Source organism: Melioribacter sulfuriphilus, assembly GCF_052656625.1.
On the sequence record NZ_JBQXXK010000005.1, the window covers coordinates 230687 to 288357 of the forward strand.

Sequence of the window (57671 nt, forward strand, 5' to 3'; positions counted from 1 at the left end):
GTTCATTAAAAGTATTCTAACTGTCTACGACGACCTGCAGCGCTCGCTGTCGCATATTAACGATATTAATAATTATGATGCGATGAAGAAGGGACTCGAGCTGGTATTCGAGAAATTTACAAAAACACTGGAAGCTCAAGGAGTAAAAAAAATAGATGCCAAAGGTCAACCTTTTGACTTCGAAATGCACGAAGCTTTGATGCAACAGCCTGTCGAAGGTTTGCCTCCTCACACAGTTGTCGACGTTGTTGAGCCAGGGTACATTTACAAAGATAAAGTAATTCGACATGCCAAAGTGATAGTAAGTGCTGATTCTCCTGAAAATCAAAATAACGAGGAAGGAAAATAATATGGCCAAAAGAGATTATTATGAAATATTGGGTGTGAGCAGGGACGCTTCAGAGGAAGAAATTAGAAAAGCATATCGCAAGCTGGCAATGCAATATCATCCCGACCGCAATCCTGGAGATAAAGATGCCGAAGAAAAATTCAAAGAAGCTGCCGAAGCTTATGAAGTTTTGAGTAATGCCGAAAAGAGAGCTAAGTATGACCGCTTCGGTCACAGCGGATTGAAAGGTGGTCAGGACTTTCACGGATTTGACAACGTCAGCGATATCTTCAGTCATTTCTCGGATATATTCGGAGGGGCATTTGGTGGTTCTTCAATATTTGATGACTTCTTTGGCGGCACGTCTACTAGAAGGACTCAAAGACGTTCTACAGGTACTCCAGGTTCCGATATTAAAATAAATCTAAAACTAACACTCGAAGAGATAGCGAGAGGCACAACCAAGAAAATTAAACTCAAAAAGTATATGAAGTGTGACGCCTGCGGAGGCACAGGTGCTAAAGCTGGAACGGGATATAGAACTTGTAGCGTATGTAACGGCAGCGGAGAAATACGTCAAGTATCCAAATCGATCTTTGGACAGTTCGTAAATATAACCACGTGTAATAATTGCGGAGGCTCAGGAAAAGTTGTTGCAGAACCGTGCTCAAAATGCTCTGGCGAGGGAAGAATCTATGGAGAGACTACAATTAAAGTTAATGTGCCAGCCGGAGTGCATGATGGCAGTTATATGACTCTACGCGGTGAAGGAAATGTTGGAAAAAATGGTGGTCCTGCAGGCGATATTATAGTCGTTTTTCAGGAACAACCACATGAATTCTTTTCTCGAGAGGGCGACGACGTTATATACGAACTTACAATTAGTTTTCCCGAAGCTGTACTTGGAACGGAAGTGGAAGTGCCGACTTTAACGGGAAGAGCCAAACTTAAAATTGAACCCGGAATTCAACCCGGCAAATTTCTACGCATGAGAGAAAAAGGAATTCAGCACCTCAATAGCCATGGAGCAGGCGACCAGTTAGTACGCATCAATATACATGTCCCAAATAAAGTCAATGCAAGGGAAAAAGAACTCTTGAAAGAGTTGATGAATATGCCAAATATAAAAGTGGATAATTGACATTTGTATATTATTAAATTATAACTTAAATTAGTACTAAACTTTGGTTGAGGTGCGTAATAGGGCTAATTTACAATTTCACGCGTAAACTCGGGTTTACTCAGTCAGAAATCCGGGTTATCTTTTATCTAATTTTCTTTCTGATTATCGGGGGCGTATTCAATTATTACCTCAGAACACACGGCAATAAAGCCTTGCTCTATAATTATAAGCAAGACGACAGCTTATTTTTAAACAACATAGAGTTAGATGACCTGGTCAATGAATCAAAAATAATCGAAAATAGTGTTGATATTAAACAGGAACTTTTAGATTTTAGAAAGGCTAAAATTCGGGTTAATAAGAATAATACGGCAGAATCTGAGTTTGTCGCCGTAAATATTAACAATGCAGGTATTGACGAACTCATTAAGCTGCCAGGCATCGGACTTAAAACAGCCGAAGCCATAGTCCAATACAGAAACAAATACGGCAAATTTAATTCAATTGAAGATTTGCTGAAAGTAAAAGGTATTGGAATCTCAAAACTCGAGACGATAAAAGACAAAATTATTGTAAAAAAAGAAGATTTATCGGAGGAATAATGTCTTACAAGTCTGAACCATGGTACATCCATGCAATACTCTATGCAATTATAGCTGTTCTGGTCTTTGTATTAATAAAAGTAGCTTATCTCGATCCGAAGACAGTTCTTGAAAAGGAGCAATTCTTTAAACAAGAATCGCGCCTTAGAATGTCGAATCTGAGAGCCGCTGAAAGACTATGGCACAAAAAGTACAATCGTTACACCGATTCGATCGACAGTCTGATAGCTTTCCTGAAAAATGACCCTTCGGTTAAGAAAGCAATTGAAGGTGTCGATTCGATTACGGGAAAATCCACAAATCCATTTGTCAATTTAGCAGATGGAAATCTCGTCTGGGATTCAATAACGCATTCTCCAAAATCTGGTAAACCGTACCTGTTGCAGGTCGATACTTCCATCTCTGCCGATACTATAATTGATCGCAGAGGAAGAATTATTAATATCGATACTATTAGAGTCATTGGTCAAAGGTATTATATCGAATGCCCCGACGGATACGGTACAATTGGAGACCTCAGAAGCGACGCTCTGCAAAATACTGCTTCGTGGGAATAACTTGAGTATCGAGTCGTTGTGTTTCAAAATCATGTAGGCATAAATTTAACTGAATCAAAACTGCAGTTAGTTGAAATAAGCTATAAAAAAAATTCGTTCTTTCTGGAGAATATCGATCAAGCCATACTTGGAAAACCCTTTAAAGTTTATTCCGAAGACGAAAAAGACTGGCAAAAAAAAACACTCGATATTCTCCAGGATGCTTTTAATAAACTCTCCGTTAAAAAACGCATCAATTCCAAATATTCCTCTTTTACACTATCAAATTCTTACTTTACCATTTTCGAACTTCCCTACGAACCTTCGCTTACAAGAAAGGATCTATTGGAACAGCTCAAGTGGGAAATTTCCATTCTTTTCCCTGCCATTGATCCCGAAGAGTTTCTCATTCAATATATTGAAGTTGATAAATCAGAAATTCGCAAAGAAAATAAGTTGATTGTTTTTTTATTAAAGCGTAGTCTGACAAATTTAATTAAACAATTCTGCCTGCAAAACGGACTAACTCTAAAATATATTGATAATGCTCATCTATCGTCCCTTGCATTTTTTTATCTTTCAAAAAAAAAATTCATGGAAAAAATAACGTTCAGTTTTTATATCGAACAGGATTATTCCTCGTTTATGGCACTTGAAGGAGTTACCCCGTTTTATTTCGAAAAATATTATAACCAGAGTGATTTAATAGCCGCTATAGATAACACGGTAGATATGATGTCAAAATTCGGCGTTGACTACGACAAGGTCGATAATTTTGTCATTAGTGGTCAGAGTCTGACCGACGAATTCATCAATAAATTTGGCGAAAAATTTCCGAAGAAAATAATCAAAATCAATCCATTCGAATACTTCGAAACAACAGAACATGTGAAAAAAAATCCTCTCTATCTTTCACAGAGTAATTCATTTACAGCTGCAACTGGTATTGCAATAAGGATTGTTTGAAGATGAGAATAATATCCGGAAAATTCAAAGGCCGAACCATTAAATTTCCTAAATCGAAATTGGTAAGACCAACAACGGACAGAGTTAAAGAATCGATTTTTAATTACCTGAATAATCTTATTGATTTCGAAAATATTAAAGTGTGCGATATTTATGCAGGTTCTGGTTCGCTGGGACTCGAAGCCTTGAGCAGGGGTGCTGCAATTGCTCATTTTGTGGAAAAAGATTTTTTCGTCTCAAAAGTTCTCAAGGAAAACATTGAATCGCTCGGGATGGTGGATTGCACACAAGTATTCAGAATGGACGCTCTTCGGTTTTCGAGCCAGAGCTGGCACGAAGTTTACGATTTGATTTTAGCCGATCCCCCTTTCTTCAAGGACGATATTCACAAAGTTGTCAAAAAAATAATGACGAACCAATTTTTGTCCGATACTGGGATCATGATTGTTGAACGGTCAGTTCAAACATACGATAAAGATAAAGTGGAGTTTGCGTGCGAACCGATAAAAAAAGTAGGCGACAGCTTAATTTATCAGTTTACTTTTCGATGACTTACAATTTTTTGTTATAATTGAGTAATTGATTTTAGATTTGACGGATTAAATATGGCAAAAGTAATTTATCCTGGCACTTTCGACCCCGTTACAAATGGGCATATCGATATAGTTAAACGTGCTAGTGAATTATTTGACGAAGTAGTTGTAACGGTTGCAAACAATCCGATGAAAACAGCGCTCTTCTCAGTTGAAGAACGACTGGAGATGCTTCGGGAAAGTCTTAAAGATTTTAAAAACGTTGAGGTAGATTCTTTCAATGGGTTGGTTGTAGAGCACGCAAAAAATGTAGGCGCTATTGGAATCATAAGGGGGTTGCGAGCGGTGAGCGATTTTGAGTACGAATTTCAAATGGCGTTAATGAATCGCAAGCTTGCCGGCGAAATAACTACAATTTTGCTAATGCCGCATGATAAGTATACTTATCTGAATTCAACTATTGTACGTAATCTTGCTCAATTTCACGGGAATGTATCAGATTTCGTTCCTCCTATAGTCGAGAAAAAGTTAAAAGAAAAATTTGGTTATTAACTATCACATCTCTTTCTCGCCGTAAAGAAGTCTTCCTTCGACAAACAGTCCCGATTCGAGATGACGTTTCCGAATGTAAACAATGCCATCTTCATTGTGAGGCTCTCCATAGACAGTATGAACAGATTTCAAGCCTCCTAAATATTTTCGTGCATCGCACAGATAAACAAGGTCGCCCGGATGAGCTTCCATTTTGTGCATATCTCTTTGAGAAAAATTAATTATATCTTCATTATCATCAGTAATTAATTTCCAGTGTACAAAAACTTTTTCACCTTCGCGTTCGTTTAATTTCCTGCCTTTGAAATATTCTTTCGCCTTATGAATAGACCAGATTGTCAAGCCAGTTGTTTGAGCTTCGGGGTCGTATTTTACATAATGAGTTGTAATCAAAGCTACAAAGAACGACATAATTAGTGAGAGTGAAAAAAGAACTTCTACAGAGGCAAAATCGAGTCGTAATAACGTTACAAGAATGTCGGTAACAATCACAATGCTGCTGAATGCAACCATACCATAGATGATTAAATTATGTTGCTTGTTTTTATAAATTCTCGTCGATAACTTTTTGAGTTGATGCTGAAACATAGTAACCAGAACGGCTAATGCGCCGCATACAATCAGATTGTAAAGTGCGCTCATATAAGTATAAGGATGTACAGGGTCAAATGGAGTGCCGTGAGCAATCGGTCGAATCAATTCATACGGAAAGCGATTGCCCAGCAGCATAAGTGAAATTCCTCCAATTACTGTAGTAACCAATCCTGCAGGGGTATATTTTTTCCAGAAAGCTCCTAAGAAAATGGCAATCATCAAAGGTGGTGTTAGAGTTGCATGGAAAAATGCGTGCGCCTGATAAATTGTAGGATATGAAACAAATGCATAGACGGCAAAAACACCCAGCAAGGTGAAAGCAACCGTCGATAGTCGTGCTATTAACATAGCCTTATTTTCTTCGAGATGTTGGTCTTTGTCGAGTTTCTTAAGCCATATTCTGATTGGCTTGTCTACATCATTTACGTAAATTGCCGAAGCGGCATTAACAAGTGTGCTTACCGTCGACATCAAAGCTGCAGCTATTGCAGCTATTACAAATCCAAAAACTCCTGGTCCGGTCAATATATTTGCTACCAGAACAAAAATTGTGTCGGGATTTGTATCGGGGGGTAAAATGTTTGGATTCATTTCCGAAATTGCTTTTGCAACCCATCCGCCGCCACCAACTACAATGGCAGATATAGGCAGCATAAATAAAATGTTTGCAGCGGCTGCCTTTCTGCCTTCGTGTACATTTTTAGTAGCCATGAATCTCATTATAAGTCCCATATTCATAAACAGGAATCCAACTGAACCTGCAATTGCATCTTCCCAGAAGATTCCAACTGAATTAAATTCAGCTGGCGAGTTATAACCTGCAAAAGGAAGTTTCCAGCTTGTAGGCAATAAATTCCAGAAAGAATCCCATCCACCGACGTAAGAAACACCGAGGAAGAAAACCAACAGTCCGGCAAAAATCAGCATCATACCCTGAACCAGATCAGTAAAGATAACCGCCGTTTGCCCGCCAAAAGTAATATAGGCACCTGTAATAATCGCAGTAATCCAAATTAATCCCATTAAAGTAACATGAAAATTAATGCCTAATATCGACATCGATTCGGGCATCAAAGGTAATATTGCTTTTCCCATTGTAAGAAAACCAATTCCGACATAACCCGTTAAATAGAGTAGCTGTAGAATTGTAACCAGAAATCTCGCTGCAGGCGAAAATCTCCTTTCGAAATATTCCGGTATCGACCTAATTTTTGAATAGACAATTATTGGCAGCCACCCAAACATAAAGAGAGGCACGAAGAACCAATCGTTGATATAAGACATTGAAGAGGAAAAGCCGTATTTAAATCCCATTGCAGAATATTTAACAAAGCTGTGACTGCTAATACCTGTTGCAACAATTGACATGGCGATGAGCCACCAGCTGAAACGCCGTCCGCCAAAGAAAAAATCGTTTGTGTCTTTGTTGTATTTTGCGAAATAAGAGCCAAAAAGAAGCATTGTAATCATGTAAACGACCAGAACAATCCAGTCGGTCTGTGTTCCGATATTAGTCATGTTGTTCATAGTGATCTCATAAATATAGTGCGGCAATAATTAGAAAGGCATGAAGTAGCATAAAATAAAAGTATCCGAATATTAGAGCTTTCCACCAGAATCGATGTCGTTTTTGTCTCATATCAAGTGCTCTGGATTTCCGTATGACAATTAGGCCCATTAAAAAAAAGATTCCACCTCCTGCATAGAGGTAGATAAAAGGCAGCCAAGTATTTACAAAATCGATTTTCATATCAAAACCTTTTAAAATCGTCTTTCAAGTTAGAACGCTTTAAAATTAATCGCAAATTAATTTTGGATAATCCTTTCAAATTTTGAATTGCATCGAGACAATAAAAATGATTGCTTTTAAGTTGATGTGTATCTAAATTAAGCCTCTAAAATTAATTTTTTTCTTAAAACGGAGGTTGTCTTATATGGCTATGATGGCACGGATGAGGAGTTTAGCTCCGTGGTTCATCCTAATGGTTGGCGGTTTGTTTGTTCTTTTTATGGTTATTTCGGATTCACGTGTCCTTGAGTTTTTGGGACAGCAATCGCAAAATGTTGGTTCGATCAATGGAGAAAGTATTTCTTATCAGGAATTTTCCAACATGGTTGAAAGAGCCCGTCAAAACCAGGAACAAGCTACCGGTCAGTCAATAGATGAAAACCAGATGGATTTTTTCAGAGACCAGGTGTGGGATGCTCTGGTTACTCAGAAACTAATCGACGAAAAAATTAAAGAATTTGGGATCGTTGTCACGGATGATGAAGTCAGAGAGGCTTTACTGGGTCCTAATCCGCCCGCAGAACTGAGACAACAATTTACCGATACAACAGGAAATTTCAACAGGCAATTATACGAACAGGCTATGAGGGATCCGCGTAACAAAGAAATTGTCCTCTATTACGAAGATTTGATTAGAGAACAACTCAAACAACGTAAACTTCAGGATTATCTCTTTGCTTCCCTGATTGTAAGTGAACAGGAAATTAAAGACGCTTTCATTAAACAAAACATTAAAATGAAAGCTGATTATATACAATTAAATCCCAATCTAATTCCCGATAAAGATGTTAAGGTTACAGACCAGGAACTTAGAGATTATTACGAACAAAATAAGAAAGAATTCAAGGTGGAACCTGCAAGAAAAATTAAATATGTCCTATTCCGCAGAGTTCCCTCACGACAGGATTCGCTCGGCATTAAAAATAATCTCGAAGCTATAGTCGCTAAATTGAAAGGCGATACAGCTTCCTTTAAATCCTATGTGGATATCTACTCTGATCTACCTTACTCCAAAGATACAGTATCATTAACTTCTATTCCTGCTGAAGCTCAGAACCTGATTTATAACAGCAACGTTGGAGATATTATCGGTCCAGTGGCAACAAGTCAGGGATACATTGTTTATCGCATAGTAGAAAAAATAAACAGCAGTAATCCGACAGTAAGAGCATCGCACATTCTGGTTCGCTCGTCTTCTAATGATGCTGAAGATCTTAAAAAGGCAAATGAAATTTATAACCAGTTAATGAATGGCGCAGATTTTGCAAGTCTGGCTAAAGAAAAATCACAGGATCCTGGAAGCGCATTTAGAGGTGGTGACCTCGGATGGTTTGGTAAAGGACAAATGGTAAAAGAGTTCGAAGATGCGTGCTTCAAGGGTCAGGTTGGAGTGGTTCAAAAACCGATTAAAACCAATTACGGCTACCATATAATTAAAGTAACTGGAAAAACAAACACAGAGTATGTAATTGAAAAAATTGTCAATCGAATTCAGATGTCGGCCTCTTCGCTCGACGATTTGTATCAAAGCGCCTCAGATTTTTCATATATCGCAAAGGAAAACGGTTTCGAGTCGGAAGCAAAATTGATGAACTATAACGTTGTTGAAACACCCCCATTCTATGAAGGAAGTCAATTTATTCCAGGACTTGGTGGTAACAAGGCTCTTGTGAAGTGGGCATTCGAAAACAACGTCGGAGAAATTAGTGATGTTTACAAAGTGCCTGCAGGTTATGTAGTGGCAATGGTTTCCGATAAAATCAAAGCAGGGTTTAAAGAATTCGACGAGGTTAAAGATATTGTTCGCAATCGCGTCTTACGCGAAAAGAAATTCAATAAAGCAATTGCAATTGCCGAAAAAATACGCGCTCGATTGGGCGACAATGGCAACGCCGAAGTTGCAATGGAAGTGTGGGGTGGCGTGCGTATCGATACAACTGGCGAATTCACAGCAGCATCGATCATCCCGAATGTGGGACAGGAATACACATTCACCGAATATTGTCTTAAAGGCGATTTGAATAAATGGTCAAATCCAATTAAAGGGAGCAACGGTGTATATCTTATTAACCTTAGATACAGAACCAAATTTGTGCCCGAAACTTATCAACTCCAAAAAAATGGCCTGGCAATACAACTGCTTAACAGAAAGAAAAATACTTTACTGTCTCAGTGGATCCAGAAATTAAAGGACGAAGCTGACATAGTCGACAATCGTCATCTCTTCTTTAGATGATTTCAACGAGGGGCTTATGCCCCTCTTTTTTTATCCTTTCTATTTTTTCCTCAATGATTTATTTTTATTCTCAATGAAACGCTTGATAATCATATTAATAGCATTGGCTGTTCCCGTCGAGGCTCAAATTTCGGAAATTTCATTTACAGGTAATTATACTACTACATCGAAATTGTTTTTAAATCCCGAATTATCAGATACTGAGCTGCAGTCAGTTTATCATGAGTTGAACGATATCTACAGCTTTGGAGTAGAAATACGCTACAAAATATCTGAGTCAGTTGAGACAGCACTGGCATTCGAAATGCTTCGCAAAACAATCACAAGGGATGATTTCAATCTCAATGGAATTGCCATATCGATCGAAGAAGGATACAGTGTCTTTCCAGTTGATATAAGTATTTATTATCGACTTCCTTTTTCGTCGGATAAGTTCAATTTTTTTATTGGCGGAGGACTCGGAATTTATGCTGGAAAAATGATTCGCAATGTTTTGAATGTATCGACGAAAGATGCCAGATTCAACATCGACTTTGGAATTCAGGCTTCGCTGGGAATCGATTATTTTATAAACGATGTGATTGCTGTGAGGGGACATATTCTTTTCAGAGACCCTGAAATTAAATTGAAAAATAAATACAGCGACACATTTGTGAATTATGAAGGAAGGATTTATTTGCTTCCTGAAGAGTATACTACAAAAGTAAATGTAGACGGCATGACATTCGGTATCGGAATAGTTATAAACACTATTGCTTTAATGCCTTTCTGATTGATTAACTATTTCTCGTAAGTTGCTTATATTTCGAACAAGTAAAAAATGATAATTTGAAAGATGGTTATTTATCTTACAGGTTTCATGGCCAGCGGCAAAAGTACGATAGGTCCCATACTGGCGAATGTTATGGGTCTCGACTTTTTTGACCTCGACGATGAAATAGTTAAGCGGGAAGAAATGTCGATAGTCGATATATTCGAAAAAAAGGGTGAAATCTATTTCAGAAATGTCGAAACCCAGCTTTTGAAAGAAATATCGCAAAACGACAATGCTATTATATCGCTCGGAGGCGGGACAATTACTTATAATGAAAATCTAAAATTCATGAAGGAACACGGCTTAATAGTATATCTTAAAGTAGATATAGAAACTCTCTATAACAGATTGAAAAACAAAACGGATCGACCGCTGTTCAAAGATCTTGTATTGAATGATTATAGCAAGGAAGAATTTATAAAAAGAATAAATAAATTGTTTGACAAACGAAGTTATTATTATGAACAGGCTGATTTAACAATTGTTTGCGACTCGCGACCTGTTGGTCTTACAGTTGACAGAATTGCCCAACACATTCAAAGGAAAATAAATGAAAAAAATAAACATTGATGCCCCTTCCAGAAATTACGACGTTTATATCGGAGGCAGCGTTTTCACTAAATATTCTTCAAAAATTAATTCACTTGCCGAAAATAACGACTCGATCATTATAGTCGACTCGAAAGTATACGAACTTCACAAAGGAAAAATAGAACATCTACTGCACGGCGTTAATGGAAACTCAATTGTATATAAATTCAAAGCCGATGAAAAAAATAAGTCGTTTGAAAGTATGAAAAAAATTTTTGATTTAATGCTTCGAAAAAAAATGGGAAGGAATACTTTGCTAATAGCCATCGGCGGAGGCATAACGGGGGATCTGAGTGGTTTTGCAGCTTCGGTTTATGCAAGAGGAATTCGTTATATTCATATTCCAACGACTTTACTTGCTATGGTCGACAGTGCTATAGGCGGCAAAACAGGCATCAACTACGGTCATACAAAAAATATCATCGGCACGTTTTATCAACCCGAATCGGTATTTATAGAAACAGATTTTATTAAAACCCTTCCTCGAGAAGAAATCCTGTGCGGACTCGGCGAAGTAATTAAATACGGTTTACTTATTGGTGACGATTTTTTTAATTACGTGGCAAGAAATTATCACAGGGCTTTTGACTATAATGGAGCTTTTCTCAATAAGGTAATCTGTGAATCGGTTTTGTTCAAAGGAAGCACGGTTGAAAATGATGAAAAAGAAAAAAGCGGGTTGAGAAAAATCTTGAATCTTGGACACACTTTTGCACATGCAATCGAAGTCGAACAAGATCACAAAATTAAACACGGCATGGCTGTAATTGCTGGTATTGGATGTGCTTTGCATCTTTCGAATAAGATAGGGCTGATGAATGATGAATATCTGGAAAACTATCTTTCGTTGATAATCAAATTCAGAGACGAAATAAAATTAAAAAAATATAATTCTGAGGCAATCTATAATATTATGTTTCGTGACAAAAAAAATAAAAAAGGCACAATTAATTTTGTGTTAATCGAAAAAGCGGGCAAACTTGTAATTGATGCTGAAGCCGATAAAGCGGACGTACTCTACTCGATTAAAAACGGTCTTCAATACTTTGAAGCATAATTGTAAATGAAAAAAATTCTGTTATTGTTGTTAATTGTAGCAGGAATAATTCCTGCAGAATCGAAAAGAGAAACTCGCGCAGTATGGCTGGCAACAAACCATCGCCTCGACTGGCCTCCTCCTACGTATGACATCGATATCCAGAAAAATGCCTTGATTGAAATTTTCGATTCGATAAAGGCTAAAAAATTGAACACTGTCTACCTTCAAGTAAGAAGCAACGGTACGGTTATGTTCAATTCTTCTTACGACCCTCCGAGTCCATTTATTTCTCCGCAATTCGACGTGCTCTCGTTTGCAACGAAAGAAGCTCATAAAAGAGGACTCGAAATTCACGCATGGATTAATGCCGTTCAGGTTTTTGCTACTAATTCTTTGAGAATGGATTCAAACCATATTGCAGTTAGAAAACCAGAATGGATTTTAAAATATAAAGATGAAAATGGCACTTCGCTCTGGTTGGACATAGGACGTCCAGAGGTTAGAAATTACCTAAATAATCTGGTTATGGAATTAATCGAAAAATATGACGTTGACGGAGTTCAACTCGATTATATCAGGTATCCTGGTAACAACATTAACGACGACTCTTCTTATTACAATTATGGCAATAATAAAAATCGCAATGAATGGCGTAGAAATAACGTTACGGAGTTGATTGAACAGATTTATAAAAATATAAAATCGAAAAAGCCATACGTTAAAGTTGGTGCCACTCCGATTGGTATCTACAAGAATCTTGACGGAATGTATGGCTGGGAAGGATATTCACAGGTTTATCAGGATTCTCGCGAATGGCTGCGCCGAGGCATCCTCGATTATATTGCTCCTCAGATCTATTGGTCTTTTGAAGACCAAACTTCATTCGATAAAATTGCACGCGAGTGGGTCAATAACTCGTACGGGAAAGACGTTGTAGTCGGAATAGCAGCATATAAACCGGAAGTAAAAGCAGTGATAAATAAAATGGTCAATTTTTCCAGAGATATCGGCGCCGCCGGCATTGCATTCTTCAGGTACTCGAACATTAAGGAAATCCGCATTGAATCGTTTGCAAACATTTCCATTCCACAAAAAGTTAATGGGATGGATACTTTTAATAATTTTCAGCTATCAACTTTTACCGCTGAATATTCAAAAAAATCGAGCTCAATAGAATTGAGATGGCAAAATAATAATAGTGGTTCTGATATTAATTATTATGCAATTTATTGCCTGCCCGATTCAAGTTCACTTTTAAGTAACGATTATTTAATCGATCTTATTCCAGCTGAAAATAATTCTTACAGGCTGGAGATAAACCGTTTAAAATTTCCACGTTGCTACTTTGCTATAACTTCACTCAACAGATATTGGCTGGAAAGTAATCGAGATTCACGTCTGCCATCCATCGATTTATTTGAAGGCTTGAGCGACATTCTGACAAAAGAACAAAAGCCCTTGCTTGTTAAAGGTAACGACGGCACTATTAAATTGCTTTGTTACAGTCAAGACAACGAAACTATCAAAGTCGAATATCAATCGGTAGATACAAGTCTAATTAAAGAATATATTTTGAAATCAGGTAAAAATATAATTGTAGAGAAAGACGTACCGACAGATTTGAATCATATAGTTATAACATTTAAAAAGTCGAATAAAAAAACCGAACTAAAATTCTAAAACGAGATTAAAAATGGGAAAAATCAAATCCAAAAAAAGTCAAAGTCGAAATAAAGTGGTTAAGATAATCGCTGCACTGGCGTCAATCATTTTTTTAATTTATTTATTGAATTTACCACGACTTTTTATGAATAAAAATAAAGGCGATGAGGAATTGAACAGAGCGTTAAAAAACAAGACAGCTTTTTCATTCGTAAAAGAAGGTGAACTTTCGTTTGTCACCGGGAGCGATGAACAGATTGTTAAAATCGACGTGGAAATCGCAGACGACGATGTTCAACGTGCTACAGGACTAATGTATCGCGAATATATGGCAGAAAATCAGGGAATGCTTTTCATCTTTCCATACGAAAATGAGCAATCGTTCTGGATGAAGAATACAATTCTACCTCTCGATATGATATTTGTAGATGCCGAAGGGAACATTGTGAAAATTCATAAATATACGACTCCTTACTCCGAGTCGTCTTATCGATCGGGCCGGCCAGCAAAATTTGTGGTTGAAGTCAATGCAGGATTTACCGATAAGTACGGCATTAAAGAGGGCGATCGTATAGTCTGGCGAAGATTATAAATCTACTGTCCCGAGCAAGCGTTCGGGACAGCAAAAAAATTACATAACAAACATACTGATATCGCCAGCCCCTTCGCGGATTACTTCGGGTTCTTCTTCGCTTAGATCAATTATGCTGGATGGTTTTCCTTCTAAAGCTCCAACGGAGAGCATTAAATCGATCTGGTTGTTGAAAATCAATCTAATTTCTTCGGGGTCATATAAAATTTCTCCCTTTCTGTTCGTAACGCTTGTGCTGATAATCGGATTGCCCAATTCTTTTGCAAGCATTAAAGCCACTTTATTGTCGGGAATTCTTATTCCCACGGTTTTTCTTTTAGTCCATAATTTTTTCGGTACCTCTTTTGCTGCGGGCAGTACGAATGTGTATGGCCCAGGCAGCAATTTTTTCATTGTTTTATAGGCATAGTCAGATACTTTTGCATACTTCGAAATATCTTTCAGATCGGGACAAATGAAACTAAAGAGTTTGGTTCCGGAATCCTGTTTTATAGTATAAATTCGTTCGAGTGCCTCATGGTTGAAAATGTCGCAGCCGATACCGTAAATTGTATCGGTGGGATAGATTATCACACCCCCACGGCGCAATACTTCGACGGCTTTGTTTATATATCTTTGCTGGGGTGTAATGGGATGCAATTCGTAGAACTCCATTTATCCTCCTTTTATCTGTTTGGATAGGATGTATGCGGTTGATTGTGCGACGACATTTTAGATAGCTTTAACATCACACCTTAATGTTAAAAGTTATTTCCAAATTGTCAACTAAAAAGATATATTTCTTTTTAAATTTTTAAGAGAAAGTCAAATGTTCAAAAAAATACCACCTACGGTTATAGTTCTCGGTGTTATCAGTTTTTTCACCGATTTTGCAAGCGAAATGCTCTATCCAGTAACGCCACTCTTTTTGACAGCAGCACTCGGCTCTTCGATGGCTGTAGTGGGACTTATTGAGGGTTTGGCAGAAATGACCGCTGGATTTATGAAAGGATATTTCGGTGTTCTTTCGGATAAGATCGGTAGACGAAAAATATTCGTGCAAACAGGATACGGATTGTCGGGTATTGTCAAATCTCTGCCTGGTATTTTCCCGTTTGTTACGACGGTCTTTGTATCCAGAATTGTAGATAGAATTGGCAAAGGAATCAGAACTTCGCCCAGAGATGCATTGCTCGGCAGTTATTCAAACGAAAACAATTCCGGAACAGTTTTTGGATTCCATCGTTCGATGGATACTCTTGGTGCTGTTGCTGGCCCTTTAGCAGCAATTGTTCTTCTTTATTTTTACCCTGCAAATTATATACTGATTTATCTTGTGGCTTTAGTGCCTTCTTTGTTAGCAATAGGATTTACGTTTCTTATAAAAGAAATTAAGACACCAACAGCAAAAATTGGAAGCCGAAAAACTTTCCTTCTGTTCTGGAAAACTGCTCCGACTAATTATAAATATGTGGTTTTTATAATGACTCTCTTCTCGATTGTCAATAGCAGCGATGTATTTCTGGTCCTACGCTCACAGGATATATCAAAGTCTGATACTATGGCTATTGCCGGTTATGTATTTTTTAATATCGTTTATTCCCTGCTGTCGTATCCGCTTGGAATTATTTCGGATAGAATTGGTAAGAAATATATTATCTCGATGGGTCTGATTATCTTTTCGTTTGTCTATCTGATATTTGCGCTCTATCAATCGATTATTGTTATCTGGCTCTGTTTTGCGCTCTATGGTTTTTATTCGGCCTCTACCGAAGGCATAATAAAAGCCTGGGCAAACGACCTTAGTGATCCATCATTTAAAGGTTCGGCTATCGGGTTGCTAAATGGTATGATGAGTCTTGGAGTTTTAATCGGGTCGTTTTTTACAGGACTGCTGTGGGATCTATATGGTTTTCAACTTCCTTTTTTAATTTCTTCTGCGGTTAGTTTTGTTCTGGCTCTTCTTTTGCTGATAAAAAGACTTTAATTGTTCGAAGAGGACCTCGAAACGGAAATTATTTTCGGATTAGAAAAGTGGAAAAATTTTTTTGAAGCGAGTGAAAAGAGAATATAATAGGTAGCTGTCGTTAATACAGCAAAAAGGAAAGAGATCAATTCATTGCCCCGGAACAGAAATTCAAAAGAGAAAGCTGCAATTATGCTGATTACAAAAATTAAAACGGGTAGGCCATAAAGCAGAAATGCTGATTTCAGAATAGACGAGCCGCTAACTGCAATCTTTACTTTGTCGCCTGGTAGAGCTCCATAGGGATCGTGAGCTATAATAATCTTTGTATCGCCGCCAGTTGGCTTGCAAATTAAACGGGCGGAACATTCCGTGCAATCTTTAACATCTTTTAGAATTATCTCGGAATATTTTCCCAGCGACCGCGAAACTATTCCTTCTTCAATTATAAGTTCTTCTTTCATTTCAATTAGTCGACGTCATTATTTTTTCTACTTTTCTTATAGCGCGGGTTGAACACTTTTCAATCGGAATTTCCAGCGAGTTCAATAATTCGTAATGAATTACTGCGAGGTTGTCAATAATTTCAATTGCGCCGTTTGAATTACGCGAGCAGATGCCGCAGCCAATACATGCAGCTGAGCAATTCTCTTTTGAAGTTTTCGGGTCGTCGTGACTTTTGCAATAAACGAATAAATCTCTATCAGCAGGGTGCATCTCGATTATTCCACGTGGGCAGGCTTGAGCACATAATCCACACCCTTTACATAATTCTTCAATAATGACTGGTAGATTGTCCTCTCCCATATAAATTGCGTTAAATTTGCAGGCTTTGACGCAATCGCCACCGCCGAGGCAGCCATAACTACATTTTTTGTTGCCGCCTGCTACAATTTCCATCAGAGCGCAATTCAAAGGACCTGTATAAAAAACGTCTTTGTTCTTTGCTTTGTCGACTCCACCTCCGCATAAAATTCTCGGTAAATATTTAACAGTATTTCCTGCGTCGCTGCCTACAATTCGTGCAATTTCCGCTGTAGCCTCTTCATCGCATACAGGACAGGAAGATGGTGCAACTTTACCTTCCACTACTTTAACCGCAAAATCGTAACATCCGGCATTACCACAGGCTCCACAATTTGCATTCGGAAGTAGTTCATGAACTTTAGAAATTAAAGGATTTTCTTCAACTCTCAGTTTCTTATCGGCAAATGCAAGTCCTCCGGCAAAAATAAATCCAAGTCCTCCCATAGTTGCCAGTGCAATCAACAAAATTGAGTCCATTATTCCCTCACGATATAGTTATCAAAATTATGAGATTTATGAATTCCACCTGAGGAGTCGACAATTATAGCTTCTGTATTTTCGAGTGAGTTAATTAATTTCAAAGCTTCTTCAATCTTCATTACAAAAAGCGCAGTCGATAGAGCATCGGCAGTCATTGCGTTGGGTGCAATTACTGTAACAGATTCACATTCGTCTGCAGGTTTGCCCGTCAAGGGATTAAAAATATGTGTAATTCTTTTACCATTTGAATCGATATATTTTTCATAGTCGCCTGAAGTGGCCACTCCAAAGCCGTCGACTTTAATTGCTGTCAACAGATCGCCGGGTTTTCGCGGATGTTGAATCCCCACTTTCCAATCTTTACCTCTGGCAAAAATTTCCCCGCCGACGTTAATGAGAAACTCCTTAATACCGAAATTGGAAAGAAGGTTTGCAATTTTGTCTGCAGTGTAACCGGGAATACAAGCGTTAAAGTTAATTTTGATTCCAGCTGGTTTGATAAGAATATTTGGTTCGCGGAGTTTAATATTCTTCCAGCCGGAATTTGCAAGTGCTTTTTGAATTTCTTCTTCGGAAGGAATCCGATAATTGTCGGTGTTACTGTCGAATCCGTAGAGCAATCCGAGATTAGCAATAGCAGGGTCAAAAGCTCCTCTGGTCAGCTTCCAAAATTCATCGCATCTTCTCATCACATGAAAAATTTCGCGGTCGATGAGAATTTCGTCGGCAGCTGTGTTATTTATTTTCCACATTGGATTTCCGTCGATATACGTAGAAAAGAGGGTATCGATTCGGCGTGCTTCTTCGAAAGCTTTTGTTATGGCTTTATTTGCCTTTATCTCGTCTATTCCGCGCACCTGTATTTCGAGTGTACTGCCCATTACTATTGTATTGCGACTTACAGTTGTCTTGTCGGAACAGGCAGTTGCAAGTAGAAGCATTATGATGAAATACCTTTTCATATCAAATCATTCCTGCAAATCCCATAAACGCCAGAGCAAGAAGTCCGGCTGTAATTAAAGTGATTGGAGCGCCTTTAAATGCTTCGGGCACGTCAGCCATCTCAAGTTCTTCGCGTATTCCGGCCATTATAACCAATGCCATTGTAAATCCAGCGCCTGCACCAAGTCCGAAAAAGATGCTCTCCAAAAACGAGTAATTTCTCATCGACAATAATAAAGCGAGGCCCAATATAGCGCAATTCGTTGTTATGAGAGGAAGAAAAATACCGAGCGAACGATATATTGTTGGACTTACTTTTTTAATAACCATCTCTACAAACTGTACGAGGGAAGCAATTACTAAAATAAACGAAGGTATTTGTAGAAATTCAAGATTGTAAGGAACTAATATTTTAAAGTAGAGTATCCAGCTGACGACAGCGGTTATAACCATTACAAATGTTGTTGCCATTCCCATTGATACCGACGACGAAATTTTATTCGAAACACCGATAAAAGGGCAAATACCCAGGAAAAGTGAAAGCACAAAATTATTTACTATGGCAGCCGATATGAAAATTATTAGTAATTCCATTAAGCTTTATCCTCCTCGACTACAGCCCTACTGATTTTGTATTGCGAAATGATGGAATCAATTTCGGATTTTTTCTTTTTGTTTGTATAGCTGTTTGCAAGTCCCATCATTAATCCGAGCGTAATAAAAGCTCCTGCAGGAAGTATCATAATTAATAACGGCTGAAATAAGTCCGGTAAAATCTGGTATCCGAAAATGGTTCTGTTGCCGAATAATTCTCGAATGCTGCCCATTAAAGTAAGAGCAATCAAAAAGCCGGTTCCATTACCGAGCGCATCGAGCAACGACCGCAAGGGATTGTTCTTGGATGCAAAAGCTTCGGCCCGGCCTAAAATCAAGCAATTAACTACTATTAGAGGTACAAAAGGACCAAGGGCTTTGCTCAACGCTGGAAACTTAGCCTTCATAACCAGATCGGCTATTGTTACAAATGTTGCTATGATAACAATGTAGGCTGCTATGCGAACCTGGTTTGGAATCCATTTTCTAATTGATGAAATCAGCGTGCTCGAGAAGATAAGTACAAAAGTAGTTGCCAGCGCCATTGCCACGCCGTTGATTGCCGAAACGGTGACTGCAAGCGTGGGACACATCCCAAGCACCTGCTTGAAAGTCGGATTAATTTCCCATAATCCTTTAGTAAATTCTTTCCAGTATGAAATTTGTTTTTTCATAGTTTGTTCGCTTGCTTTTCGATTCTTGCTTTTTGTAATACATCGTTAATTATGGCGCAGACGGATTTGGATGAAATTGTAGCTCCAGTAATTGCCTGTATTTCATTTGGTTTTTCAGGATTCCTTCCCTTAACCCAATTTACTGAAGGTTGAGCTATTAAATTTTTGAATTGATTTTTGAAGTCGTCATCTGCAATCCGTGACCCGAGACCGGGCGTTTCGACCTGCTCTAAAATTTCAATAGCTGTAATTTTTGTCAATGTGGAATCAACGCCAAGCATCATTCTAATCTTTCCCTGGAAACCGTTGCCTTCAGCCACTATCGAATATCCCAGCGGATTACCATTTGCGTCGAAGACCTGATATATTTCGGCGAATTTAGTTTCGATTTTTTTGTAGCTTTTAGCGCTGCTTTGCACGAGATAAATTGCGGCTTCTGTTTCAGCAAGTCTATTTGCTTCGATATGTGGAGCCGCCCAATTTGAAACACCTGCCAGTACGGCACCCGATATCAGAGCTATTGAAGTAAGTACAATAATCATTTTAATGCTGTTGTTCATTTTACCTCGCCGAAAATTTTCGGGTGTGTGAATTTATTTATAAGCGGCACAAAGGCGTTCATTATTAAAATGCTGTACATAACTCCTTCTGGTAGACCTCCAAAAAGTCGTATTACTACAATTAGCAGAGAAATTAACAGACCGTAAATCCACATGCCAGTTGAAGTATAAGGAGAAGTTACCCAATCCGTTGCCATGAAGAATGCGCCCAATAAAAATCCACCGCTAAAGAGATGAAACAGAGGATTCGGATATTTAATTGGGTCAATAAACCAGAAGATAGAACTGAAAAAGAGCAAACCGAGAATCATTGATAAAGGAATTCGCCAGTTTACAATTTTAATCCCAATTAAAAAAATCCCTCCGATAATTATTGCCAGAGCCGAAGTTTCTCCTATTGAACCGCCGACGTTGCCTATAATCAAAGGTTTAATCTCAGTTACAACTTTATCGAATTTTAACGCAGCTAATGGCGTAGCTGAAGTGACGGTGTCAACTGCAAAATTTGGTTTGCTCCATGTTGTCATATCAACTGGATATGCCGCCTGAAGAAAAGCTCTTCCTATCAATGCTGGATTAAAAATATTGTATCCGAGTCCTCCAAATAATTCTTTCCCAATGATTATTGCAAATGCCGAGCCGACCGCTGTGGCTGTCAGTGAAAAATCAGGAGGTATAATTAAACCAAGCAGTAATCCTGTTAAAAATGCGCTGCCGTCATAAATCGTAATTTCAGCACCCCTGATTTTCTTTACTATTGATTCGGATATAATTGCAGAGGCACAACTTACTCCAATTATAATTAATTGATAAAACCCGAAAAAAATTACTGCCGATATTATAACTGGTACCAACGATAAATTTACCAGCCACATTACCTGCTGTGTGGTATATTTAGAATGAATGTGTGGCGAACTGCTTAGTTCTAACCCGGAAGTTAGATTAACCGATTGATTAGCCGAATTTGACATTGATTTATCTTGTTTAATTTGTCCTTTGTTTGATTAAAGCCAACGATTTTTGTTTGCCAAAACGAATCCATTGCACGAGCGGAATTCCAGCCGGGCAATTGTATGTACATGTTCCGCACTCCATGCAGGATTGTATTCCCATATCGATTGCTTCTTCGAGTTTATTGAATCTGGTAAATTTATATAAACGTGTCGGTGCAAGATTGAGCGGACAAACAGATAAACATTTGCCACAATTAAGACAATTACTTTCTTGTGTTCTTGATGCTTCTTTTTCTGTTAGAATCAGTATTCCAGAAGTGGCTTTTGAAACAGGAGTATTAAAATCGAATTGTGCAAATCCCATCATCGGGCCGCCCGCAATAATTTTTTTAGCATTTTCTTTTATGCCACCGCAATATTCGATAATATTTTTTATTGGCGTTCCAATTGGCACAATAAGATTTTTTGGTTCGTTAATGCCGAGTCCGGATACTGTTAAAAAGGCGTTAATCTGAGGCTCGCCCTTTGTTACTGCATTATAAACTGAAATTGCTGTGCCGACGTTTTGAATAATACAACCAACATCAAAAGGCAGCTTGCCTGCGGGCACCTCTCTTCCCGTAACTGCCTTTATGAGCATTTTTTCTGCGCCCTGCGGATATTTTGTTTTTAATACTTTCAGAGAGATTGTCTCTTCTTTCTTTAAGAAAGACTCCAATTTTTTTATTGCTTCGGGTTTATTGTCCTCTATACCAATAATTCCATTTGAAACACCGGTAGCTTTAAGAATTAATTTTAGTCCGGCAACTAATTCTTCTGTCTTTTCAAGGATTAAGCGAAAGTCTCTTGTAAGATAAGGCTCGCATTCGCAGGCGTTGATAATAACGTAATCTATCTTTTTATCCGGTGGAGGAGATAGTTTTACATAAGTAGGGAATGCTGCGCCTCCCTGTCCTACAATTCCTGCAAGTTTAACTCTTTCAATAATCTTTTCGCGTTGCACTGTTTCAGGATTCAGAGGTTCCATAAAAACTTCTTCATCGTTATCGATGCGATTGATGATAACTGCATTCGACCGCATTCCATTTAATGTGATTATCGAAATCACTCTGTTAATTACACCATTGATAGGCGAGTGTACTGGAGCTGATATAAAGCCGTCGGGTTCGGCAACAATCTCGCCTTTTTTGACAGTGTCGGCTTTCTTTTTTATCAAACGCGCCGGTTTACCTGCGTGCTGGGAAAGTGGTAAATAAATTTGATCGGGGAGGGGTAAAAATTCGAATCCTTTTTCCGAACTAAGTTCTTTCATCTCAGTCGGATGAACCCCGCCTTTAAATGTAATATGCATGGCTTCCTCGTAAATTAAATAAAGAGAAAACATAAATTATGCCAGTGGAGAGCAAAATATTTGTAAAATTGATTTAAGGATTTGAATTAATAAAACAGGTATAAAGGAGTTAATTAGAGTTGATATCGGCTATTATTTTATGTTGAGAAAAATAATCTTCTCTTTTGTAAGAATTACTTCTCAGTTTAAATTGCGATTGGCTCTTGATAGTAATCCGACATCCTGACGTTCACAGGCGGTAAAATTTCGGAGCTGATATTGAGATTGCCTGGTTCGATATCCACAAGAAACAAAGAAGGATTATTTCCTTCCATTGAGGCGCCAGCATTCAGAATAAGCATCCCTTTGCGTTCATAGGTTTTCATATCGTGACTGTGCCCGTGCATGATTATCCGAACGCCATGCCTTTTGAAAAGCGATAATAATTTCTTTTTACCCCTGAGTTTCATTGTATGACTTTCAATGCGGCCCCAGATCGAATTTCCCGAGCTTTTGGCCGTTTCGTTATTTTTGTAAAAATGGTGGTGTATCAATATTATTTTTTCTTTGCTTTCAATTTCTTTTACGGAAAGCAACATATCTACTTCTTCCCGCTCCGTTTTTCTTACTTTACCATTCGACGAAAATGGATTTTTTAATTTAGAATAGTAATCGACGGAGTTGATACCGATAAATGCAATGTTGTCGATAATCTTTAAGTAAGGGAAATATTTGTCTTCTCTGACTGTGATTGTCGATTTGAACAAATTGCTAAAGTATTCACAAAAGATATCAACTTTCAATTCGTAATTTGTTTTTTGACAACGAGAAGGAAATTCAATAATATCCGAAGCAAGTTCCACACCGCCATATATATCGTGATTCCCGATTACAAGCGAAGCTTTGTCAGAACGGAATAGATCATACTTTATTAACAAATCTCTCAAATCAGCAAAATCTCTTTCGTTCGAATTGTCCGAAATATCGCCTGTAATTACAATGTGATCGGCGTTCTTATTCAGAGCATATTCAATTAATCTTTCTGTCTTTTCGAAATTTTTTCTTCTGAATTTCCTGTTAAGATGGAGGTCGGAAATATGGGCTATTTTCATAATTAAGTATAAATTTATTTTGCGACTAAATTAACGTTCTAATATCAAGAGAGTTTTATCGCAATGTTAAGTAAAAATTAATTATTCTTTTTGAAGCCTAAGTGGAATTTAACTAAATTCGAAAGAGGAAATAACGCTACTTAACAATTTGGTAACAGAGAGCTAACTTATTCTTAACATAAAAGAAATTTTTTTTTACCAATTTTGTACTTTCTCAAATAACAATAACTCAAAATGAAGAAGAAAATACTCTTTATAGGCGGTTCTCTCAATCAAACCACAATGATGCACAAAATATCAAAGTATTTCGAAGATTACGACTGTTATTTCACACCTTTTTACGACGACGGATATATTGGATGGTTTGCTTCCAAAGGGATACTCGATTTTACGATTCTCGGAGGGAATTTCAAGAAGATGACGCTTGAGTACCTTGAAAGCAATAATCTTAAAATCGATTATAAAGGGAGATTGCATGACTACGATCTTGTTTATACATGTGCCGATCTGCTTGTGCCCAAAAATATCAGAAATAAAAAATTGATTCTTGTGCAGGAAGGAATGACCGACCCGGAGAATTTTGCATTCTATCTGGTAAAATATTTTAATTTTCCGAGATGGATTGCAAGCACTTCTACAATGGGGATGTCTAATCTGTACGATATTTTCTGCGTTGCCTCAGAAGGTTACAAGGAATTATTCGTGCGTAAAGGTGCCGACCCGAATAAAATTTTTGTAACGGGTATTCCGAATTTCGATAATGCAAAAGAATTTTTGAAGAACGATTTCCCTCATAAAAATTATGTACTCGTTGCTACTTCAGATTCGAGGGAAACATTTAAATACGAAAACAGAAAGAAATTTATCAGAAGATGTGTTGAAATTGCAAATGGACGGCAGTTGATTTTCAAGCTTCATCCGAATGAAAACGTCCAAAGGTCGACACGAGAAATTAATAAATATGCCCCGGGTGCGCTCGTCTATCACAATGGAAATACTAATCATATGATTGCAAATTGCGACGTGTTGATAACTAAATACTCGTCGGTTGTATATATCGGTCTGGCGCTTGGAAAAGAAGTTTATTCGTCGTTTGACATAGAAGAATTGAAAAGATTGATGCCAATTCAGAATAACGGCACTTCGGCCGAAAGGATTGCAAAATTGGGCATCCACTATCTCGAATCGCCTCGTAACTCATTAAATGAGATTCATCAGAATTTCGACTTAATTACGGCATGAGAATAGTTACGGTCATACAGGCTCGAATGACATCAACGCGTCTTCCTGGTAAAGTTATGCTGCCGGTGCTCGAAAAACCGCTGATTACGAGGATGGTCGAACGAATACAAAAATCAATCATGAGCGATGAAATAGTTGTAGCAACTTCTGTTCAAAAAGAAGACGACCCGATTGAAAATTTATGTCGTGATATGAAGGTCGAATGCTTTCGTGGACACTTGACCGATCTTCTCGATAGACACTACAAAGCAGGCGTAAAATACGGAGCCGACGCGGTTGTTAAAATTCCATCCGACTGTCCGTTAATCGATCCAGCAATTATCGACAAAGTATTGAAATTCTTTTCCGAAGGCGATTATGACTACGCGAGCAATCTTCATCCAGCTACATACCCCGATGGAAACGACGTCGAAATAATGTCCATCGAGGCGCTCGAAAAAGCCTGGCGGGAAGCACATAAAAATTACGAGCGAGAACACACTACACCCTATTTCTGGGAAAATCCCCATCTGTTCAAACTCGGAAACGTCGAATGGGAAACTGGATTGAATTATTCGACTACTATGAGATGGACGATTGATTACGAAGAGGACTATCTTTTTATTAAAAGAGTTTTCGAAGAACTTTATCCTGTCAAACCCGATTTCGGTATTTATGACATTCTGGAGTTGCTCGAGCGCAAACCAGAAATTAAAATGATAAACGAAAAGTATCTCGGTAAATACTGGTACGAAAATTATCTCGACGAGTTGAAAAACATTGATGAATATAAAATAGCCATTAATAAAAAAACGGATAAATGAAATATGGCAAACAAAATAAGTCTTAACAACGACTATCCAGTCATTGAAAGATCGAATGAACTCTACAATAGAGCGCTCGGTTTAATTCCTTCGGTCACTCAAACTTTAGCCAAGGGTCCCACTCAATGGATTAATGGCGTAGCACCCAAGTATCTTGTTAAAGGAAAAGGTTCGCACGTATGGGATGCCGACGGCAACGAGTATATCGATTTTTTAATGGGGGTTGGTCCCCTGTCGCTTGGCTATTCATATCCCAGAGTGAACGAAGCAATTAAAAACCAACTCGAAGAGGGAATTACATTTTCGATGATGCATCCGCTCGAAGTCGAAGTTGCTGAAATAATTCGAGATATAATTCCAAATGCCGAAGCGGTTAGATACAGTAAAACAGGTGCCGACGTTACGAGTGCTGCAGTTCGGCTCGCAAGAGCATACACGGGTAAGAAAAAAATTCTTTGCTGTGGATATCACGGCTGGCACGACTGGTACGTTTCGGTTACAGCTCGTAATTACGGCATCCCTGAAGAAGTTCAGAAATTAACTTTTACTTTTGATTACAACAATATCGATTCGCTGAAGGATTCAATCGACGACGATACAGCCGCCGTTATTCTTGAACCTGTAGTTTTCCAGGAACCGAAAGATAATTTTTTGCATAAAGTAGCAGAAATATGTAACGAGAAAGGGATTGTTCTTATCTTCGATGAAATGTGGACGGGCTTTCGTATGGCTCTCGGGGGCGCACAGGAGTATTTCGGTATTACTCCTGACCTGGCAACTTATTCAAAAGCTGTTGCCAATGGAATGCCAATTGCAATTCTAACTGGCAAAAAAGAAATAATGAATCTGGCTGAGGAAGATGTATTTTTCTATACGACTTTCGGAGGTGAAGCGCTCTCGCTGGCAGCGGCTAAAGCTACAATTGAAGAAATTAAAGAAAAAAATGTGATACAGTTTCTCGATAAACAGGGCAAAAAAATTAAAGACGGGTACAACGAAATTGCAACAAAACTCGGTCTCGACTCAACACGAGCAATCGGTTATAACTGGCGGTCTATGGCAACGTTCGACCCAAAAGGAGGTGACCCACTTCTGCAAAAATCTTTTATGCAGCAAGAGATGATTAAAAGAGGCGTCCTCTGGCAGGGGTTTCACAATATCTGTTTTTCACATACCGATGAAGATATTGATTATACTCTGCAGGCCTTAGAAGAATCCCTGACGCTCCTGAAGAAAGCTATCGAAAGCAACAATTTGAAATCACTTCTCAGAGGCAAACCCGTCGAACCAGTTTTCAGAAAAACGGATAATTTTAATATGAAGCCGGTTACAAAAAGGTGAGTGAATCATGAAATTGTTTACGCTCGAAAATAAAATTGCAGTTGTAACTGGAGCACTCGGATTACTTGGCAGAGAGCATTGCAAAGCTTTATCGTCGGCTGGCGCTACTGTAATTGTTACTGATGTCGATGGAATTGCAGCTTCAGAGTTTGCAAAAGAACTATCTGGTAATTCGGTCGGAGTTCAGATGGATGTAACTAAACCGGAATCAATCAGGAAGGCAAGAGATTTAATACTTGAAAAATTTGGACAAATCGATGTACTGGTAAACAATGCAGCTATCAATGACATGTTCGAAAATCCGAAAGCCGCCGCAGAAGAATCAAAATTTGAAAATTATCCGCTTGAGTTGTGGCAAAAATCTCTCGATGTAAATCTAACGGGAATTTTTCTTACGTCTCAGATACTTGGAACTCCAATGGCAGAAAGAGGCAGGGGAAGCATTATCAATATTGCCTCGACATATGGAATTGTTGCTCCCGATCAATCGCTTTATCGCAATAAGGAAGGCATCCAGTCGTTTTATAAACCTCCCGCTTATTCGGTTACAAAAGGAGGGGTGATTATGTTTACGAAGTATCTCGCTGCATATTGGGGTCACAGAGGTGTACGCGTTAATACACTAAGTCCGGGAGGAGTAGAAAATAATCAGGATCAATTCTTCATTGAAAAATACTCCTCAAGAACGCCGCTCGGAAGAATGGCCAAACGTAACGATTACTGGGGAGCGTTGATATTCCTGGCAAGCGATGCTTCGGAATATATGACAGGCGCCAATCTGGTGGTCGACGGTGGATGGACGTGCTGGTAAAAACAATTAAAAGGAATTTGATATGTCGAAAAAAAAGATTACAAAAAAAGATCTTTATAAAAAAGCTTCTAAAATAAAATTGCTTCTTACAGACGTCGATGGAGTATTGACTGATACTGGAGTTTATTATTCTGCTGAAGGAGAATTAATGAAACGTTTTTCAATACGGGACGGTATGGGTGTTGAGCGCTTAAGAAGTCTCGTTGATGTAGAAACGGGAATCGTTACCCGAGAGGATACAAACATCGTTAAATCGCGTGCAGATAAACTAAAGATTAAAGAACTGCATATGGGCGTTATGGAGAAAGAAAAACTTCTGGAAGAAATACTGAAAAGAAAAAATCTTTCAAATGAGGAAGTGGCTTTCATTGGTGACGATACAAATGATATTGGCATTATGAAACTTGTGGGACTTTCGGCATGTCCTTCGGATGCAACTCCATTTGCCAAAAAGGCGGCAGACATTATTCTAAAACACAGCGGCGGAAATGGTGCATTCCGTGACCTTGCCGAGTTAATAATCGAAGCCAAACTGAAAGAAATTAAAAAGAGAAAGAAATGAGTGTAAAAGTGGGCAAAAAATTTATCGGCGATGGTGAACGTGTCTATATAATTGCGGAAATTGGGATTAATCACAATGGCTCGCTCGAACTGGCAAAAAAGCTGATTGACGGTGCGGTCTTTGCCGGATGCGACGCCGTGAAGTTTCAAAAACGCACGCCCGAATTGTGCGTTCCAAAAGACCAGTGGCATATCGAACGCGATACTCCATGGGGAAGAATTACTTATATCGAATACCGCCGTAAGGTTGAATTCGGCTACGACGAATACAAAGAAATAGATCGTTATTGCAAATCGAAGGGTATCGACTGGTTTGCTTCTGCGTGGGACGAAGAAGCTGTCGATTTCCTCGAAAAATTTGACCCGGTTATGTATAAAGTTGCATCGGCTTCTCTTACCGACGATCGATTGCTGTCCAGAATTAAATCGACTGGCAAACCAATTATGCTGTCGACCGGAATGTCCACACTTGAAGAAATAGACCGAGCAGTAGATTTTCTTGGAAAGAAAAATCTTTTGATTGCTCAATCGACTTCGACTTATCCATGCAACCTTGAGGAATTAAATCTACGCGTAATCGAAACATATAAAAAAAGATATCCTGAAATTCCAATCGGATATTCAGGTCACGAAACTGGACTGGCTCCATCGCTTGCAGCCGTAGCACTGGGCGCTACTTTTATCGAACGGCATATAACTCTCGACAGAGCCATGTGGGGAACAGACCAGGCTGCTTCCGTTGAAATTGGCGGAATGTTTAGACTGGTGAAAGATATACGCGATATCGAAAAAGCTCTTGGTGACGGTGTGAAGAAAGTTTATGAAAGCGAATTAAAAAGTAAAGTAAAATTACGCAGGAGCGGATAATGAAAAGAATAATTTCTTTAATTGTCTTATTTTTTCTCCCTCTTTTTCTGAATGCAGGTCAGTACGACGTTGAATCACCCTCAAAAAAATTGATAGTTACAATCAACACCGACAATCATCTTACATATTCTGTCTCTTATGACAAAGTTACAATTATCAAACCATCTGCAATTTCGTTGATACTTGACAGAGGAATATTGGGAATAGACCCTTCCATAAAAAATAAGTCAATCGATTATGTCAATCGCGAACAGAGACCAGTACTAAGACAAAAATATGCTGTAATCAAAGATGAGTACAACGAGTTACGTTTAGATTTTGAAAATAATTTTTCTCTTTATGTAAGAGTTTACGATGAAGGCTTCGGTTACAGAATATCGACTCGATTCGATGATTCGATAACGGTAAAAGACGAAATTTTTGAAGCAAATTTTGCAAACGATTTCAATATCTTCTTCCCCCAGGAAGATAGCTTCATGTCCCATTCTGAACGTCTTTATAAATATCTTCCAATTAGTAAAATTGACGAAAAAAGTTTTTGCTCTCTGCCAGCTTTAGTTGATTTAAATAATTCGCTTAAAGTTGCAATCACTGAAGCGGATCTGTGTGACTATGCAGGACTCTATCTCAGAGGCACAAATTCGACGGTACTGAAGGGACTCTTTCCATTTTATCCCGCTGAAACCGAAATCAAAAGCGACAGGGACGTTTATGTGACAAAACGGAAAGATTATATTGTCCGTACAAATGGAACAAGAAATTTTCCGTGGCGTGTGTTTGTAATTTCAGATAACGACGGTATGCTAATTGAAAATACAATGGTTTATAAACTCGCTCAGCCTCACGATCCAGATATCGATTTTACATGGATTAAACCCGGCAAGGTTGCGTGGGATTGGTGGAATGCAAACAATGTTTATAAGGTTGATTTCAGAGCAGGCATTAATACAGCCACATATAAGTATTATATCGATTTTGCTTCTCAGCACGGAATTGAATATGTAATTCTCGACGAAGGCTGGTATAAATTGGGTAACCTTCTCGAAGAAAGTCCGGGAATTAACATCAGAGAAATTGTTGAATATGCCAGGGAAAAAAATGTAGGAATAATTTTATGGGTAATCTGGAAAACACTCGACGACCAATTCGAAGAGGCGATGAATCTATTTGAAGAGCTCGGCATTAAAGGAATAAAGGTCGATTTCATGCAAAGGGACGATGCCTGGATGGTCAATTACTATTACAAAGTTGCTAAAGAAGCTGCCAGAAGAAAATTCCTCGTCGATTTTCATGGCGCTTATAAACCAACTGGACTATACAGAACATATCCGAACGTAATTACAAGCGAAGGTATTCTCGGCCTCGAACACAATAAATGGAGCAACAACGTTACACCCGAGCACAATGTTACAATTCCATTTATCCGCATGCTCGCCGGACCGATGGACTATACTCCCGGTGCAATGAATAATGCAGTTAAAGAAAATTTTAGAGATATATTCACTCAACCGATGAGCCAGGGCACAAGATGCCACCAGCTTGCAATGTATGTGATTTTTGAAAGTCCTTTGCAAATGCTGGCAGACAGTCCGACGAATTATCTTCGCGAAAAAGAGTCGTTGGAATTTCTATCAATTGTGCCAACCGTCTGGGACAAAACAAAAGTGCTCGATGCAAAAGTGGGCGACTATGTTGCAATTGCCCGAAAGTCGGGAAATAAATGGTTCGTAGGTGCCATGACCGACTGGAGCGCGAGAACTTTAAAACTCGATTTTTCGTTTCTGGAGGACAATAGAGAGTACAAGATTACAATCTATCAGGACGGTATAAATGCAGATCGAAATGGGAATGATTATAAAGTTGTAAAATCTACTGTCAGAAAAGGTGATAAAATTGAAATTAATATGGCTACCGGCGGCGGATGGGTTGCAATTATTGAATAAAATCTTTTATGAGCTATGGATTTTGAATCTTACGAATTAATATCGTATCTGATTATTGTCTCTGCAGCCATTTTGTTTGTTATACTCGAACGGATATTTCCCTACAACAAGGGGCAGGAAATCTTACGCAAAGGATTTTTTGATGATCTTGCATTATATACGATAGCTCAGAGCTATCTGCTTGGTATTTTTATTTTTACTGTAATCATTAAAGGAATCGACAGTGCGACCGGCTTATCGCGCCTCGGCTTGTTTGCCGATGTACCTATATGGATTCAATTGATCTTTTTTACAGTCACACACGATTTTTATATCTACTGGATGCACAGATGGCAGCATCGAAATAAATTTTTATGGCGCCTGCACGAAGCTCATCATTCGCCTGAAAAAGTAGATTGGCTTTCCGGTTCGCGTAGCCATGCGTTCGAAATTCTGATAAATCAAACTGTGGAGTTTATGCCGATCGTATTACTCGGATCGCCGCCAGAAGTAATTGCTTACAAAGGGGTTATTAGCGCCCTCTGGGGAATGTATATCCATTCCAATTTGAATGTCCATACCGGCTGGTTACAATATATAATTAACGGACCTGAGATGCATCGATGGCATCACACAACAGGTAAAGGTAGAAATCGGAATTTTGCAACTAAACTTGCGATATGGGATTGGCTTTTTGATTCTGCATTTCTGCCAGGAGAAAAAGCCGAACAATACGGCTTAAAAACATTTTTTCCCAGTAACTATTTCTTGCAATTCCTTTATGCCTTTAGGCCATTTAACAAAAAGAAAAACAGCCTGCTCAATAAAATTTTTCGATAAAATTTCGGCAGGCTGTTTTCTTTCTACTATAAACCGGGAATAATTCTATCGCCAGGATACTGAACAGTAAAAGTGTAACTAATTGTTTTTGTCTCTTCAGGGTCCAGTTTCACTTTCCATTCGAGCATACCAGTAGATGCATTAAAACTTGCCCCGCCGCTCTCAATTAGTTCCACTTTTATATCTTCGTTTTTTGAGACTGGAATGTTATCCTGCAATATAACTTCAACCGGAACCTGTTTCTTGTTGCTCAATGACAATTCGTATTTGAATTGACGTACAATATCTTTGCTCAGGAATTTATCTTCCTTAAAATCTCTTATTAATTTTCTGCCGGTAATTATCGATTGGTCCCTTCCCGCCGAAATTTGAAGTGTGTCTGTTGCGATATCTGTATTGAGATAGCTTTTCCCGATGTAACTGTTCTCCAGATAAATATTAACTTCGCCGCTGAGCAGGTCGAATTTTTTCCAGTTGATTAAATCAATAACTAAAAATGCATTGTCGTCGTACTTCGGTACTGCATAATATTTATAATAAGCATCAATCACAAAATTATTTATCATAACTGAATGTGGTATACCATCAGACGGGATCGTGTAATTTAATGCAGGTATGAAGTCGGTCGTAAGTATGTTTTGTTCCTGACTGAATGACTGATTGATAACTCTTTCGTTAAGGAGGTCTTCGGTTACCATTGCAGCATTTTCTCTTTTTAATTTTGGAACCGCTTCGTAATAAATTGGCTTTTCTTTAAAGTCTATCAGCCAGGGACTCAGCTCTGGTTTTATATTGCTTCGTTGCGGATTTCGTGTGGACAAAATTATTTTGACATTATTCCAATCAATGCCACTCTGCTGCCGTATATCGGTTTTGTAAGAGGTAGTTGGAGATTCCTGCAGGTTGTTTATTCTTATGTCGTAGTTTGGTCTCCAACCCGCATCGTTAATCATATATGAGATATCAATTGCAGTATTCCGTGCAGAAGGCGAGAGCAGTACAATTTTTAATTCGTGTTGCGGCCGTGTATCTTTGAGATATTCAATTTGTTTTTTTAATCTGTCGATGTAGCTTTTTAATGTCTCATTTTGATCGTCTATTTTTCGTAACTCGGATTTAATTTCCGAGAGTCGTTCACCGTAGTAACTTCCTAATTTTTTTATATTGTCGATCAAAAGGGAAACGTTGCCTTCTTTAATTTCTTTGTTGGCAAGTATCAATTCCCATTGTGCTTTCAGGATTTCTGACCTGTCGTTATTAGTCTTTAATTTATCTTCTAAAATTTTCAAGGAATCTTCCAGATTTTTGATTCTGTCGTTTGTGAAGTTTTTTTTCAGATAGTTAATTTCTTTGGTTAACGAAAGAATTGTGACGTCGCTTTCAATTTTGATGTTGATGCTGCTTGGGTCAAAATCGCCGGCCAGGCCTTCCAAAAAAATTACGTTTTCGCCTTTTTTAAGTGGAAGCACTGCAGTATGTTTCAATTCGGCTCCGCTGATGTAAACTTTTACTTCTTTAAGGTTTGTTTTTATAGACTCGGCGGGAAAAAGATTAACACTGATGAAAAAAATTGATAATAAGAAAAATAATCGTTTCATACTTTGCCTCTTAGATGTTGGTTTTTTATACCCGGTTTTTTCTCAGGTGGTTCCTTTATAATCGCCTTTATATTAACCGAGCCTTTATATATCTTTGTAAATCGATTTAATACGTTGAAACGGCAAGAAACATACAATGAAAAAGCTACTAATTGAATTTCTTAAAAAGCATTTCAAGGAAATTGCTTCCAATTGGTCTGCCAAATTAAAACAACTATTTAAAGATAAACTTTCGGATTCGCAAATTGAAACATTTACAGAAAGCTCTTTGCTTACATTTATTGATGTTCTGGAAGAAGGCGATTATAAAATTGCAGATCTCTACCTGATTGAAATTTATACTCTGTGTTCGAATTTGAATATGAGTCTAATTGATGTAAGTCAACTTTTCAGTCAGGGGAGGTATGCAATACTGAATATTATCGAAACTGAACAGGCAGGTCCTAACGACCCGATAATACTACTTGGATTTGTCGACGAAATTATCGAGCAGCTCTTTGCTCGCTATAGCATGCTTCATCAGGAAGCTAAAATGAATGAATTAAAATATGACCGCGACCGTCTGGCTTCAAAACTTGAATTGAGTCAGCAATATCTTAAAAACATTCTCCACACTTCCGATTCCGCCATAATGATGGTTGACGAAAACGAAAAGTTTATTGCCTGGAATAAAGGAGCAGAGAGAATCTTTGGATATACTGAAGAAGAAATTATCGGGAAACCGTCCTCGTTTTTATTACCGGAAGGAAAGAAGTATCAAGATGAATTAAAGAAGATTCAAAAAGAGGTTAAAGAAGGGGCAACAAAAATTCTTGAAACCGAGCGCAGAACAAAGGACGGCAGAATATTGAGTGTAAAACTGAGCGTATCGAAATTGCCGGGGAGTAACGGTGGTTATGCCGGCAGGTCGATAATTATAAAGGATTTTACCGAGTTCAAAAAATTGCAGGCTCAAATTGATCAATCAGAAAAATTAGCAGTAATTGGTCAGCTTGCTGCAGGTGTTGCACACGAAATTGGAAACCCACTGGCTTCGATCTCATCACTGGTTCAAATTCTTCAACGAAAGAGTAAAGATCCTTTTTTCACGGAACAATTGTCAAATATTAAAGAAAATATCGATAGAATTTCCAAAATAGTTAGAGAACTGGTTGACTTTTCGAGACCACCGAGTTACGAAAAGTCGATGAGCGACATTTCTGATATTATTAAAACCGCACTCGGAATTGTTAAATACGATAAACGCGTTAAGAAAGTGAAATTCGAAACCGACTTAAAAGAATCGCTGCCGAGAATTAATGTAGCAACAGACCAGATACTCCAGGTTTTTGTAAACATTTTAATTAATGCACTCGACGCCATCGAAGGCAATGGTCGTATTACGGTTAAATCTGATTACGATGATGATTTTATTTATGTCCATTTTTCGGACGATGGCTGTGGCATGGACGAAAATACACTCAAGCAAATTTTCGACCCCTTCTTTACAACTAAAGAAGTCGGTAAAGGTACCGGACTCGGACTATCGGTCAGTTATGGCATAATTAAACAATATAACGGAGAAATAACCGTCAAAAGTAAATTGAACGAAGGAAGTACATTCACGGTTAAAATTCCAATTAAAGAAAATACTAAAAGTAATATGAGGTAAATTTATGGCTGTAAGAATTTTAATTGCTGACGATGAAAAACCAATTAGAGATTCGTTGAAGATGGTTCTTGAGGACGAAGGTTATACGACCGACGTAGTTGGTGACGGCGAAGAAGCTCTCGAAAAAATTAAATCGGATAAATACGATATTGTCATTACAGATATAAAGATGCCCAAAATTGACGGTATCCAGTTGCTCGAACAGGCATCGAAGATTTCTCCCGAAACCTTTTTTGTGATAATGACTGCCTATGCGTCGGTCAATACTGCAATCGACGCATTGCGTCAGGGAGCTTACGACTATCTGATTAAACCCGTGGAATTTGACGATTTGATTATTAGAATAAAACGACTCCTCGACTATAAAAACCTTGCATTTGAAAATAAATCTCTCAGGCAGAGAATATCGACTGAAGCCGATTTTACTAATCTGATTGGTAAAAGCGAGCCGATGCGCAAAGTCTTTTCGATTATTACTCAAGTTGCTCCTACAAACAGCAACGTCCTTATTATCGGTAAAAGTGGTACGGGTAAAGAACTTGTTGCTAAGGCAATTCATTATAACAGCAACAGAAGGGACAAGGTTTTCCTGCCGATTAACTGCGGAGCAATTTCAGAAAATTTGATTGAAAGCGAATTGTTCGGGCATAAAAAAGGATCATTTACAGGTGCTACCGAAGACAAAATTGGACTTTTTAAAGTGGCAGACGGTGGAACTCTTTTCCTCGACGAAATTGGTGACCTCCCATTGAATATGCAGGTTAAGCTCCTCAGGGCAATCGAAGACAGAGCGTTTATTCCCGTCGGCGGAGTTAAGCCCGTCAGTACCGACGTTAGAATTATTGCAGCTACAAACCAGAATCTTTACGAAAAAACAAAAACAGGCGAGTTCAGGGAAGACCTTTATTATCGCTTGAACGTTGTTGAAATTAACCTTCCGTCTTTAAGCGAAAGGAAAGAAGATATTCCATTGCTCGTCAATCATTTTATTGAAAAGTACAGCAAGGAAATGGGCAAAAAGATAATTGGGACAGATAACGATACGATGCGAATATTATTGAATCACGAATGGCCAGGCGGAGTAAGAGAGCTTGAAAACGTTATTGAAAGAGCAATTATTTTCAGCAGCAAGGAATTAATTACCGTCGAAAATTTGCCCGAATATTTGAAAGGTGTTCCTATGTCACACGACTACCCTGACTCGCTCAAAGAGGCAATGCGTAGTTTCGAACGCGAACACATTCTTAAAGTAATGAAAAAATACGACTATAATAAGGATGAAGTTGCTAAAGCTCTCGAAATTGGACTCTCGTCTTTATATAGAAAAATGGACGAATTAAACATCCCAACTAAATTGCAACAAGAAGAAGAAAATCTCTAAGGAGTGAATCATGGAAAAAGATTTCGGGATTAGCGGATTTATCGAAAAAGATAATTACCAGTGGGAAAATGTAGGCGAAGGCGTTAAAAGAAAAATTCTTGGATACGACAGGGACCTGATGCTGGTTCTGGTCGAATTCGATAAAGACGCTATAGGTTATACTCACAAACACCCACACAAACAAATCTCATACATCGTCAAAGGTTCATTCGAAGTCGAAATTGAAGGCGAAAAAAAAGTACTTAAAGCCGGCGATGTATTCTTTGTTAAACCAAACCTAAATCATTCGGTTCATGCACTCGAAGATAGCGCGCTTATCGATGTGTTCAATCCTTACAGAGAAGATTTTATAAAACATTAAGGTCAAATATGAAAAAGTTGATTTTGTTAATTGCATTTCTAATTACTTACTCGGCAGTATCAGCTCAGATAAAAATTCCTTACATTCATCATCAATTACCTAACGGACTGAATGTTATACTGCACGAAGACCATACAACTCCCACAGTTTCTGTTAATGTCTGGTATCATGTTGGTTCTGGCTACGAAAAATTGGGGAGAACTGGCTTTGCCCATCTTTTTGAACATATTATGTTCGAAGGATCTAAAAATGTAAAAGAAGGAGAATTCGATAAATTGCTCGAAGCTGCTGGCGGACAAAATAATGGTTCAACTACAGAAGACAGAACTAATTATTACGAAGATGTTCCGTCGAACGCACTTGAACTTGCGCTCTTTCTCGAATCCGACCGTATGGGGTATTTACTCGACGCAATGACACCCGAAAAAGTTAATGGACAGAGAGAAGTTGTTAAAAACGAGAGAAGACAAAGTTACGAAAACAGACCTTATGGACTTGCCTGGGAAACAATCTATAAGAATCTCTATCCGCAAGGTCATCCTTATTCATGGCCTGTTATTGGTTCTATGGCAGATCTCGACGCAGCAACTTACGAAGATGTAGTCGAGTTTTTCAAAACTTATTATGTGCCAAACAATGCTTCGCTCGTAATTGCCGGCGACATTAATCCAGAAGAAACATTGACTCTGGTTGAGAAGTGGTTCGGAGAAATTCCGGCAGGCAAACCAGTACCGCCGTTAAATCCTGCCGCAGCCGTATTGAACGAAAATAAATTTATTACTCAAGAGGATAGGGTTCAACTGCCCCGACTCTATATGGTCTGGATAACACCGCCACGTTTTGCACCGGGCGATGCCGAAATGGATTTGCTTGCAAATATTCTTGCTGGCGGTAAAAACTCAAGATTATATAAAAGACTTGTCTATGAACTCCAGATTGCCCAGGATGTTTCTGCATTTCAAAGTTCGTCAAAATTATCTTCACAATTCTTTATTATTGCAACGGCTCGTTCTGGTCATAATTTGAACGAAATCATGTCGGTAATTAACGAGGAAATTGATAGGCTAAAATCTGAAAATCCGACTGAAAGGGAATTACAACGTGCAATTAATCAGTACGAAGCTTCCTTTCTCAGGAATCTTGAAAAACCAGGCGGCTTTCGCGGAAAAGCCAATCAATTGAACGAGTACTTTTATTACGCAAACAATCCGGATTATGCTAACGAGGATTTTAATCGTTACAAGGCACTGAGTACTGACGATTTGAAAAATGCAGCACGTGTTTTTCTAAAGAAACAAGGGAAAGTTGTATTGAGCATCGTTCCAAAGGGGAAAACTGAACTGGCAGCAGTCGAACAGACGGAGGAAAGATAAAATGAAAAATTTAACATCGATTTTCGTAATGATATTGATAGCATTAAATCTCAATGCGCAAAAAGCTGACAGATCAAAACCTCCGCAGTTACCACCACCCAAAGGATTGCAATTGCCCGCTGTGCAGGAATTCACACTTCAAAACGGTTTGAAAGTCTACCTGATGGAAAAACATCAGGTTCCTCTTATCCAGTTAAATTTGATTTTGAGGACTGGTTCTTTGAACGATCCTGACGGCAAAGAAGGACTATCCGATATTGTATTCGACATGCTCGACGAAGGTGCCGATGGAATGAACGCACTCCAGATAGCAGATGAAATCGATTTCCTTGGGGCTAATCTTAATATAAGTTCTTCTCTTTTTACTTCGAACCTAAACTTGAATGTCCCTGTATCAAAAATTAATGATGCTCTCGAAATATTCAGTAAAATATTACTCAAACCGGATTTTCCTGAAGCTGAATTGAGTAGATTAAAAAAAGAACGACTTACTACTTTAATGCAATGGCACGATCAACCGAATGAAATTGCCAGAGTAGCATTCAATAAATTGTTGTTTGGTAATCATCCTTATGGAAGAAATGAGGTCGGGACTGAAAAATCGATTAAAAATATTACACGGGATGATATCATCGATTATTACAAAAAGTATTTTACACCGGACAATTCGTTTATTGTAACGGTGGGGGATATTGATAGGAGCGGACTCGAAAAATTATTGAATGAATATTTCTCCAGCTGGAATAAAAAGGGAGATTTCAAACAAAAAATTGAAATGCCGTTAAACGGGAATCCAGGGAAAATATTTTTAATTGATAAACCTGGTGCTGCTCAGTCGGTAATTTATATCGGTGATGTTGCCCCTTCGCGTACTACGCAGGATTATTATTCGATCAATGTAATGAACACAATCCTCGGTGGCTCTTTTACATCCCGACTAAATAATAATTTGAGAGAAGAACACGGTTATACTTACGGTGCAGGTTCCAGATTTGTATTGCGTCCGGTTGCTGGATATTTTATCGCTTATTCGTCGGTACAAACTGATGTGACAGACAAAGCGTTGCGGGAATTTTTTAAGGAATTAAATGGAATTCGTCAGCCGATTTCTCAGGAAGAAGTTGACAGGGCAAAAAATTATACTGCTCTCGGTTACCCTAATAATTTTCAAACAGTTGCAGGGATTGCAGGTGAGCTGGAAGAATTAGTCTATTACAATTTGCCGAAAGATTATTTTAATCAGTATATCGATAGGATTCTTTCTGTTAAAGACAAAGAGGTAAAAAGTGCCGCAGAAAAATATATTAGACCAGACAAAATGATAGTAGTCGTTGTTGGAGATAAGTCGCGAATTGCTGAAGGAATAAAAAAACTGAATCTGGGTGAAGTTATCGAAATGACGGTGGAAGATGTTTTGGGCAAAGTTCCAGAGCTGTAATAAGTTTTGATTAGTCAAGATTTATTAATTTTTATGATCACCAAATTAGAAAGCTCTAAATGCAGGCAAGCTAGGGCAAAGGATAAGTAATCCATGAGCTTTAGCTTGCTTTTCAGTTATAAGCATAGTTGTTTTGAAACATGGCTAAATTAGTATCAAACGTTTTTAATAAAGATGAGTTATTGTGTTAATTTTTCAGTTAGTTCATAATTAATTTATCACCTATCAACCATTAACTCCCAAACCACAAACTCCAGAACTAAGAACTCTTTAACAAAGAACTCCTGAACTAAGAACTCCTGAACAAAGAACCCCCAACCACGAACCACATCCTTACTATTTCCTAATCCCCAATCCCTAACCCCTAACCCCTAATCCCTAATCCCTAATCCCTTACTCACCAATAATAGTAACGACAATATTTCTCGGACCGCCTTGATTGCGATGCTCGCATAAATAGATGCCCTGCCAGGTGCCAAGATTCAATCTACCGTTTTTAATCGGAACTGTGAGCGAGCTTCCGAGTATAGAAGTTTTAATGTGTGAAGTCATATCGTCCGTACCTTCCAGCGTGTGCTCGAAAAGCGAAGCATCTTCAGGAACAAGACGGCTGAAATATTTTTCCATGTCGCTTCGAACAGTAGGGTCGGCATTTTCATTTAAAGTGAGCGATGCAGAAGTATGTTTGATAAATATATGCACAATACCCACAGTAACATTTTTTAGCTCTGGTAGATAACTCAAAATTTCATCGGTTATAAGGTGGAATCCGCGTCTTCTTGGTTTTAATGTTATTTCCTGTTGACGGAACATTTACTCCTCCTTTTATTAATTCCAAAAATAAAAAAGTAAAATTTTATTTTTGTCTGTAACAATTGCGGAGGAATTATGAACACGTTAGAAGCCCTTTTAACAAGGCGAAGTATAAGACGGTATAAAAATCAACCGGTCGAAAAGGAAAAAGTCGACAAGATTTTGAAAGCGGCAATGTATGCCCCATCTGCACACAACAGTCAGCCGTGGCATTTTATTGTTATTGATGATAGAGAAACATTGAACAAAATAGCAGAGCTGCACCCGTATGCAAAAATGTGCAGGGAGGCACCTCTCGGAATACTTATTTGCGGCGACAGACGACTCGAAAGCCTCGAAGGGTACATTGCATTGAATTGTGCCGCTGCAACCGAAAATATTTTACTGGCTGCTCACGAACTCGATTTAGGTTCGGTCTGGATTGCAGTTTATCCGAGAGCAGAGCGAATCAATATTTTCAAAGAGCTCTTCGGATTACCTGACAATATCCTGCCGGTGGCTATGGTGGCAATTGGTTACCCCGACGAGAAAAAAAATCAACCCGAGCGTTTCAAGCCGGAACGTATTCATTATAACGGCTGGTAATTAATTTGTTGCGATAGGTCAATCTTTCCATTATTTTGGAACTTTAATAAAAACGGTGATGCAATGCAATCGATCGAATGGACGGAACAACTTCGTTTTTTAGTTGCACTTGCTCTCGGTTTTTTGGTGGGGCTCGAAAGAGAATCCACTAAAGGAAAACAGAAAAAAGTTATCTTAGGCGGAATCAGAACTTATCCAATAATAAGTTTAATGGGATTTGGATGTGCCTGGCTCTATAAAATTGGAGTGGAGGCAATTCTGCCACTCGGACTTGTTGCAATTTCTGCATTGACGGTAATATCGTATTTTTCAAAATCGCAATACGATAAATACGGCGTAACAAGTGAAGTAAGTGCGCTTGTAACATTTATTATAGGTGCACTGGCATTGCTCGTTGATATCTGGGCTTCGATGGCTCTTGGAATCATTAGCACAATTTTACTTTCTGAGAAAGCGAGGCTGGAATTCTACGTCGACCGTCTCGACCGAGTTGAGTTTCTTGCGGTTCTTAAATTCCTGCTGGTAACTCTAATCATTCTACCTGTTTTGCCCGACAAGAATTACACTCAATTTAATATTAATCCATATAAAACATGGCAAATTGTAATTATCGTTTCTACAGTAGGATTTGTAGGATATATTATTTCAAAGCGTTTGGGTGCTCATGCCGGTTTTCGAGTTTCAGGTCTGGTGGGTGGAATTGTATCGAGCACCGCCGTCTCAATTGCTTACGGCAGGATGGCTCAAAAGAACGAAAATCTATGGCATCCGGCTCTACAGGGCGCTCTCGTTGCTTCGAGCGTAATGTATATACGTGTACTTGTACTTATTTATATAATTAATTCGGCAGTAGTTGAATATATCTGGCTTCAACTAACTTTTCTAAGTCTGGCTGGATTTATTATTTCGTTTGTCAATGGAAATAAAACCGCAACCAAGAGGTCGATAATCGATCAAGAGATACAAAACCTTCAGAATCCTTTCGAAATACGACCGGCCATTTTATTTGCCGTGTTGTTTCTGGGACTTTCAGTAATTACAGGCTTGGTTAAAAATTACTTTGGCAGTTCGGGAATTATTTCACTTTCTGCAATCGTCGGGATTACGGATATAGACCCATTTATTTTATCGCTGGTAAGCGGCGATATATTCGGAGCTCAAATAATTGCAGCATCGATTTTAATTGCGATGATGAGTAATTCGATTATGAAAGGAATTTATTTTGGGACGATGGTTAAACAAGCTCGCAAGGATGTGTTAATACGATTCGGTCTCCTGGCTGTTTTACATATTCCTGTAATTGTAATGACACTATTTAACTTGAGGAATTATGTTTCTTAGAGTGAAAGTAAAGATTCAGTGAAATATAAGTATTTTGAAATAGTACGTAGAAAACCGGACCAAGAACGGATATCGGATTCATAAAAGTTATTGCGAGCCATATTGTGTACGAATTATTTTTTTGTCCTAACGACTGACTTGCCTCAGAAGCATATTCCTTTCCTCCTATAAACCAGCCAAGTATAAAGAGGAATGCACAGATTAAAGCTGTTATAAAGCCAATCTGATAAACCAGCGTCAATTCCGATGTAAAATTATTGCGTATATAATTTGAGGCTCCTGATGTTGCTAAATAAACATTTACTACCAGTATGTAAAACGAGATGTCCTTCAGATCAATTAACTTTTCCCATAAAGGAACGCTTATTGCTTTTATTAATCTTGTCAGAATCAAAGGAATTGTGAACGTAACCAGTACAGGTAATAAAATGTCGTTAAATGTAATATTGTTTCCGCTGTCGATAATCAAAGGTAGAATAAAAGGGAGTATGATTGTAATTACTACGTTGGTAAGCACCAACGAAAAAAGAGTGAATTCTACTTTCCCATTTTTCAGACTTATAATAACCGGAGCTGCAATGGCAGTTGGGGCTATGGCTGTTATGAATGCCGTTTGCGCAAGTAATTTATCGAATGGATAAATCAAAAAATATGATATAAGAGAAGCTGATATCAAAGAAATTAATATGATGAAATGCTTAATGTTGATAATATTCTTATCAATTTTAATATCGAGGAACGAAAAGAAGAGCAACGCCATTAATAAATAACGAATTAAAAAGGTAAATCTATGTCCGTAAGGGAAAAGGATACCTGCGGTAATTGCGACAATAAGGAGTAAATTTTTCATAGCAACTATCTGAAAATGATGGTTTTCTTGCCGTATTGAAGAACGCGGTTGTTGACGTGTAGATCTACGGCGCGTGCAAGCACCAAACGTTCGAGGTCGCGTCCTTTTCTGATTAAATCTTTCAAAGAATCCTTATGAGAAATTCTTATAACATCCTGCTCGATAATGGGACCTTCGTCCAGTTCTTCCGTTACGTAATGACTTGTAGCGCCAATTAATTTGACTCCTCTTTCGTAAGCTTTTTTATAAGGGTCAGCTCCACTAAATGCCGGCAGGAATGAATGATGTATGTTGATAATATTATTTGGATAGTGGGCAATAAATTCAGGAGTAAGAATCTGCATGTAACGCGCCAAGATTATCGACTCGATATTATGTTCTTTTAATAATTCGAGCTCCTTTTCCTCCTGATCGCGTTTGTTTTCTTTCGTTATTGGAAAACAGTAAAAGGGAATATTATACTGACGGGCAATTACTTCAAGATCGGGATGATTCGAAATGATAAGTGGTATTTCGGCATGAAGTTCATTGTTCCTGTAACGCCAGAGTATTTCAAGCAGGCAATGGTCATATCTTGATACGAATATGGCAAGGCGTTTTTTTTCCTCGCTCAATTTAATATCCCAGTTTGCGTTAATTTCTTCGGTCAATTTTTTGAATTCATTAATAAATTCATCGGTGACATTTGCCTGTCCGTTTAATTCCCATTCGATCCGAATGAAGAACATTTTCTCGTTTTTGTCGACATGCTCGTCCAGATCGATAATGTTTGCGTCCCTCTGGAATAAGAACTGTGATATTTTAGCCACAAGACCTTTCCGGTCTGCACACGATAAAATTAATGTAGCACTACTCATCTCTTCACACAAATATTTTTTTTCATCTGTAAATTACGAAAAAAAGTTGCTAAATTTGTAAGTAAACGCTGAAGTTAACGTTCAAAAGGAGGACTTAATGAAATCTTTAATTCTTTTTTTGCTAATTCCACTCTTTTTAACAGCGCAGGACAAACCAAAACAATTTACAATAGATCAATGCGTCAGAGAATTTAACTGGGAAGATACTGTCGGTACAAAAGTGGGATACCAGTTCTGGTTTGTCGATAAAAATTTTCTCGACGGACGCACGCTCAAATTGAGTGTTGTTGCACCTCATAAAGCCACACACGCACCCCATAAACATGCTGAAGACGAATTCTTTTTTGTGCTGGAAGGAATTGCCGAATTTTATCTCGACGGCGAAACGAGAATCGGTAAACCATATTCGAGTTTTTATTGTCCACCTAACAGCATGCACGGCATAAGAAATGTTGGCGATACGGAATTAAAATATCTTGTAATAAAAAAATATAACACGAAATGAAAACAAAATTATTTTTTATTGCCTTTCTGATTTTTGCCGCACCTCTCTTCGGGCAGTACAATTTTATTAATATCTGGAATGGCATTGCGCCCGGATCTTCAGATACATTAAAAGAAGAAAAATACAGCGACGAAAGATTCTGGTCTGTTGCACAACCTGGTCTGGTTTTCTACAAATCACCTCAGTCAAAAGGGATTACTATGCTCGTTTTGCCAGGAGGAGGATATCATCATCTGGCATTTGTAAAAGAAGGCGTTGCAATTGCAAAATGGCTAAACAAACGGGGCATCGACGCTTACGTTTTAAAATATCGACTTAATCCTGAAGACGCCCTCGACGATGCTCAAAGAGCAAATTGTTTTATTAGGAGCAAAACTAAAGGTGAGAAAATAGGGATAATTGGATTTTCTGCGGGTGGTCACCTTGCCGCAAATCTAATGCTTTCACCCAAACGTATCTTTATCGATTCAATCGATAACTATAATTATAAACCCGAATTTGCCGTACTGATTTATCCATGGTTCCAGAATCTTTACGAAAAAGTAACTGGTGAACTTCCACCCTTATTTATTGCGCACGCTGCCGATGATACGAGAGTGCCTATTCAGGAATCCTTGAATTTTGTAGATGCTTGTGTTAAGAATAATGTATTTCCTGAAGTGCATATCTTTTTTGAAGGTGGACACGGCTTCGGTATGGAAAAAGAAAACGGTTATGCGGCTTCGGAATGGCCGCAACTGCTCGAAAAATGGCTGGTCAATAAAAGAATACTAAGTGTAGGTGGAGATCTAAAATGAAATTTGTCAATATTGTTATTGCTTTTGCTTTCTTTGTATTACAAGGACAAGCACAAGATAAAAAGGAAATAATCGACGTATCGGGATTTGACAACAGTGCACATCACTGGTACGATATAAGCGCAGAAGACAATATAATTGAACCAATCGAAAATCAACCGAGATACAAACCATGGCAAATCAAAGAGATTGCCGACAACATTCTGCTTTATCAAAAAGAAAATGGAGGCTGGGCTAAAAATTATGATATGCTTGCCATCCTGACTGAAGAACAAAAAGAAGCGCTCTTGAAATCAAAAGATATGACCAATACAACTTTTGATAACTGGACAACACACACTCAGGTGGAATATCTTGCGCGCGCTTACGAAATTCTTAAAGATGAACGTTATAAAGTTGCTTGTCTAAAAGGCATCGAATTTATTTTAAGTGCTCAGTACTCAAACGGCGGATGGCCTCAGTTCTATCCGGATACGAGCGGATACAGAAAGTATATTACTTTTAACGACGGCGCAATGGCAGGCATAATGAGAGTACTCTACAATATTGTGAAGAAAGTGCCTCATTATTCTTTTGTGGAAAAAGATTTATACGAAAGGTCAAAGGTTGCATTTGAAAAAGGTTTAAGGTGTATTCTCGATTGTCAGATAAAAGAAAACGGTAAATTATATGCCTGGGGGCAGCAGCACGATAATGTTACGCTCAAACCTCAAAAGGCGCGCACTTACGAATTGCCTTCAATTGCCAATCAGGAAAGTGCTGACCTTGTATTGTTCTTGATGGATATCGACGATCCTTCGCCCGAGCTTATCAATGCAATTGAAAGCGCGGTAAGTTGGTTCGAAGAATCAAAAATCAAAGGAATACGAATCGAAGAAAAAAAGATTGAACCGAAAAAATACAAATGGAGCACACTAAGTATCGACCGCATTGTAGTTGAGGATTCTACGGCTCCGCCGATCTGGCCCAGGTATAGCGAGCTTGTAACTCATAAACCTTTATTTTCTAATCGCGACGGCAAAAAAGTCTACTCGCTCGCCGAAGTGGCTCACGAAAGAAGAGCCGGCTATTCATGGTATACTTACCTGCCACAACGTGTACTCGATAAATATCCAGAATGGAAAAAGAAACTTGTAAAGGAATAAATTGAGGAATAACCATGACAAAAAATATTTTAATTATCCTGATGTTATTGTTTTTAATGGGCTTTAATATGCCGCAGAATAAAATTAAGATAGTCTGCTTTGGCGATTCGATTACACGCGGTGCGGGTGTGGAAGGCAAAGAATGGGTGGAAAAATTGTCAGCGCGGTTCGATAAAATAACTTTTGTTAATGCTGGTAGAAATGGCAGAAAAACCTCTGATCTAAATGAGCTGCAGCCGGTAATCGACAACAACCGAGATGCCAATTATTTTATTATTTTATTGGGAGTAAATGACTTGAAAAACGGCAACGACAGCCTCGTAGCTCTTTGTGTGCAAAACCTCGACAGCATGGTTACTAAAATCAAATCGGAGATTCCTGCTGCAAGAGTTATTATCGCATCACCGTGTAATATCAATCTTGAGACGATGAACGAGACTAACAGAAAAAAGTTATATAACGATGCCACTCAAACTTCATTAATAAAATTAAATGAAGAATATAAGAAACTGGCGGAACGTCGGGGTACGGAGTTCATTCAACTTTATGGAAAAGTAAGCCCCGAAAATTTTTTGGATGGTCTCCATCCGAATGAGAAAGGGCACGAAGAAATTGCAAATGCCATTGCTGAATATATTTCAACCATGATAAAATAAGCCTCTCTACAAGGGATTTTAACGATTCCAGAAAAATTAAAAGTTATCGTCTGCGAAAGGGGAATCTAATCGTAGATTCCCATTCCAGGCTTGCTCCATTTAAAAACGATTGAGCTCTTAAAAATCACGACAAAAACTGCAAAATGTGTACGGCGGCATTATTAGAAGAAAATTTTTTTTATTTTTGTAAAGAATAATAAACAAGGGGAAATTTAAAATGACTGCAAATTTTGATATGATAAAAAGCGTATATGATAATTTTGTAAATAAAGTTGAAAAAGCGCGAAGGGTTGTCGGTAGACCTTTAACTTATGCTGAGAAGGTACTCTATTCTCATCTGGCGGAAGAACCGACACGTGAATTTATACGGGGCAAGGACTTCGTCGATTTTTATCCCGATAGAGTTGCAATGCAGGATGCAACAGCACAAATGGCATTGCTTCAGTTCATGCACGCAGGTAGAAAAACTTCGGCCGTTCCTGCTACAGCGCATGCCGATCATTTAATTGTTGCACAGAACGGTTCTAAAGAAGACCTGGAAAAAGCAATCGAAGAAAACAGAGAAGTTTACGACTTTCTCGAAAGTATCTGTCAGAAATACGGTGTTGGATTCTGGAAGCCAGGCGCTGGAATTATACATCAAGTCATACTCGAAAATTATGCTTTCCCTGGTGGCATGATGATCGGTTCGGATTCGCATACCCCGAATGCTGGTGGACTCGGTATGATTGCAATTGGCGTCGGCGGTGCCGATGTAGTAGACGTTATGGCTGGAATGCCGTGGGAATTGAAATGGCCTAAATTAATTGGTGTTAAATTAACTGGTAAACTTTCGGGCTGGACAGCCCCGAAAGACGTGATTCTTAAATTGGCTGGAATGCTTACTGTAAAAGGAGGTACAGGAGCAATTATTGAATATTTCGGTGAAGGCGCCAATTCAATTTCGTGCACAGGAAAAGCTACGATTTGTAATATGGGTGCTGAAGTAGGTGCCACAACATCAATCTTTCCTTTCGACTTAAAAATGGCAAATTACCTGCGTAAAACCGATAGAGAAGACGTTGCAGAACTTGCCGAAAAACTCGCTGACCAGTTAAAAGCTGACGACGAGGTTTATGCCAATCCAGAAAAATACTTCGACCAACTTATCGAAATTAATTTAAGTGAACTGGAACCACATATTAATGGACCTTTCAGTCCCGACCTTGCCCATCCTTTATCCAGAATGAAAGAAGCTGTCAAGGAAAACAATTACCCGGATAAAATTAGTGTGGCTCTAATTGGAAGCTGTACAAACTCCAGTTATGAAGATATCGACAGGGCGGCAAACATCGCCAAACAAGCACTGGCAAAAGGATTGAAAGCAAAGTCGCAATTTACAATAACACCCGGCTCTGAACAGGTACGCGCTACTATAGAACGCGACGGACAACTTCAGATATTGACAGAACTGGGTGGTAAAGTACTTGCCAATGCATGTGGTCCATGTATCGGAATGTGGAAGAGAATGGATATTAAAACTGGCGAGAGAAATACAATTGTTAATTCGTTCAATCGTAATTTTGCTAAAAGAAACGACAATAATCCCGAGACATTTTCGTTTGTTGCAAGTCCAGAAATTGTGACAGCTCTGGCAATTGCTGGAAGTTTATCATTCAATCCTGAAACCGACACACTTAAAAACGAAAAAGGAGAGGAAGTAAAACTCGATCCTCCTTACGGTGATGAATTGCCTTTGAAAGGATTTGTTAAAGATAATAAAGGTTATCTTGCGCCAACACCCGACGGCTACAAAACCGAAGTAAAAATCGACCCGAAGAGCGAACGATTGCAGCTTCTCGAAAGGTTCGAAGCCTGGGATGGTAACGATTTCATCGATATGCCCTTGCTGCTGAAAGCAAAAGGTAAATGTACAACCGACCACATTTCGCCTGCCGGTCAATGGTTGAAATACCGTGGGCATCTCGACAATATTTCGAAGAATTTGTTCCTCGGCGCAGTCAACGCCTTTACTGGTAAAACTGGTGAAGCTAAAAATCTTTTTACAGGTGAATATAAACCAGTTCACGAAGTAGCACGTGAATACAAAGCCAGGGGACTTGGCTGGGTAGTCGTGGGCGACGAGAATTACGGCGAAGGTTCTTCACGTGAACATGCAGCAATGGAACCGCGCTACCTCGGAGGCAAAGCTATTATTGCTAAAAGTTTTGCACGTATCCACGAAACTAATTTGAAAAAACAGGGAATGCTACCCCTTACTTTTGCCGAACCCTCCGACTACGATAAAATCCAGGAAGATGATAAAATCAGTATTGTAGGACTAAAAGAACTTGCACCCGAAAAACCAGTTAAAATGATAGTTAAACACAAAGATGGTACACAGGAAGAGATCATGCTAAATCATTCATTTAGTGAAGGACAGATTGAATGGTTTAAAGCTGGCAGTGCATTAAATCTAATTGCTGAGAAGAATAAATAGTTTTATGGAAAAAAATAATAAATGAAAAGCCGGGGATATATTTCGTCTCCGGCTTTTTTTACATCTTCTTTTTAGTCGTTTGATATAATCAAAGTAAACCTCTATCAATAATCAAAGATCATTCTCTATGTACAATTGTAGCGCTTGCCTGTCGTGCAGCCAGGAGTGTGATCTGTGCAATGTTAACATGCGGTGGGCGCGAAGCACAGAATATTACAGCGTTGGCCACATCATCGCCCGTCAATGGCACTATGCCTTTGTAAACATTCTTCGCTTTTTCTTCGTCGCCGTCGAAGCGGACGCGGCTGAAATTCGTTTCTACCAGTCCAGGGTCGATTGTGCTTACACGGATATTTTTGTCTATTGTGTCCATTCTCAATGACTTTGTAATTGCGTCGACAGCGTGTTTTGTGGCGCAATAGACTGCTCCTTTTGGATATGCTTCGTGTCCGGCAATTGAACCAATGTTTATTATATGTCCACTCTGCCTTTCGACCATTCCTTTCAATACTTCATGAGTAACGTAGAGCAGTCCTTTAACGTTTGTGTCGATCATAATATCCCAGTTGTCGGGATTGTCCTCATAAAATTTATTCAATCCTTTAGCAAGTCCGGCATTGTTAATTAGAATATCAATTTTTTGCCATTCTACGGGTAGCTCTTCAACAAATTTTTTTACTTCATTGCGATTACGTACATCGAGTTTACCGGTATAGACTTTAACGCCGAATTTTTGTTTTATGTCCTCAGCTATTTCATCGATTAATTCCACTCTGCGCGCCGATATGATCAAATTGGAACCTTCGCGTGCAAATGCATAAGCGCACGATTTCCCGATTCCAGATGTTGCGCCTGTGATGAAAACTATTTTGTTCTTTAGTGACATATATACCTCGTTAAATTGCATTAAAATTTTTACAAAATTAATAAATATAATTTTTGCAAGCAGAAATAAATAATAAAGATAGTATATCCTGATTTTATTATTTTTAGGTCGTAAATTCCTGGCTATTAGTAAAATGAATGAAAGGGAAACCGAAAGAGAACAGTTGTCGGAAAAGCTAATTTGTTATCATTGCGGCGATGATTGCAGCGATGATTCGATTGCTATTGGAGATAAATATTTCTGTTGCAACGGGTGTAAAACCGTCTATGAAATTCTTAATTCGGCTAATCTGTGTAATTATTATAATATCGAGCCGGGAGCCGGAATCAAAAAACAAAACAAGTCGTATAGAAATTTTGAATTTTTAGACGATCCCGATCTGAAAGATAAGTTAATTGATTTCAGCGACGGCAGGATTACCACAGTTACCTTTCACATACCACAAATCCACTGCAGTTCGTGTATCTGGGTACTGGAGAACTTGAATAAGCTCGACGAAGGTGTAATTACTTCTCGTGTGAATTTTCCAAAGAAAAAATTGTTCGTCAAATATTCAGAAGGTAAAACGTCGCTCAGGAAAATTGTCGAACTTCTCGATTCCATTAACTACGAGCCGCTACTTACTCATGAAGGCAAAGAAGAAGACAAACTAAAGGAAATAAACAAAAAACTCTATTTCAAAGTAGGGATAGCAGGTTTCAGTTTTGGAAATATAATGATGCTTAGTTTTCCGGAGTATCTTTCGCTCGGCACAAACTCCGACACCGAACTTAAAACCATATTTTCTTATCTTAACCTGTTGCTTGCCTCGCCTGTTGTGTTCTACAGCTCTTCAGACTATTTTACTTCGGCTTTCAAAGGACTCAAAAATAAAATTGTCAACATCGACGTACCGATTGCACTCGGAATTATTGTTCTTTTTTTAAGAAGTCTTTATGAGATAATAACGTCAACAGGAGCAGGTTATCTCGATTCACTGGCCGGTCTGGTCTTCTTTCTTCTGATCGGAAAAGTATTTCAGAATAAAATTTATCACTCGCTCAGCTTTGAGAGAAATTATAAATCGTATTTCCCGATTTCTGTTACTATAAGAAAAAATCATAACGAAACTGCAGTACCACTCGAAAAACTAAAAGTGGGCGATAGAATGATTATTCGCAACGGCGAGATTGTGCCTGCCGATTCCATTCTGATTAAAGGAGAAGCTTATATCGATTACAGCTTTGTAACCGGCGAATCGGAGCCCGTTAAACTTAAAAACGGTGATATTATTTATGCTGGAGGAAGGCAGCAAGGTGGTACAATCGAAGCAGAATCGATTAAAGAAGTTTCTCAAAGCTATTTAACTCGATTGTGGAACGATGCAACCTTCCGTAAGAACAATGAGAGTCGCACCGAATCCCTTGTCGATTTTGTAAGTAAATATTTTACTGCGATAGTAATTTCAATTGCTATAATCACTTTTTTCTATTGGTCAACTGAAAACTACCTGATCGCTTTTAATGCTTTCACTGCGGTGTTGATTGTTGCATGCCCTTGCGCTCTGGCTCTTTCAATTCCGTTTACTTTTGGAAATGCTCTCAGAATTTTCGGTAGGAACAAATTCTATTTGAAAAGCATTTCGGTAGTGGAGACATTGTCAAAAATTACTACTGTGGTGTTCGACAAAACTGGCACAATTACGGACAATAAATTTCCGCATGTTGAATTTATCCTGGTTAAGCAAGTTGACCCAAAAGAATTAATGCCAGCGATAAAATCTCTTGTGATAAATTCTTCTCACCCTTTGAGCAGAACAATTGTGGAATACTTGAAGGGATTTAGTACGATCGATTTTTCAGAATTCAAAGAATATCCCGGAAAAGGTCTGGAAGCAAAATTAAATGGTAAATTATATAAAGTAGGTACGCCTGAATATACCGGATTCGACGCCTCATTGACGAACGATTCTTCAATCAACGTAACAGTTACTGCCAATGGAGAAGCACTCGGCTATTTCAAAATAAAAACGAAATACAGAAATAAACTCGATGAAGTAATATCGCATCTCAATTCGAGATATAAACTTTTTCTTTTGACTGGTGATACGGAAAGGGAAAAACCGAAGCTGGAAAAATATTTTATTAGTGGAAGTATACTTTTCAGACAGAGTCCATTTGACAAACTCGAATTTATCCAGAAGCTTAAAGCTAAAGGCGATATTGTAATGATGATTGGTGATGGCTTAAACGACGCCGGAGCGCTTCAAAAAAGCGACGCAGGCATTTCGATTTCAGACAGCATCAATAATTTTACGCCAGCATGCGACGCCATTCTCGATGCAGATTCTTTCAGTTTACTCCATAAATTTCTCGAATATTCGATTACAAGCAGATTCATTGTTTATGCGAGCTTTTTGGTCTCTTTTGTCTATAATGCTGTAGGTTTATATTTTGCAACTACGGGTAAACTTCAACCAGTAATTGCGGCAATACTGATGCCGTTGAGTTCTATTACAATAGTTTTGTTTACTACTGCTTCAACAACAATTTTTGCAAAAATAAAAGGCTTACTGTAATGTCAGTAATTGTTATACTCGTATTTGCCAGTTTGCTGGTTGCAGGTGGATTCTTGATAGCTTACCTCTGGGCGGTAAGGTCGGGGCAGTACGACGATACTTATACACCGTCGATTAGAATTTTATTCGACGACAAAAAAATCAACAGTGCTGAATCAAATAAACAGGAGCAATAGATGCAGGTAGAAAAATTCAGTTACGATAATCATATAGTCAGGCAATTTTCAATTGCCACAATTCTATGGGGCTTTGTGGGAATGCTTGTAGGATTGATTATTGCTATTCAACTTTACTTTCCGACAGCAAATCTCGGCATTCAGTATACTACATTCGGTAGAATACGCCCTCTTCATACAAATGCGGTAATATTTGCTTTTGTTGGCAATATGATCTTTGCAGGTGTTTATTATTCGTTACAACGACTTTGTAAAGCTCGAATGTACAGTGACTTTTTGAGCAAGTTCCATTTCTGGGGCTGGCAGCTGATTATTCTTGCAGCGGCAATAACTCTTCCGCTGGGTCTGACAACCAGCAAGGAGTATGCTGAACTCGAATGGCCCATCGATATTATGATAGCTGTAGTGTGGGTGGCATTCGGTATAAATCTGTTTGGTACAATAATTAAAAGACGAGAAGAACACATGTATGTGGCAATCTGGTTTTATATAGCCACATTTGTAACTGTAACTGTTTTGCATATCGTTAACTCGATAGAAATTCCGGTAACGTTTTTTAAAAGTTATCCCGTTTATGCTGGAGTTCAGGATGCTCTGGTTCAATGGTGGTACGGACACAATGCAGTTGCATTTTTTCTGACCACTCCGTATCTGGGTCTGATGTATTATTTTCTACCGAAAGCTGCTGAACGTCCCGTCTATTCGTATCGTCTTTCAATTCTCCATTTCTGGGCGTTAATATTTATTTACATCTGGGCTGGGCCTCATCACCTTTTATATACAGCATTGCCCGACTGGGCTCAATCGCTTGGCACTGTTTTTTCAGTTATGTTGATTGCCCCTTCGTGGGGTGGCATGTTAAACGGACTTCTCACACTTCGAGGTGCATGGGACAAAGTTCGAGAAGATCCCGTTCTTAAATTTATGGTCGTTGCTGTTACTGCATACGGTATGGCTACATTCGAAGGACCAATGCTTTCACTTAAAAATGTCAACGCTATTTCACACTACACTGATTGGACAATAGCACACGTACACGTCGGAGCACTTGGCTGGAATGGCCTTTTAACCTTTGGAATCCTTTACTGGCTAATACCCAGAATGTGGAATACAAAGCTTTACTCAAGAAAACTTGCCAATTCGCATTTCTGGATTGCTACGCTTGGAATTGTTTTCTACGTCGTGCCAATGTATTGGTCGGGTATAACTCAATCGTTAATGTGGAAACAATTTACAGAACTCGGTTTGCTTCAGTACCCAAACTTTCTCGAAACAACGCTCCAGATTATTCCAATGCACGTAATCAGATCAATTGGCGGTCTGCTTTATCTGAGCGGTGTGGTTATGATGGTTTATAATCTTGCCATGACTGCAAAGCAGGGTAAATTCATTAAGGACGAAGCTGCCGAAGCTTATCCTCTCGTTAAGTCAACAGATAAACTTAAAAGAGGAATGATACACCGCTATCTCGAAAAACGTCCGGTCAAATTTGCTTTTCTATCGACAGTTGTAATTTTGATAGGGGGACTTGTCGAAACTATTCCGACATTTATCGTAAAATCGAATATACCGACCATTTCGAGTGTTAAACCGTATTCGCCACTGGAGCTGCATGGGCGAGATATTTACATCCGCGAAGGCTGCAATGCGTGCCATTCACAAATGGTGCGTCCTTTCAGATCTGAAACCGAAAGATACGGCGAGTATTCAAAAGCCGGTGAATTTGTTTACGACCATCCGTTCTTATGGGGTTCGAAAAGAACTGGACCGGATTTACACAGAGTGGGAGGCAAATATTCCAATCTGTGGCATTATCTCCATCTGGAAGATCCAGCTCAAATGTCGCCAGGATCAATAATGCCTTCCTATAAATGGTTGATTACTCAACGAATTGATACTGCGAAAACAGCGGCCAAAATACGCGCTATGCGCTCTATAGGTGTGCCTTACCCGGAAGGTTACGAAAAATTTGCCAACGAAGATTTAATGAAACAGGCCAATGCAATTGCCGATGATCTTTTGAATAACGGAATTCCAATTGACCCTGACAACGATATAATCGCTTTGATTGCGTACTTGCAAAGACTTGGCACAGATATAAAAGTAGAAAGGAAAGGTGAATAATGATTTCTAATTATTTGAGCTCGATTGATGGAGTATCTGTCTATCCAATTATCAGTTTGATCATCTTTTTTAGCGTCTTTATAATTACGATAATAAGAACATGGAAGCTGGACAAGAACTTCATCGAAAAAATGAAAAATCTTCCGTTAAATAATTCACAAATGAAAAACAATTCAGAGATTAACAATGAGTAAGATAAAATCGATATTAACGTTTATATTGCTTTCGCCTTTGAGTTCTGTAATGGCGGCAGGCAACGAGGAAATTCTTGATAGCGTAATGAAAACAATGATAATAATTACTCTACTTGTGATTGCTTTTGTCCTCTGGCTTGCATTTGTTTATTCGGAAAAGAACGATTCTGAAGGGAAAATTTTCCTCGAACCAATCCGTTATGTGTTTGCTTTTCTAAGTAAATCTACTCCAATTGACAGGGAACAGGAAATTCTGCTGGGACACAACTACGACGGCATAAGGGAACTGGACAATCGTGTTCCGCCGTGGTTTCAAATTCTTTTCTATGGAACAATAATCTGGGCTGCGGGTTATTTAATAAGTTATCACGTAATTGGCAATGGTCAGGTGCAATTGGATGAATACAAATACGAAATTGAACAGGCAAAATTACAGCGGGAAATTTTAATCAAATCGGGTGCATTTATTAACGAGGAAACCGTTTCTTTCGTAGACGATCAGGCAGCACTTTCCGAAGGGAAAGATATATTCCTTAAAAATTGTGCAAGCTGTCACGGTCAAAACGGCGAAGGACTTATAGGACCGAATTTAACCGACGATTACTGGATTCACGGCGGTGGAATTAAAAATATTTTCAGGACCATTAAATACGGAGTTCCGCAAAAAGGAATGATAAGCTGGGAATCCCAGCTCGAACCAAAGAAGATGCAGGCTGTAGCAAGTTATATTATTACATTGCACGGAACAAATCCTCCTAATTCCAAAGCACCGGAAGGAGAATTGTGGAAGGAAAATAGTGTTGAAGGAAGCAAAGGTATATGAATAAAACTTTTGAAAATGTTAACCGAGAAACTTTCAGGGATTCGATAGCTACCGTAACAAAAGAAGGTAAAAGACGCTGGATCTATCCTAAAAAACCTTCAGGTAAATTTTATCGAGCAAGAACGATAGTAAGCATCTTTCTCCTTTTGTTTCTTGTGTCGGCTCCGTTCATTAAGATTGCAGGGCACCCGTTCATTTTGTTTAATGTGCTTGAACGTAAATTTGTAGTATTCGGCATTTATTTCGGTCCTCAGGATATCTACTTTTTTGCTCTTGCTATGATAGCATTTATTGTCTCAATTTTTCTTTTTACTGTGGTTTACGGTCGACTGTTTTGCGGATGGGTTTGTCCTCAAACTGTTTTTATGGAAATGGTGTTTAGAAAAATTGAGTACTGGCTGGAAGGCGACGCCAAAGAACAGCGCAGGCTTGATCAAATGAAGATGAATTTGCACAAGTTCAGAATAAAAGCTGCAAAGCATATTATCTTTTTTGCAATCTCTTTCGGAATATCGAATATCTTCCTGGCTTATATAATCGGTTCAGATAATTTACTAAAATATATTACACATTCACCCACACTTCATACAGGAACTTTTATAGCAGTTTTAATTTTCTCGGGGGTTTTTTATTTCATCTTCTCATATTTCAGAGAGCAAGCATGCGTGTTTGTTTGTCCATATGGCAGACTTCAGGGGGTAATGCTGGATGAAAATTCGATTGTAATTCATTATGACTTCAAAAGAGGAGAACCGCGGGGAAAACTGCGACGCGGTGAAGAGAGAATAGCAGGAGATTGTATCGATTGTAAACAGTGCGTGGAAGTATGTCCCACCGGTATCGACATAAGAGATGGAACCCAACTCGAGTGTGTCAACTGTACAGCCTGCATCGATGCCTGCGATTATGTTATGAAACGGATTGGCAAACCAAAAGGACTTATTCTTTATGCTTCTAAAAATGAAATTGAAACCGGACGAAGACCGATCTTAACACCTAAAGCAATTGGTTATACAGTCGTACTCTTGTTCTTGCTGTTCCTGATTTTTTTCCTTTTGATTAACAGAGCTGAACTCGACGTTAATATTCTCAGAACGCCCGGATTACTTTCCCAGGAACAGCCGGGAAATAAAATCAGCAACCTGTACGACATTAAAATTGTGAACAAAACCTCGAAAGAAATTACTCCCAAAATCGAAGTAGAAAATAAAGAAGCGGAAATTAAAATTATCGGTGATAACTTAATAGTAAAACCACAAAGCATTGCCGAAACAAAGTTTTTTGTAATTTTACCTAAGTCGGAAATCAAAGCAATTAAAACTCCTTTAACTGTGAATGTT

56 protein-coding genes (2 of these 56 running past the window's edge) are annotated in these 57671 nt (G+C 38.5%); 40 read left to right on the forward strand and 16 right to left on the reverse strand.

Going from position 1 to position 57671, the window contains the following annotated elements; genetic code table 11:
• The 7 genes in view from grpE to coaD are tightly spaced (at most 54 nt apart) and all read left to right on the forward strand, a layout consistent with a single transcriptional unit that may run on beyond the window.
• A protein-coding gene (gene grpE, locus ACUN8G_RS08310) for a nucleotide exchange factor GrpE (RefSeq protein ID WP_437346222.1) crosses the window boundary here: on the forward strand, positions 1-349 show its 3' portion. It extends 281 nt beyond the left edge of the window; the window shows 349 of its 630 coding nt (coding positions 282-630); the start codon falls outside the window, past its left edge; the stop codon is at positions 347-349.
• Position 350: 1 nt separating this feature from the next.
• Positions 351-1469: a molecular chaperone DnaJ gene (dnaJ, locus tag ACUN8G_RS08315; protein ID WP_437346221.1), complete on the forward strand. Its 1119-nt coding sequence runs from the start codon at positions 351-353 to the stop codon at positions 1467-1469.
• A gap of 47 nt (positions 1470-1516) precedes the next feature.
• Positions 1517-2053, forward strand: a complete 537-nt coding sequence (locus ACUN8G_RS08320) for a ComEA family DNA-binding protein (RefSeq protein WP_445480928.1) — start codon at positions 1517-1519, stop codon at positions 2051-2053.
• Positions 2053-2610, forward strand: coding sequence for a hypothetical protein (locus ACUN8G_RS08325; RefSeq protein ID WP_437346219.1), 558 nt, complete (start codon positions 2053-2055; stop codon positions 2608-2610). The genes ACUN8G_RS08320 and ACUN8G_RS08325 overlap by 1 nt, the downstream gene beginning before the upstream one ends.
• An 18-nt stretch (positions 2611-2628) precedes the next feature.
• Positions 2629-3555 carry a type IV pilus biogenesis protein PilM gene (locus ACUN8G_RS08330; protein WP_437346218.1) on the forward strand — a complete coding sequence of 309 codons (927 nt, stop codon included), beginning with the start codon at positions 2629-2631 and terminating at the stop codon, positions 3553-3555.
• 2 nt (positions 3556-3557) lie between these two features.
• Entirely contained in the window at positions 3558-4106 is a 549-nt protein-coding gene (rsmD, locus tag ACUN8G_RS08335; protein WP_437346217.1) for a 16S rRNA (guanine(966)-N(2))-methyltransferase RsmD, read from the forward strand.
• 54 nt (positions 4107-4160) lie between these two features.
• Entirely contained in the window at positions 4161-4640 is a 480-nt protein-coding gene (gene coaD / locus ACUN8G_RS08340; RefSeq protein WP_437346216.1) for a pantetheine-phosphate adenylyltransferase, read from the forward strand.
• Positions 4641-4643: 3 nt separating this feature from the next.
• On the opposite strand, the gene ACUN8G_RS08345 is transcribed toward coaD, so the two are convergent.
• A complete protein-coding gene (locus ACUN8G_RS08345) occupies positions 4644-6761 on the reverse strand; it encodes a sodium:solute symporter family protein (RefSeq protein ID WP_437346215.1) in 2118 nt (705 codons plus the stop codon).
• Between the two features lie 407 nt (positions 6762-7168).
• On the opposite strand from ACUN8G_RS08345, the gene ACUN8G_RS08350 reads away from it, so the two are divergent.
• The 6 genes from ACUN8G_RS08350 to ACUN8G_RS08375 all read left to right on the forward strand — a co-directional run bounded on the left by ACUN8G_RS08350 (position 7169) and on the right by ACUN8G_RS08375 (position 13957).
• The gene (locus ACUN8G_RS08350; RefSeq protein WP_437346213.1) at positions 7169-9259 is read left to right on the forward strand and encodes a peptidylprolyl isomerase; all 2091 of its coding nucleotides are present in this window, start codon (positions 7169-7171) and stop codon (positions 9257-9259) included.
• Positions 9260-9275: 16 nt separating this feature from the next.
• A complete protein-coding gene (locus tag ACUN8G_RS08355) occupies positions 9276-10031 on the forward strand; it encodes an outer membrane beta-barrel protein (protein WP_445480929.1) in 756 nt (251 codons plus the stop codon).
• 63 nt (positions 10032-10094) lie between these two features.
• Positions 10095-10643, forward strand: coding sequence for a shikimate kinase (locus ACUN8G_RS08360; protein ID WP_437346211.1), 549 nt, complete (start codon positions 10095-10097; stop codon positions 10641-10643).
• Positions 10624-11721, forward strand: a complete 1098-nt coding sequence (aroB, locus tag ACUN8G_RS08365; protein WP_437346210.1) for a 3-dehydroquinate synthase — start codon at positions 10624-10626, stop codon at positions 11719-11721. Before ACUN8G_RS08360 ends, aroB begins: the two co-directional genes overlap by 20 nt.
• Positions 11722-11727: 6 nt before the next feature.
• Positions 11728-13383, forward strand: coding sequence for a glycoside hydrolase family 10-like protein (locus ACUN8G_RS08370; protein ID WP_437346209.1), 1656 nt, complete (start codon positions 11728-11730; stop codon positions 13381-13383).
• Between the two features lie 13 nt (positions 13384-13396).
• Positions 13397-13957, forward strand: a complete 561-nt coding sequence (locus ACUN8G_RS08375; protein ID WP_437346208.1) for a DUF192 domain-containing protein — start codon at positions 13397-13399, stop codon at positions 13955-13957.
• Between the two features lie 39 nt (positions 13958-13996).
• Here the strand turns inward: ACUN8G_RS08375 and ACUN8G_RS08380 are convergent, their stop codons facing one another.
• A complete protein-coding gene (locus ACUN8G_RS08380) occupies positions 13997-14611 on the reverse strand; it encodes an L-threonylcarbamoyladenylate synthase (protein WP_437346207.1) in 615 nt (204 codons plus the stop codon).
• A 154-nt stretch (positions 14612-14765) separates the two neighbouring features.
• Here ACUN8G_RS08380 and ACUN8G_RS08385 point away from each other — a divergent pair, with 154 nt between their 5' ends.
• Positions 14766-15923: an MFS transporter gene (locus tag ACUN8G_RS08385; RefSeq protein ID WP_437346206.1), complete on the forward strand. Its 1158-nt coding sequence runs from the start codon at positions 14766-14768 to the stop codon at positions 15921-15923.
• Here the strand turns inward: ACUN8G_RS08385 and ACUN8G_RS08390 are convergent.
• The 9 genes from ACUN8G_RS08390 to ACUN8G_RS08430 all read right to left on the reverse strand — a co-directional run bounded on the left by ACUN8G_RS08390 (position 15920) and on the right by ACUN8G_RS08430 (position 23354).
• On the reverse strand, positions 15920-16366 hold the full coding sequence (locus tag ACUN8G_RS08390; RefSeq protein ID WP_437346205.1) for a SoxR reducing system RseC family protein: 447 nt from the start codon (positions 16364-16366) through the stop codon (positions 15920-15922). The genes ACUN8G_RS08385 and ACUN8G_RS08390 overlap by 4 nt on opposite strands.
• A gap of 1 nt (position 16367) precedes the next feature.
• The gene (locus ACUN8G_RS08395) at positions 16368-17186 is read right to left on the reverse strand and encodes an RnfABCDGE type electron transport complex subunit B (RefSeq protein WP_437346204.1); all 819 of its coding nucleotides are present in this window, start codon (positions 17184-17186) and stop codon (positions 16368-16370) included.
• Positions 17186-18151 (reverse strand): FAD:protein FMN transferase, encoded by a 966-nt coding sequence (locus ACUN8G_RS08400; protein WP_437346203.1) that lies wholly within the window; start codon positions 18149-18151, stop codon positions 17186-17188. The genes ACUN8G_RS08395 and ACUN8G_RS08400 overlap by 1 nt, the downstream gene beginning before the upstream one ends.
• A 1-nt stretch (position 18152) precedes the next feature.
• Positions 18153-18725: an electron transport complex subunit RsxA gene (gene rsxA / locus ACUN8G_RS08405; protein ID WP_437346202.1), complete on the reverse strand. Its 573-nt coding sequence runs from the start codon at positions 18723-18725 to the stop codon at positions 18153-18155.
• The gene (gene rsxE, locus ACUN8G_RS08410; protein WP_437346201.1) at positions 18725-19399 is read right to left on the reverse strand and encodes an electron transport complex subunit RsxE; all 675 of its coding nucleotides are present in this window, start codon (positions 19397-19399) and stop codon (positions 18725-18727) included. Before rsxE ends, rsxA begins: the two co-directional genes overlap by 1 nt.
• A complete protein-coding gene (locus ACUN8G_RS08415) occupies positions 19396-19959 on the reverse strand; it encodes an RnfABCDGE type electron transport complex subunit G (RefSeq protein WP_437346200.1) in 564 nt (187 codons plus the stop codon). The genes rsxE and ACUN8G_RS08415 overlap by 4 nt, the downstream gene beginning before the upstream one ends.
• Positions 19956-20930, reverse strand: a complete 975-nt coding sequence (locus tag ACUN8G_RS08420) for an RnfABCDGE type electron transport complex subunit D (RefSeq protein ID WP_437346199.1) — start codon at positions 20928-20930, stop codon at positions 19956-19958. The genes ACUN8G_RS08415 and ACUN8G_RS08420 overlap by 4 nt, the downstream gene beginning before the upstream one ends.
• A 13-nt stretch (positions 20931-20943) precedes the next feature.
• A complete protein-coding gene (gene rsxC, locus ACUN8G_RS08425) occupies positions 20944-22263 on the reverse strand; it encodes an electron transport complex subunit RsxC (RefSeq protein ID WP_437346198.1) in 1320 nt (439 codons plus the stop codon).
• A gap of 185 nt (positions 22264-22448) precedes the next feature.
• On the reverse strand, positions 22449-23354 hold the full coding sequence (locus tag ACUN8G_RS08430) for a metallophosphoesterase family protein (protein ID WP_437346197.1): 906 nt from the start codon (positions 23352-23354) through the stop codon (positions 22449-22451).
• A gap of 234 nt (positions 23355-23588) precedes the next feature.
• Here ACUN8G_RS08430 and ACUN8G_RS08435 point away from each other — a divergent pair, with 234 nt between their 5' ends.
• From ACUN8G_RS08435 to ACUN8G_RS08470, 8 genes are read left to right on the forward strand one after another with little or no spacing between them, the layout of a single operon-like run.
• Positions 23589-24596 (forward strand): CDP-glycerol glycerophosphotransferase family protein, encoded by a 1008-nt coding sequence (locus ACUN8G_RS08435; RefSeq protein WP_437346196.1) that lies wholly within the window; start codon positions 23589-23591, stop codon positions 24594-24596.
• Positions 24593-25399 carry a cytidylyltransferase domain-containing protein gene (locus ACUN8G_RS08440; RefSeq protein WP_437346195.1) on the forward strand — a complete coding sequence of 269 codons (807 nt, stop codon included), beginning with the start codon at positions 24593-24595 and terminating at the stop codon, positions 25397-25399. The genes ACUN8G_RS08435 and ACUN8G_RS08440 overlap by 4 nt, the downstream gene beginning before the upstream one ends.
• A gap of 3 nt (positions 25400-25402) precedes the next feature.
• Positions 25403-26740, forward strand: a complete 1338-nt coding sequence (locus ACUN8G_RS08445) for an aminotransferase class III-fold pyridoxal phosphate-dependent enzyme (protein ID WP_437346194.1) — start codon at positions 25403-25405, stop codon at positions 26738-26740.
• A gap of 7 nt (positions 26741-26747) precedes the next feature.
• Entirely contained in the window at positions 26748-27551 is an 804-nt protein-coding gene (locus ACUN8G_RS08450) for an SDR family oxidoreductase (RefSeq protein ID WP_437346193.1), read from the forward strand.
• 22 nt (positions 27552-27573) lie between these two features.
• Entirely contained in the window at positions 27574-28113 is a 540-nt protein-coding gene (locus tag ACUN8G_RS08455) for a KdsC family phosphatase (RefSeq protein ID WP_437346192.1), read from the forward strand.
• Positions 28110-28979 carry an N-acetylneuraminate synthase family protein gene (locus tag ACUN8G_RS08460; protein WP_437346191.1) on the forward strand — a complete coding sequence of 290 codons (870 nt, stop codon included), beginning with the start codon at positions 28110-28112 and terminating at the stop codon, positions 28977-28979. Before ACUN8G_RS08455 ends, ACUN8G_RS08460 begins: the two co-directional genes overlap by 4 nt.
• Positions 28979-30922 carry a glycoside hydrolase family 97 protein gene (locus tag ACUN8G_RS08465; protein WP_437346190.1) on the forward strand — a complete coding sequence of 648 codons (1944 nt, stop codon included), beginning with the start codon at positions 28979-28981 and terminating at the stop codon, positions 30920-30922. Before ACUN8G_RS08460 ends, ACUN8G_RS08465 begins: the two co-directional genes overlap by 1 nt.
• A 15-nt stretch (positions 30923-30937) precedes the next feature.
• On the forward strand, positions 30938-31741 hold the full coding sequence (locus tag ACUN8G_RS08470; RefSeq protein ID WP_437346189.1) for a sterol desaturase family protein: 804 nt from the start codon (positions 30938-30940) through the stop codon (positions 31739-31741).
• A gap of 26 nt (positions 31742-31767) precedes the next feature.
• On the opposite strand, the gene ACUN8G_RS08475 is transcribed toward ACUN8G_RS08470, so the two are convergent.
• Complete coding sequence (locus tag ACUN8G_RS08475; protein WP_437346188.1) at positions 31768-33339, reverse strand: DUF4139 domain-containing protein; 1572 nt, start codon at positions 33337-33339, stop codon at positions 31768-31770.
• A 136-nt stretch (positions 33340-33475) separates the two neighbouring features.
• On the opposite strand from ACUN8G_RS08475, the gene ACUN8G_RS08480 reads away from it, so the two are divergent.
• The 5 genes from ACUN8G_RS08480 to ACUN8G_RS08500 are packed head-to-tail and all read left to right on the forward strand — an operon-like array spanning position 33476 to position 39543.
• A complete protein-coding gene (locus ACUN8G_RS08480; protein WP_437346187.1) occupies positions 33476-34990 on the forward strand; it encodes a two-component system sensor histidine kinase NtrB in 1515 nt (504 codons plus the stop codon).
• A gap of 4 nt (positions 34991-34994) precedes the next feature.
• Complete coding sequence (locus ACUN8G_RS08485; protein WP_437346186.1) at positions 34995-36371, forward strand: sigma-54-dependent transcriptional regulator; 1377 nt, start codon at positions 34995-34997, stop codon at positions 36369-36371.
• Positions 36372-36399: 28 nt separating this feature from the next.
• Complete coding sequence (locus ACUN8G_RS08490) at positions 36400-36732, forward strand: cupin domain-containing protein (protein ID WP_437346417.1); 333 nt, start codon at positions 36400-36402, stop codon at positions 36730-36732.
• 8 nt (positions 36733-36740) lie between these two features.
• Positions 36741-38105: a M16 family metallopeptidase gene (locus ACUN8G_RS08495; protein ID WP_437346185.1), complete on the forward strand. Its 1365-nt coding sequence runs from the start codon at positions 36741-36743 to the stop codon at positions 38103-38105.
• A 1-nt stretch (position 38106) separates the two neighbouring features.
• Positions 38107-39543, forward strand: a complete 1437-nt coding sequence (locus tag ACUN8G_RS08500; protein WP_437346184.1) for a M16 family metallopeptidase — start codon at positions 38107-38109, stop codon at positions 39541-39543.
• Positions 39544-39936: 393 nt separating this feature from the next.
• On the opposite strand, the gene ACUN8G_RS08505 is transcribed toward ACUN8G_RS08500, so the two are convergent.
• A complete protein-coding gene (locus ACUN8G_RS08505) occupies positions 39937-40356 on the reverse strand; it encodes a secondary thiamine-phosphate synthase enzyme YjbQ (RefSeq protein ID WP_437346183.1) in 420 nt (139 codons plus the stop codon).
• 75 nt (positions 40357-40431) lie between these two features.
• Here ACUN8G_RS08505 and ACUN8G_RS08510 point away from each other — a divergent pair, with 75 nt between their 5' ends.
• Both ACUN8G_RS08510 and ACUN8G_RS08515 read left to right on the forward strand, forming a co-directional pair.
• Entirely contained in the window at positions 40432-40941 is a 510-nt protein-coding gene (locus ACUN8G_RS08510; RefSeq protein ID WP_437346182.1) for a nitroreductase family protein, read from the forward strand.
• Positions 40942-41004: 63 nt separating this feature from the next.
• The gene (locus ACUN8G_RS08515) at positions 41005-42282 is read left to right on the forward strand and encodes an MgtC/SapB family protein (RefSeq protein WP_437346181.1); all 1278 of its coding nucleotides are present in this window, start codon (positions 41005-41007) and stop codon (positions 42280-42282) included.
• Here ACUN8G_RS08515 and ACUN8G_RS08520 read toward each other — a convergent pair.
• Together ACUN8G_RS08520 and purU are read right to left on the reverse strand one after the other, a co-directional pair.
• Positions 42257-43132, reverse strand: a complete 876-nt coding sequence (locus ACUN8G_RS08520; protein WP_445480930.1) for a bile acid:sodium symporter family protein — start codon at positions 43130-43132, stop codon at positions 42257-42259. The two genes, ACUN8G_RS08515 and ACUN8G_RS08520, sit on opposite strands and share 26 nt — an antisense overlap.
• Before the next feature lie 5 nt (positions 43133-43137).
• Positions 43138-43989 carry a formyltetrahydrofolate deformylase gene (gene purU / locus ACUN8G_RS08525; RefSeq protein ID WP_437346179.1) on the reverse strand — a complete coding sequence of 284 codons (852 nt, stop codon included), beginning with the start codon at positions 43987-43989 and terminating at the stop codon, positions 43138-43140.
• Positions 43990-44086: 97 nt separating this feature from the next.
• On the opposite strand from purU, the gene ACUN8G_RS08530 reads away from it, so the two are divergent.
• The 5 genes from ACUN8G_RS08530 (at position 44087) to ACUN8G_RS08550 (ending at position 49571) form a co-directional block, all read left to right on the forward strand.
• Positions 44087-44494 carry a cupin domain-containing protein gene (locus ACUN8G_RS08530; protein WP_437346178.1) on the forward strand — a complete coding sequence of 136 codons (408 nt, stop codon included), beginning with the start codon at positions 44087-44089 and terminating at the stop codon, positions 44492-44494.
• Positions 44491-45291, forward strand: coding sequence for an alpha/beta hydrolase (locus ACUN8G_RS08535; protein WP_437346177.1), 801 nt, complete (start codon positions 44491-44493; stop codon positions 45289-45291). The genes ACUN8G_RS08530 and ACUN8G_RS08535 overlap by 4 nt, the downstream gene beginning before the upstream one ends.
• A complete protein-coding gene (pelA, locus tag ACUN8G_RS08540) occupies positions 45288-46436 on the forward strand; it encodes a pectate lyase (protein ID WP_437346176.1) in 1149 nt (382 codons plus the stop codon). Before ACUN8G_RS08535 ends, pelA begins: the two co-directional genes overlap by 4 nt.
• A 14-nt stretch (positions 46437-46450) precedes the next feature.
• Positions 46451-47092, forward strand: a complete 642-nt coding sequence (locus ACUN8G_RS08545; protein ID WP_437346175.1) for an SGNH/GDSL hydrolase family protein — start codon at positions 46451-46453, stop codon at positions 47090-47092.
• A gap of 217 nt (positions 47093-47309) precedes the next feature.
• Complete coding sequence (locus ACUN8G_RS08550) at positions 47310-49571, forward strand: aconitate hydratase (protein ID WP_437346174.1); 2262 nt, start codon at positions 47310-47312, stop codon at positions 49569-49571.
• A gap of 118 nt (positions 49572-49689) precedes the next feature.
• Here the strand turns inward: ACUN8G_RS08550 and ACUN8G_RS08555 are convergent, their stop codons facing one another.
• Entirely contained in the window at positions 49690-50457 is a 768-nt protein-coding gene (locus ACUN8G_RS08555; protein ID WP_437346173.1) for an SDR family NAD(P)-dependent oxidoreductase, read from the reverse strand.
• Positions 50458-50590: 133 nt separating this feature from the next.
• On the opposite strand from ACUN8G_RS08555, the gene ACUN8G_RS08560 reads away from it, so the two are divergent.
• The 6 genes in view from ACUN8G_RS08560 to ccoG are tightly spaced (each overlapping or abutting the next) and all read left to right on the forward strand, a layout consistent with a single transcriptional unit that may run on beyond the window.
• Positions 50591-53014 (forward strand): heavy metal translocating P-type ATPase, encoded by a 2424-nt coding sequence (locus ACUN8G_RS08560; protein ID WP_437346172.1) that lies wholly within the window; start codon positions 50591-50593, stop codon positions 53012-53014.
• Entirely contained in the window at positions 53014-53190 is a 177-nt protein-coding gene (ccoS, locus tag ACUN8G_RS08565) for a cbb3-type cytochrome oxidase assembly protein CcoS (RefSeq protein ID WP_437346171.1), read from the forward strand. Before ACUN8G_RS08560 ends, ccoS begins: the two co-directional genes overlap by 1 nt.
• On the forward strand, positions 53191-55314 hold the full coding sequence (ccoN, locus tag ACUN8G_RS08570) for a cytochrome-c oxidase, cbb3-type subunit I (RefSeq protein ID WP_437346170.1): 2124 nt from the start codon (positions 53191-53193) through the stop codon (positions 55312-55314).
• On the forward strand, positions 55314-55508 hold the full coding sequence (locus tag ACUN8G_RS08575; RefSeq protein WP_437346169.1) for a cbb3-type cytochrome c oxidase subunit 3: 195 nt from the start codon (positions 55314-55316) through the stop codon (positions 55506-55508). Before ccoN ends, ACUN8G_RS08575 begins: the two co-directional genes overlap by 1 nt.
• Entirely contained in the window at positions 55501-56331 is an 831-nt protein-coding gene (locus tag ACUN8G_RS08580) for a cbb3-type cytochrome c oxidase N-terminal domain-containing protein (protein ID WP_437346168.1), read from the forward strand. Before ACUN8G_RS08575 ends, ACUN8G_RS08580 begins: the two co-directional genes overlap by 8 nt.
• Positions 56328-57671 carry the 5' portion of a cytochrome c oxidase accessory protein CcoG gene (ccoG, locus tag ACUN8G_RS08585; RefSeq protein ID WP_437346167.1) on the forward strand. It continues 66 nt past the right edge of the window, so only the first 1344 of its 1410 coding nucleotides appear in the window; the start codon lies at positions 56328-56330; the stop codon falls past the right edge of the window. Before ACUN8G_RS08580 ends, ccoG begins: the two co-directional genes overlap by 4 nt.

Excerpts from the sequence above, each read along its gene's own strand:
- dnaJ (WP_437346221.1), top strand. The coding sequence starts at position 351 with ATGGCCAAAAGAGATTATTATGAAATATTGGGTGTGAGCAGGGACGCT.
- ACUN8G_RS08325 (WP_437346219.1), top strand. The coding sequence starts at position 2,053 with ATGTCTTACAAGTCTGAACCATGGTACATCCATGCAATACTCTATGCA.
- rsmD (WP_437346217.1), top strand. The coding sequence starts at position 3,558 with ATGAGAATAATATCCGGAAAATTCAAAGGCCGAACCATTAAATTTCCT.
- coaD (WP_437346216.1), top strand. The coding sequence starts at position 4,161 with ATGGCAAAAGTAATTTATCCTGGCACTTTCGACCCCGTTACAAATGGG.
- ACUN8G_RS08345 (WP_437346215.1), bottom strand. The coding sequence starts at position 6,761 with ATGAACAACATGACTAATATCGGAACACAGACCGACTGGATTGTTCTG.
- ACUN8G_RS08350 (WP_437346213.1), top strand. The coding sequence starts at position 7,169 with ATGGCTATGATGGCACGGATGAGGAGTTTAGCTCCGTGGTTCATCCTA.
- ACUN8G_RS08355 (WP_445480929.1), top strand. The coding sequence starts at position 9,276 with ATGCCCCTCTTTTTTTATCCTTTCTATTTTTTCCTCAATGATTTATTT.
- ACUN8G_RS08360 (WP_437346211.1), top strand. The coding sequence starts at position 10,095 with ATGGTTATTTATCTTACAGGTTTCATGGCCAGCGGCAAAAGTACGATA.
- aroB (WP_437346210.1), top strand. The coding sequence starts at position 10,624 with ATGAAAAAAATAAACATTGATGCCCCTTCCAGAAATTACGACGTTTAT.
- ACUN8G_RS08370 (WP_437346209.1), top strand. The coding sequence starts at position 11,728 with ATGAAAAAAATTCTGTTATTGTTGTTAATTGTAGCAGGAATAATTCCT.
- ACUN8G_RS08375 (WP_437346208.1), top strand. The coding sequence starts at position 13,397 with ATGGGAAAAATCAAATCCAAAAAAAGTCAAAGTCGAAATAAAGTGGTT.
- ACUN8G_RS08380 (WP_437346207.1), bottom strand. The coding sequence starts at position 14,611 with ATGGAGTTCTACGAATTGCATCCCATTACACCCCAGCAAAGATATATA.
- ACUN8G_RS08385 (WP_437346206.1), top strand. The coding sequence starts at position 14,766 with ATGTTCAAAAAAATACCACCTACGGTTATAGTTCTCGGTGTTATCAGT.
- ACUN8G_RS08390 (WP_437346205.1), bottom strand. The coding sequence starts at position 16,366 with ATGAAAGAAGAACTTATAATTGAAGAAGGAATAGTTTCGCGGTCGCTG.
- ACUN8G_RS08395 (WP_437346204.1), bottom strand. The coding sequence starts at position 17,186 with ATGGACTCAATTTTGTTGATTGCACTGGCAACTATGGGAGGACTTGGA.
- ACUN8G_RS08400 (WP_437346203.1), bottom strand. The coding sequence starts at position 18,151 with ATGAAAAGGTATTTCATCATAATGCTTCTACTTGCAACTGCCTGTTCC.
- rsxA (WP_437346202.1), bottom strand. The coding sequence starts at position 18,725 with ATGGAATTACTAATAATTTTCATATCGGCTGCCATAGTAAATAATTTT.
- rsxE (WP_437346201.1), bottom strand. The coding sequence starts at position 19,399 with ATGAAAAAACAAATTTCATACTGGAAAGAATTTACTAAAGGATTATGG.
- ACUN8G_RS08415 (WP_437346200.1), bottom strand. The coding sequence starts at position 19,959 with ATGAACAACAGCATTAAAATGATTATTGTACTTACTTCAATAGCTCTG.
- ACUN8G_RS08420 (WP_437346199.1), bottom strand. The coding sequence starts at position 20,930 with ATGTCAAATTCGGCTAATCAATCGGTTAATCTAACTTCCGGGTTAGAA.
- rsxC (WP_437346198.1), bottom strand. The coding sequence starts at position 22,263 with ATGCATATTACATTTAAAGGCGGGGTTCATCCGACTGAGATGAAAGAA.
- ACUN8G_RS08430 (WP_437346197.1), bottom strand. The coding sequence starts at position 23,354 with ATGAAAATAGCCCATATTTCCGACCTCCATCTTAACAGGAAATTCAGA.
- ACUN8G_RS08435 (WP_437346196.1), top strand. The coding sequence starts at position 23,589 with ATGAAGAAGAAAATACTCTTTATAGGCGGTTCTCTCAATCAAACCACA.
- ACUN8G_RS08440 (WP_437346195.1), top strand. The coding sequence starts at position 24,593 with ATGAGAATAGTTACGGTCATACAGGCTCGAATGACATCAACGCGTCTT.
- ACUN8G_RS08445 (WP_437346194.1), top strand. The coding sequence starts at position 25,403 with ATGGCAAACAAAATAAGTCTTAACAACGACTATCCAGTCATTGAAAGA.
- ACUN8G_RS08450 (WP_437346193.1), top strand. The coding sequence starts at position 26,748 with ATGAAATTGTTTACGCTCGAAAATAAAATTGCAGTTGTAACTGGAGCA.
- ACUN8G_RS08455 (WP_437346192.1), top strand. The coding sequence starts at position 27,574 with ATGTCGAAAAAAAAGATTACAAAAAAAGATCTTTATAAAAAAGCTTCT.
- ACUN8G_RS08460 (WP_437346191.1), top strand. The coding sequence starts at position 28,110 with ATGAGTGTAAAAGTGGGCAAAAAATTTATCGGCGATGGTGAACGTGTC.
- ACUN8G_RS08465 (WP_437346190.1), top strand. The coding sequence starts at position 28,979 with ATGAAAAGAATAATTTCTTTAATTGTCTTATTTTTTCTCCCTCTTTTT.
- ACUN8G_RS08470 (WP_437346189.1), top strand. The coding sequence starts at position 30,938 with ATGGATTTTGAATCTTACGAATTAATATCGTATCTGATTATTGTCTCT.
- ACUN8G_RS08475 (WP_437346188.1), bottom strand. The coding sequence starts at position 33,339 with ATGAAACGATTATTTTTCTTATTATCAATTTTTTTCATCAGTGTTAAT.
- ACUN8G_RS08480 (WP_437346187.1), top strand. The coding sequence starts at position 33,476 with ATGAAAAAGCTACTAATTGAATTTCTTAAAAAGCATTTCAAGGAAATT.
- ACUN8G_RS08485 (WP_437346186.1), top strand. The coding sequence starts at position 34,995 with ATGGCTGTAAGAATTTTAATTGCTGACGATGAAAAACCAATTAGAGAT.
- ACUN8G_RS08495 (WP_437346185.1), top strand. The coding sequence starts at position 36,741 with ATGAAAAAGTTGATTTTGTTAATTGCATTTCTAATTACTTACTCGGCA.
- ACUN8G_RS08500 (WP_437346184.1), top strand. The coding sequence starts at position 38,107 with ATGAAAAATTTAACATCGATTTTCGTAATGATATTGATAGCATTAAAT.
- ACUN8G_RS08505 (WP_437346183.1), bottom strand. The coding sequence starts at position 40,356 with ATGTTCCGTCAACAGGAAATAACATTAAAACCAAGAAGACGCGGATTC.
- ACUN8G_RS08510 (WP_437346182.1), top strand. The coding sequence starts at position 40,432 with ATGAACACGTTAGAAGCCCTTTTAACAAGGCGAAGTATAAGACGGTAT.
- ACUN8G_RS08515 (WP_437346181.1), top strand. The coding sequence starts at position 41,005 with ATGCAATCGATCGAATGGACGGAACAACTTCGTTTTTTAGTTGCACTT.
- ACUN8G_RS08520 (WP_445480930.1), bottom strand. The coding sequence starts at position 43,132 with ATGAAAAATTTACTCCTTATTGTCGCAATTACCGCAGGTATCCTTTTC.
- purU (WP_437346179.1), bottom strand. The coding sequence starts at position 43,989 with ATGAGTAGTGCTACATTAATTTTATCGTGTGCAGACCGGAAAGGTCTT.
- ACUN8G_RS08530 (WP_437346178.1), top strand. The coding sequence starts at position 44,087 with ATGAAATCTTTAATTCTTTTTTTGCTAATTCCACTCTTTTTAACAGCG.
- ACUN8G_RS08535 (WP_437346177.1), top strand. The coding sequence starts at position 44,491 with ATGAAAACAAAATTATTTTTTATTGCCTTTCTGATTTTTGCCGCACCT.
- pelA (WP_437346176.1), top strand. The coding sequence starts at position 45,288 with ATGAAATTTGTCAATATTGTTATTGCTTTTGCTTTCTTTGTATTACAA.
- ACUN8G_RS08545 (WP_437346175.1), top strand. The coding sequence starts at position 46,451 with ATGACAAAAAATATTTTAATTATCCTGATGTTATTGTTTTTAATGGGC.
- ACUN8G_RS08550 (WP_437346174.1), top strand. The coding sequence starts at position 47,310 with ATGACTGCAAATTTTGATATGATAAAAAGCGTATATGATAATTTTGTA.
- ACUN8G_RS08555 (WP_437346173.1), bottom strand. The coding sequence starts at position 50,457 with ATGTCACTAAAGAACAAAATAGTTTTCATCACAGGCGCAACATCTGGA.
- ACUN8G_RS08560 (WP_437346172.1), top strand. The coding sequence starts at position 50,591 with ATGAATGAAAGGGAAACCGAAAGAGAACAGTTGTCGGAAAAGCTAATT.
- ccoS (WP_437346171.1), top strand. The coding sequence starts at position 53,014 with ATGTCAGTAATTGTTATACTCGTATTTGCCAGTTTGCTGGTTGCAGGT.
- ccoN (WP_437346170.1), top strand. The coding sequence starts at position 53,191 with ATGCAGGTAGAAAAATTCAGTTACGATAATCATATAGTCAGGCAATTT.
- ACUN8G_RS08575 (WP_437346169.1), top strand. The coding sequence starts at position 55,314 with ATGATTTCTAATTATTTGAGCTCGATTGATGGAGTATCTGTCTATCCA.
- ACUN8G_RS08580 (WP_437346168.1), top strand. The coding sequence starts at position 55,501 with ATGAGTAAGATAAAATCGATATTAACGTTTATATTGCTTTCGCCTTTG.